We start from the raw sequence: 57671 nt of genomic DNA, 5'->3' as shown, positions 1-57671 counted from the left end.
ATCTAAATAAGCGCGTCTATTTATTTCTGGGACTGCGAAGAGACGTTGATTAAAAGCAAAATCTTTGCTGTCTATAGTGATAGGTGCCACTTGGTAGTTTTTGCTTGCTAAATAACAAAGAATTTTATTTTTCTTACTCCCTGTACCCATTGCTAGATAAGGATAGCGGAAATATTTTGGCTTAGTAAGAACGGGTTGCAAAATAGAGTCAGCTTCTTTAATTTCGTGAATACATTCATTGATGTCTAGTTTATTAAGATTGGCATGAGACAATGTATGATTGCCTAAGCCAAATCCTGCTTCACGAAATTTGCGTAGTGCCTCCCAATTATCATGACGTACTTCGCGGGCGATGATAAAACCTGTTGCAGGAACTTGCTGCTCTTTCATCGCTGTCACAATCATATTTAAATGAAAATTCCTATATTCTCCGACAAAGGGGAGGTCATCAATGGTAATGGCAATTGTTTTTTGTTGTGCCCAACCAATCATTGGCAAGGTTATGAAAAACGATAGGATTAATAAAATTTTTACAGTAACTAATTTGATTTTCATTAGGAATTCAGAAACATGAGTTTATTTAATAGGCGCATTGTAGCAAATATTAAGGGAAATGGCTTATCTGGAAAGGGAGAGAATGAAAAATATTATTTTAGTGTGTCTTAAGACCGTAGCTTTTATTTCCATAAACGCTACGGTAACTGATTTGATTTAACTAAATTCTACATTCAGTCGGAGGGGTTGTATCAGTCAGAGTGGATACTGGCTCCTTACTTTCTTCATCATGGGTCGGTTCATCATTGTTAAGAGATGCATCAAAATCATCTTCCGGTAAGGATGTGGACGCTGTTGGTGTCGGTTTTTTAGCAAACCAACCCAAAGTTGATATACAAGCAGCATAAATTGGGTTTGGCTTTACTGGCAGACTCGCTTCAATATCTTTGGTATGCTTATTTATGCAACGGTTAAGAGCGTGGCTGCGAGCATCTTTAATTAATGTGCTCATAAAATTTAGAGTAGCAACTAAATCAAATCCTGCTATTCCCGAAAACAGATGTTTGGCTCTGACACTTTCTTTAATTGTACTTTCCGCGGCATTAGGTTGAATGGTCATAAAGGCCATAAAGTTTCTCGCTGAGGTGATTAATGCTTCAGCATCTTCGCGAGACATTTCTTTAACGTTTAATATCTTGGTTAGTTCAGTATGTACTACGGGGCTATTCGCGATAATAGTGGGGGGAATAATTTCAGCATCAAATGGGGCTTTGCTGTATTCTTTCTGTCCAGTTTCTTCACGAACCATCAACATAAATCCAGCAAGGATCCCGGTTTTTTCCTTTTCGCTAATTGTTTCATTAGATGCGAGTTGTTTACTTACCTCCTTAAGTATATGCAGTTGCCTTTTTCTGTCTTCATCAGTGATCTCGCTAATATCTGATTTTTTCTTATCCCCTATTTCTTTTAAATTTAGTTCTTCAAGTGCACCTAACAACTCTTCGAATGATGCAAATTGACGAATGGCTGAGTCGGGAATATCTATAGGAGCATGGTAGTGAGCCGCATTAGCTTCAGTGGTTCCATCACCAAGATAACTTTTAGTTATATTGTGACGGGTTTCTTCTTCCAATACATAACTGATGTCAATGATTTCACCCAGTTTTTCCAGCGGAATTTTAGACATAGGATTCCCAGCAACATTGCTGAGTGCGAGGTTGTTTCTTGAGTCATTATCCTTAAAAAGAAGTTTTAAAAAGGCGTTTATGGAACTATAAAATGTAGCCAATTGATAGTTATCGGGGGTGTTCGTCTCACTAAGCCCTATGCCCTTATTCAGACGCTTTTCCAGCAAGCCTAAATTTTCTAGTCTGCCTAAATTCTTTCTCATATGCTCTTTGACAACATATAGAGCCCCGTAATAGATATCTATATAAGGCGTTAAATCTTCTGGTCGGTCTTCCCGTATTCGTTTTTCTAACTCGTTCATCACTCCCTTTAGAAATAAAAGTTCATTTCTTCTTCTTTCTTCGGGAATTTCAACTATTAATTCTTCTATGATAGGGTCTTTAGGCATCTCTTTGTTTTTTATTTTGTCATGCCATATGACTTTTACGGTATCGTCTAGGTCTTTCTTTAAAAAATCAAATTCCTTTAAAACTAACGTCATGTTATTTCTCCTAAGTCCTAAAAGTAGTGTAAGTCCAACTTACAGAATTCAGTGTAAACTAAACTAAACCTCTCGTCATGTATTTTCATTATACAATTTATATTTTTATTTAAACTGTGTTTAATCAATTGGTTACATAAAATATTTATCATTCCATGGACAAATTGAATAGAAATAAATTTGTATTCACAGTGTGAAAAGGTAAAATAGCGATTTGATTTTTATCGTTTATCATAGAGATACTTTATGTTCTCATCTAGCAGAAAAATTTGAGGTTCACGGTGGATATAAAAAGCGACCGCTTGGTTTATCAAAAATTCATTAATCATGCATTGTTTGTATTAATTTTTCTCCTTTTATGCCGAGTGATTGCCAGTTATTTTATTCCCCTAAATGACACTACTGAAGCGCGATATGGCGAGATAGCACGTAAAATGCTTGAAACAGGCAATTGGGTTAATTTATTGCATGATTATGGTATTCCATTTTGGGCTAAGCCACCTTTATCAACTTGGTTCTCCGCTGTATCCATGAATTTATTTGGTATTAGTGAATGGGCTGTCCGTCTACCCAGCTTATTATTATCCATAGGGATTTTGGGGTTGATTTGGGATTTAGCTAAAAAGCATAGTGGTCTTGAGGTGGCTCTTGTTTCCATTTTAGTTCTTTCCGGAATGCTATTCTTTTTTCTGGAAGCGGGCACAGTAATGACTGACCCCTCGTTAACCTTTTGTTGCACACTGGCCTTGGTTGCTTTTTGGCATGCTATGGTAACTAAGAGTAAGCTTTGGTCTTATGGATTTTTTATTGGCTTGGGGTTGGGATTATTAGCGAAAGGGCCATTAGTCCTAATTTTGGTAGGTACGCCTATTTTCTTTTGGGTCTTATTGCGTAAACAATGGCGTAATTTGTGGAATAATCTGCCTTGGATTAAAGGTACTTTACTTCTTTTTGCTATAGCACTCCCTTGGTATATCCTCGCTGAACTGCGCACCCCTGGGTTTCTAAATTATTTTATTGTTGGCGAGCATTTTAATCGTTTCTTAGTACCAGGATGGACTGGCGATAAATACGGTGCAGCTCATCATGCTCCTAAAGGGATAATCTGGATATTTGCCATAGCTGGAATATTTCCCTGGAATCTGGTTGTCGGTAAATGGCTTATCTCGCATGCAAAGAATCTGCCTGTATTATTTCGTGATGAAGATGGATGGCTAAGCTATTTGGTGCTCTGTGCTCTTACGCCATTAGTCTTTTTTACTTTTTCCAGTAATATTATTTACCCTTATGTTTTTCCCTCTTTACCTGCCTTTGCCTTGCTTTTTGCTGAAATTTGGAAGCGTTCAAATCAATTGCTCATTAATAGCCAATGGATAATTCGGTTTTCTGCAATTAATGGCGTTTTGTTTTTAATAGGTACCTTGCTCTTTATGCTCAAACCTGATTGGATAGCAAAAACTCAGAAACCCGTGATTAATGCATGGATTAAACAACATCCTACCCCTGGGTCCAATCTTGTCTATTGGGGAGATAGAACGGAGTTTTCGGCGCAATTTTATTCCGCAGGCAAAGTTAAATCAGCTCAATCCGTTGTTGGGCTTTGTAAATTATTATCCAATGGTGTAGATAATTATTTTGTTATTAACTCCCAAATTGCATCGCAAATTCCTCCAAAGTTATTTTCTCAATTTACTTTGGTTAAGACAATTAATTACAAGCAGGAGCGGATGCTTTTACTACATTGTCCGATATTAAATTGTTAATAAAGCCCACGAGACAAAAGCTTAAGTTAGCGCTATGTAACTTCTCTATTACCTGGGAACATATTTAGCAGCGGGACGTAGGCATTGAGCTTTCCCTTGGCTATTGAGACGTTACGACGCTAATACGTGTATATTTCATTACGGCAAGTTTGAACAGAGGGGTAATGATGGAGTTAATCAATTTATAAATGGTTTATCATTCCAACATGCGTTAAAGTAAACGTATTTTTTATTGAGACACCGTATTTATGGCAAAACTTTATTTTTACTATGCTGCGATGAATGCAGGAAAAAGCACGGTCTTATTGCAATCGAGTCATAACTACAGAGAACGTGGGATGCAAACCTTATTGTTTACTCCTTCTATAGATACCAGATATCAATACGGTACTATTCATTCTCGTATTGGCTTGTCGGAGCAAGCTGTTGCTTTTAAAGAAAAAGATGATTTATACGAACTCACCTCTAAATTGCAACAACAAGGGCAGCAATATGCTTGTATCCTCCTGGATGAGGCGCAATTTTTGACTCGCGAACAAGTTTATCAATTAACCGAAATTACTGATAATCTGTCTATTCCTGTTTTGGCTTATGGTTTGCGCACGGACTATAAAGGAGAGTTATTTGCAGGCAGTCAATTTTTACTGGCCTGGGCAGATGAATTAGTGGAATTAAAAACAATTTGTCATTGCGGGCGTAAAGCCATTATGAACATGAGAATTAATGCCGAAGGGGAAGTTGTGGTTGAAGGAGAACAAGTATTCATTGGCGGTAATGAATCTTATGTTGCTACTTGTCGCTTGCATTATAAGCGTCGTGACGCCGGTATTTGGGCTACAAACCAGCTATTGTTCAATAAAGATACCAATTCTATTTAAATTTTGATATAATCCGCCGCAACTTTTAGGCCTTAACTATAAGGAGTAACCGTGTCACATTCCGTTGCAGTAGAGTCGGGGGTTTGGGTACCTCGTGGGGATTTGATGGCATGGATTGTGTGTCTATCTGCAGGCCTTTTCTTTTTTTATGAATTTTTCCAGCTGAATATTTTTGATGTAATTAATCAACCTTTACGTGATGAGTTTCATCTTGATGCGGCACAACTAAGCTGGATGTCTAGTACTTATTTATGGGCTGATATCTTATTCCTGTTACCAGCAGGGATTATTCTCGATCGTTTTTCCACACGGCGCGTTATTCTGACGGCTATGTTGGTTTGTGTTATAGGTACTATGGGTTTTGCCCTTACTGATTCGTTTATTTTAGCTTCCTTTTTTCATTTTCTTTCCGGAATAGGTAATGCTTTTTGCTTCTTGTCTTGTGTGGTATTAGTTTCTCATTGGTTTCCCCCACGCCGACAGGCCCTTGTTATTGGCTCATTAGTGACTATGGCCTTTCTGGGCGGCATGATGGCTCATACCCCTTTTGCGTATCTCAATGAACTGTTAGGATGGCGTCATGCTCTATTAATTGATGGGGCTGTTGGTGTGGCTTTATTAGTATGGATAAGCTTTATTGTTCGCGACAAACCAGAACACTCTCCTGAACAAGTTCGTACGAATCAAGGCCAGATCATGTCTAGCTTTATAAAAGCATTAGCTAATCCGCAAAATTGGTTAGCTGGTCTTTATACGTCTTTTCTTAATTTACCCATCATGGTTTTATGTGCTTTATGGGGAGCCAGCTACTTACAAGTAGCTCATCATTTACCTGATATTGCTGCAAGTAATGTAATCAGCTTAATTTTTATGGGCAGTGTGATCGGCTGTCCTATCGTTGGATGGTTATCGGACACTCACGGACGTCGTAAGCCTCTGATGATCTTTGGTGCGGTTGCCACTTTAATTATCGTGATTCCCTTATTTTTGCATATAGTTTTATCGCAGATGATGCTTAGTATCATCTTTTTTGCATTAGGTTTTTTTACTAGCACTCAAGTGATTTCTTATCCTTTGGTAGCTGAAAGTAATGAGGAGCAAAACACTGGCGCTGCTACTGGAGTTTCCTCAGTAATTATTATGGGTGGTGGGGCAGTAGGCCAAGTGCTTTTTGGGTGGCTAATGACTCATCATGCAGGTATGGCAGGGGCGCAATACACTGTTGCTAATTTTCAATTTGCCATGTGGATGTTCCCTATTGCTGCTGTAGCAGCTTTGGTTGCCGTGTTAATGACCCGAGAAACGTACTGCAAAAGACAAAAGTGAGGAGTGGTAATGCAGCATATGGTGGATGAATATAGAGGCGCTGACGATATGAAGTCGTTCTTGTTACCTTGGTTGGTATGTTTTGCAGCAACAATGTTTTTCTTTTATGAATTTATTCAGGGAAATATGTTTGCTTCTATCGCAGCCAGTATTATGCAGGATTTTCAAATACAAGCTGATAAAATGGCTTATTTATCCAGTATTTATTATTTATCCAATGTAATTTTTTTGTTTGTTGCCGGCATGGTACTGGATCGCTATTCCATTAAAAATACTATATTGATTGCCATGTTTTTTTGTGTCATCAGTACTTTTATTTTGGCTTATTCCCACTCTTTTTACATGGCTTTATTTTGTCGTTTTATTACTGGTATAGGAAGCGCTTTTTGCTTTTTAGGGCCAGTACGATTAGCTTCCCATTGGTTTCCACCTAAGCGTATGGCTTTAGTCACAGGAGCCATTGTTACTGTAGCGATGACTGGTGGCATGGTTGCTCAATATCCCTTAACTAAATTGGTTGCCTACGTTGGTTGGCGCCAGGCCGTTTTAGATATTGGCGTACTTGGATTTGCTATGTTGGTGCTGATGTTTTTCTGGATAAAAGAAAGACCCCAGGTGGCTGTGAAGAAAGAAGGCAAGCCTATAGACATTCTAACGGCTGCTAAGAAGGCTTATTTGAATACCCAGTATTTACGGGCCGCCCTTTACACCAGTTTAATGAATATGGCTATCGCTGTATTTGGCGCTATGATGGGGACCCTATATCTTGAACAACGATTAAGTGTTAGTTCTGAGCAAGCTTCCGTAATCAATGGAATGATATTTTTTGGGGCAATTATTGGCTCTCCGTTAATCGGTTGGATATCTGATAAAGTAGGTTTAAGAGTATTACCTATGAAGGCAGGCATTATTGCTTCCATGCTGACTTTATTGGCTGTTCTCTATCTCCCTGTTTCTTATAATACTATGGCAGTATTATTTTTCTTATTAGGTTTCTTTACTTCAGCTCAAGTAATTAGTTATGCCTTAGTTGCTGAAAGTAGTTCTCCAGTGATGACTGCAACAGCAGTTAGTGTCATTTCCATTTTAACTCAAGGCGGTTTCTTAGTTTATCAAAATTTATTTAGTTCTTTATTAACTAACTATGGCGGAATGCATTTAATTAATGGAGTACCAGTGTATCAATTAGAAGCATATCAATATGCAGCAACTATTTTGCCTATAGGTTTGTTAATTGCTTTTTTGATGCTGTGGGGATTGAGGGAAACTCGTTGTCGTCAGGTTGAGTTTTAATTATGTCAGGACGCATTTGTATTTTATTAATGGATTCTTTTGGTATAGGCGCTAGTCTTGATGCTTCTCGTTATGGCGATGAAGGTGCAAATACTTTTGTTCATATTCATGAAGCCTGTAACCGAGGAGAGGGTGACATTAAGGGAGTACGCCAAGGCCCGCTTATTCTTCCTCATTTAGCTAAATTAGGTCTTTATCATGCCGCTATGGCTAGTTCAGGTCTACGGTTCGTTGATCTGTCTACCTTTCCTAAACCCATAGGGTATTATGGTTATGCTGTAGAACAAAGTTTAGGTAAAGATACGCCAAGTGGCCATTGGGAGCTCGCGGGTGTTCCAGTTACTTTTGAGTGGGGTTATTTTCCTGATAAACCGAATTGTTTTCCGCAAAAGCTAATTGATCAATTGATTAAAAAGGCGGGACTTTCCGGAGTGTTAGGAGAGAAGCATGCTTCAGGTACCACCATTTTGGATGAGCTAGGCGCAGAACATATTCGTACTGATAAGCCTATAGTGTATACCTCCGCCGACAGCGTGTTTCAAATTGCAGCTCATGAAGAGTCATTCGGCTTAGAGCGTTTATATGAAGTGTGTGAGATTGCTCGTGATTTGGTTGATGAATATAACATTGGACGAGTAATAGCACGTCCCTTTATTGGCAATCCAGGTTCTTTCAAAAGAACAGGAAATCGTAAAGATTATGCTACGCTACCTCCAGAAAAAACCTTGCTTGATTATATTAAAGATGCAGGTCAAGAAGTTATTGCCATAGGAAAAATTGCAGATATTTATGCGCACCAAGGCATTACACAAACAATCAAGGCAGATGGTAACAAGGCTTTATTTGATGCTACCTTGGCTGCTATGAAGACCGCTCCTCAAGGAAGTATAGTATTCACTAATTTTGTTGACTTTGATTCTTCTTATGGACACAGACGAGATGTTGCCGGTTATGCCCATGCGCTCGAAGAGTTTGATGCTCGCCTTCCTGAGTTAGATACTTTATTGCAACCTGATGATTTGGTTTTTATTGCTGCTGATCATGGTTGTGATCCAACTTTTCCTGGTTCAGATCATACTCGCGAGCATATTCCCGTTTTGGCTTATGGACAGAAGGTTAACGAGTGTTTTATAGGCCGCCGTGACAGTTTTGCTGATGTGGGACAAAGTATCGCAGAGCATTTAGGGCTGGCTCCATTATCTCATGGTCTTTCTTTCTTACAGACTCAATAGACCTTTTGAATTAAGGGCGGTTTGAGGAGTTTTATGTTGTTTCATTCATTAGACTTCTTTCTAACGCTACTGCAGCGGGAAATTGTTTGGTCGATACGGACTCGAATCCTCATGTGACCTTCGTGTACACTGCGGTTCGTGTCTCCTCACACTTCCTTCGTAGCTGCGAGTTTGGAAAGAAGTCTAGTGCTCACTTTTTGGCAAGACATTGCAAAAGAAGCTTAATATTTATTTAGTTCTCCTATTGAATTTTTCTTTATAACCCCCACTTATAGTTTTTTAGCATGATTTGAGGATTGAACTTTGAAACAATTTCGTGGAACAACAATATTATCCGTCAGACGCGGTAATCAAGTCGTGATAGGCGGTGATGGTCAGGTAACTCTCGGCAATACGGTAATGAAGGGTAATGCTCGTAAGGTAAGACGACTTTATAAAGATAAAGTGATTGCCGGATTTGCTGGTGGGACGGCAGATGCTTTTACTCTTTTTGAGCGTTTTGAAAGCAAATTAGAAATGCATCAGGGACATTTAGTGAGAGCAGCGGTTGAGCTGGCTAAAGATTGGCGTACTGACAGGATATTGCGTCGTCTCGAAGCAGTTCTAGCGGTAGCAGACAGTAAGTCTTCCTTAATTATTACTGGTAATGGAGATGTTATTGAGCCAGAAGAAAGCTTGATTGCTATTGGTTCAGGGGGACCATTCGCTCAGGCTGCTGCAAGAGCTCTTATGGAAAATACAAAATTATCAGCAAAAGATATAGTGCAAAAGGCATTAACTATTGCCGGTGATATCTGCATTTATACGAATAACAATTTAACCATAGAAGAATTGAATAATGACAGCATATAACAGTATGGTGATGACACCTCGAGAAATAGTTCAAGAGTTAGATAGACACATTATTGGTCAAGATGATGCTAAAAGAGCAGTAGCTATTGCATTACGAAATCGTTGGCGTCGAATGAAAATTCAAGATCCTGTTTTACGTAATGAAATAATGCCTAAAAACATATTGATGATAGGCCCAACTGGTGTTGGTAAAACGGAGATTGCACGACGCTTAGCTAAATTAGCTCATGCACCTTTTATTAAGGTAGAGGCAACCAAATTTACTGAAGTAGGTTATGTAGGGCGAGATGTTGATTCTATTATTCGTGATTTAGCGGATATTGCTATAAAGCAAGAACGTGAAGCTGCGATGAAAAAAGTAGCTCATTTGGCTGAAGATGCTGCTGAAGAACGTATTCTTGATGTATTACTTCCTCCAGCTCGAGGATCATTAGTTCCTGCAGAAAAAGACAGTACTGCAAGACAGGTATTTCGTAAGCAATTACGCGAAGGTACATTGAATGATAACGAAATAGAAATTGATTTGGCTGCAGCTCCTGTAGGCATAGAAATTATGGCACCTCCAGGAATGGAAGAAATGACCAGTCAATTACAATCTATGTTTCAACAAGTGGGCACACATAGAACGAAAACGCGTAAAATGACTATTGCTAAGGCAATGAAAATATTACGTGAAGAAGAAGCGGCAAAATTAATTAATGAAGAAGATATTAAAGCTAGGGCAATAGAAAGTGTTGAGCAAAATGGTATCGTCTTTATTGATGAATTGGACAAAGTAGCGAAGCGCTCTGAAAATAGTGGCGGTGGTGATGTATCACGTGAAGGAGTACAAAGAGATTTATTGCCTTTAGTAGAAGGAACAACAGTCACTACTAAATATGGAATGGTGAGATCAGATCACATTCTCTTCATCGCTTCAGGCGCCTTTCATGTGGCCAAGCCTTCTGATCTGATTGCCGAATTGCAAGGCCGCTTACCAATACGTGTGGAATTGTCTGCATTATCGGTAGAGGATTTTGTACGTATTCTTACAGAGCCTACGGCATCATTGACCTTACAATATACTGCATTAATGGAAACAGAAGGCTTGAAACTAACCTTTGATGATACTGGTATTAGACGTATTGCTGAAGTTGCATGGCAAGTAAATGAGCGCATGGAAAATATAGGAGCTCGACGTTTATATACAGTGATGGAACGTTTGCTAGAGGTCGTGTCTTTTGAGGCAACTGATAAATCTGGTGAAACGGTTCATATAGATAGACAGTACGTTGACAAGAATCTCAATCAGCTAATTGCCGATGAGGATTTGGCTCGTTATATTCTTTAAACGTTATTGTTTATTAGAGGTAGGTTGGTTCCTTGCTCCAGCCTACTTCTAACCATCAAGCACTTTTCTTAAATAAATCTTCCAAAGTTATATTTAATGATTTCTTTAATTCTTCATCGTGATTTTTAAACATGGTTCTCCATTGTTCCGCGATGGATGATTTGGAATATTGCAGCTCTAAATGAGTTGGCAGACGATAAGGCAATGATTGCGTTAAAGCATAAAGGGTAACTTGGCTGAGATCACGACTTAACATATAATGCCCATCTGCAGTTGCATGAACTAATTCGTGATTAATCAGTACATTAAGCATTTCATCTACATCGACAGCAAAAGGTTGACTACTAGCATCTACTAATTGATTGTGGGTTAGTCCTTTACCATTTTTTTGAGCTATCCATAATTCGTGTAACCAGAGTAATGTATGAGAAAAACCATCTAGGGATGTACCACTTCTTCTTTGGTGGTGAACGGAAAAAGCATAGCTGATTTCTGCTCCCAGAAGAGTGATAATCCATACCCAATAAACCCAGATAAAAAATAAGGGGACTGCTGCAAAAGCACCATAGAGTAATTCATAAGCATTAAAGCGACTTAAAAAATAAGCAAATCCTTCTTTTGCTGTTTCAAACAATATTGCAGCGATTAATCCTCCTCCGAATGCATGACAAATTTTGACCGGGCAATTGGGAACTATTACGTATAAAAAAGTGAATCCTATTAAAGAAAGAATAAAGGGGGAACAATGCAATAAAAAAGAGGGGGCTGGATGATCGACAAGCAACGGTATAGAAAACAAATAAGAACTAGCTACTAGACTCAATCCTAATAAGATAGGTGCGAAAGATAAGATGGCCCAATATAACAAAAACGCAGCTGAACCATGTCTGGAGAAGGCCACTCGCCATATTTTATTCATGGCTCTTTCTATAGTAAACATGACTAATAGAGCAGTACAAATTAAAAATATTATGCCGAAAATCGAAAGTTTGGTGACCTGAGAAGCAAATTGCTGTAAATAGGCCTGGACTATTTTACCTGTTGAGGGCACAAAATTATCAAAAATAAAATTTTGCACTGGATCGGCGAGACCATGAAATACAGGGAATGAAGAAAAGACAGTAAAACCCACTGACATTAATGGGACTACTGCAAGCAAGCTTGCAAAGGCTAAAGCAGAAGCAATATAGGCGCATTCATCTTGAATAAAATGTTGGATGACGAAGCGAGCAAAGCGATCACTTGCATAAAATTGATTTATTAAGCGATCTTTCCAATTCATAACGTATTACCTTAATATTAAACCTCTCGCATACTAGTCATGAAAAGGTTTGCTGGGTGTAATTAAAAAATTGTACTTTTTCCTGCTCTATTAGATTATTGTACAATTTTATCATGAATGCCATTGAGTTATTTAAAATCCTTTCTTGTTACTATATCCTCTGCTTCTCATTATTTATAAAAATTGGAGCTGATTGATGTCTGATCCTTATATTTTAGTTTTATATTATTCTCGCACAGGCTCAACCGCACAATTGGCGCAATATATCGCTCGCGGTATAGAAAGTAACTCTGGAATAGAGGCTAGGATAAGGACTGTTCCTCCCGTCTCGACTACTTGCGAAGCAGTAGATAAGCCTGTCCCTGATAAAGGTGCACCCTATGCTACTTTGGAGGATTTGCGTCATTGTCATGGATTAGCATTGGGTAGCCCCACCCGTTTTGGTAATATGGCTGCTCCCTTAAAATATTTCTTAGATGGTACTTCTTCTTTATGGTTGTCTGGTGAGCTAGTAGATAAACCGGCTTGTGTCTTTTCTTCCTCAGCAAGTATGCATGGTGGTCAGGAAAGTACGTTGATTAGTATGATGCTACCATTAATACACCAGGGAATGCTTATAGTAGGACTTCCTTATACTCAGCCTGCTTTAAATAATACTCAATCAGGCGGCACTCCTTACGGAGTGACTCATGTCTCCGGTGTAGCCAATGATCAGCCAATAAGTCAGGATGAAATAAGTCTTGCGAAATACTTAGGTGAGCGTTTGGGGCGGATAGCACTGAGTTTAAATAAAAAATAGCAATAATCCTTCACCAAATTTTAAAATGGTGGGAATAGCTATCAATAACACAAGAGGTTAAGAGGATAATGAAAATTATTAGTTTTAATGCCAATGGTATACGTGCCTCCGCCCGTAATGGTTTTTTTGAGTGGCTAGCAGAGCAAGATGCTGATTTTGTTTGTATTCAGGAAACTAAAGCTCAAACAGAACAATTGGTGCCAGAAGAGGTTTATTATCCTCGTGACTACTATTGTGAATACTTTGATGCTGAGAAAAAAGGCTATAGCGGGGTAGCTATTTATGCACGTCATAAACCAGAGCGTGTAGTGAAAGGTATGGGGTTTGATTCTTGTGATAAAGAAGGGCGCTATCTGCAGTTTGATTATCCCAAATTAAGTGTTATCTCTCTTTATTTGCCGTCAGGTACTAGTGGCGATGAGAGACAAGGGGTGAAATACAATTTCCTGGAACAATTTGCTAAGCATCTCATGAATTTAAAAAATGAAGGCCGTGAACTGATTATTTGCGGTGATTATAATATTGCACATAAAAAAGTGGATTTAAAAAATTGGCGGGGAAATCAGAAAAACTCAGGATTCTTACCAGAGGAGCGAGCCTGGATGGATGAGTTATTTGGTCCTATGGGATTTGTTGATGCATTCAGAGTGCATAATCAAGAGGAAGAGCAATATACTTGGTGGTCCTACAGAAGTCGTGCTTGGGAAAAAAATGTTGGATGGAGAATTGACTATCAGGTCGTTACCCCGGGTCTAACTGAATATGTTGTTGACAGTCGAATTTTTCGCGAAGCACGTTTATCAGATCACGCCCCACTGTTGATCGAATATAAGGGGGATTGGTGTGTTTAAATTAGCCAGTTGGAATGTTAATTCATTAAAGGTAAGACTGGAACAGGTATTGCAATGGTTGGAAACTTCTCAAATAGACGTTCTAGCAATGCAAGAAACTAAATTAACCGATGAAAATTTTCCAGTCACTGCTTTTACAGATAGAGGCTATCATGTGGTTTTTTCTGGACAAAAAACTTATAATGGGGTGGCGGTTATAAGCCGTTATCCAATAACCGATGTCATCACTGATATTCCTGGATTAGACGATCCCCAGCGACGCATTTTGGCAGCAACTATTGCCGATATAAGATTAATTAATTTATATGTTCCTAACGGTGCAGAGCTTACCTCAGACAAATATCAATATAAGTTAAATTGGTTAGAAAAGGTAACTGCTTTTGTGCAGCAACAACTAACCGTATATCCCAAATTGGCCGTAGTTGGTGATTTTAATATAGCTCCGGAGGATAGAGATGTACATGATCCTGCAGAATGGGTTGGTTCAGTACTCGTTAGCGAGCCTGAACGACTGGCATTTACCACTCTTTTAAGTTTAGGATTACACGACAGTTTTAGAAACTTTGAACAGGAAGAAAGTTTATTTAGTTGGTGGGATTATAGGGCTGCAGGTTTCAGGAGAAATCGCGGTTTGCGTATCGATCATGTTTTATTAAATGACGCTCTGAATTTATTATGCTTGCAATCGAAGATAGATAAAGAGCCTCGTAAAGTGGAAAGGCCGTCAGATCATGCTCCAGTATGGGTTGAACTTGCACTCTAAAGCGTGATGTACTATGGTACAATTGAATTTTCTTGGCGATGAGCTAAAATTAAACAGTGAATTCATTTACTCTGGCAGAAAAAATTGATTTGCAGAAATTTTTCTGTTATTGTTTTGTGTCATTTGTATAGAGTATGGTGCTTGGCAATTGGTTCAGGTGGCGATACTCATTGAAAAGAGAGTGGTATTATGAAAGAAGCTATTCATCCTGATTATAAAACAGTTAAAGTTACATGTAGCTGTGGTAATGTCTTTGAAACTCGTTCAACTTTATGTAAAGATTTAAATATTGAAGTATGTTCATCATGTCATCCATTTTATACTGGTAAACAAAAACTAGTAGATACTGGTGGACGTGTTCAGAAATTCCGCGATCGTTATAACATGCGTTCTGCTCAAGCTTCTGCAAAAGAATAATAAAAGCTGGGTATAAGATTCATATTGTATTAAAAAAGGCACATAATTTTTGTGCCTTTTTTCTGGGTAAGCTAAAAATCATAGTGTGGCTTAGGTTTATTTTATTTGGTGGTCTAAAGAGAGAGAGTGAGCACTTTGGATAATGATGTATTAAAGCAGCGTGCGTTGGACTATCATGAGTTTCCTGTTCCAGGAAAACTTTGTCTTACTGTTACAAAACCAATGGATTCTCAAGAAGATTTATCTTTAGCTTATACACCAGGCGTGGCTGCGCCTGTTCTGGCTATAGCTGAAAAACCTGAAGATGCGTACCGATATACGAATAAAGGTAATTTAGTTGCTGTGATAACTAATGGTACAGCAGTTCTTGGTTTAGGGAATGTTGGTCCATTAGCTGGTAAACCAGTAATGGAAGGTAAAGCAGTTTTGTTCAAACGTTTTGCTAATTTAGATGTTTTTGATATTGAAGTTGATGCTGATGACCCGCAAGCATTTATTGCTACGACAAAGCGGATTTCGCCTACGTTTGGTGGTATTAATCTAGAAGATCTTAAGGCCCCTGAATGTTTTGAAATTGAACAAGCATTGATTGAACAGTTAAATATTCCTGTATTTCATGACGATCAACATGGCACTGCAATAGTTGTTGCAGCAGGTTTGTTGAATGCTCTTGAATTACAACAGAAAAAATTATCTGAAGCAAAAATCGTGTGCATAGGCGCCGGTGCTGCAGGTATTGCTTCCATGCGATTATTGGTCGCTCTGGGGGCTGATAAAAAAAATATGTTGCTTCTTGATACTAAAGGCGTCATTCATTCTGGCCGGGCAGATTTAAATCCGTATAAATTTGCTTTTGCTCGGACAACTGATTGTCGGACTTTGGCTGACGCATTAGTTGGTGCTGATGTATTTATCGGTGTTGCTAAACCTGATTTATTAGATGGGCATTTATTAAACTTAATGGCTTCAAAGCCTATTATTTTTGCTTTGTCTAATCCTGATCCTGAAATTAGACCCGAACTTGCTCACCAAATACGTGATGATCTAGTCATCGCAACAGGACGTAGTGACTACCCAAATCAAGTAAATAATGTATTATGTTTCCCTTATATATTTCGTGGTGCGTTAGATGTTCGAGCAACATGTATTAATCAAGCGATGCAAATTGCAGCTGTTGAAGCAATTCGTCAACTGGTGCATGAGCCTGTTCCTCAGGTAGTGAAGGATAATTACCCAGGAGTTGCTAATTGGGAGTTTGGTCCTGACTATATTATTCCAAAGCCAATAGATCCTCGTTTAAGAGAAAGAGTTCCAACTGCCGTGGCTCAAGCTGCTATCGCGAGTGGTGTGAGTCAAGTTAAGAATTTAAAATAAAAAAAGAGGGCAAAAAACATCTCTTCTTCGCCGAAGAGTGTTTGGCCGTGCTTGACCTTATTGTTAAGGAGATGATCTTGCATTTTGAAAACCGTAGAGATTACACAGCGATTGGATGGCTCATTTGTGGATTAGGAGCCATATTTTATAGTTATGAATATTTATTACGTATAGCGCCCAGTGTAATGGAACATTCATTACGCGAGCATTTTAATTTAAATGCGACGGGTTATGGTTTGCTGTCATCTATTTATTACTTTGCTTATGTGCCTATGCAATTACCCGTAGGGGTTCTTCTTGATCGGTTCGGTCCTAAGAGATTACTAACCATCGCTTGTTTTATTTGTGTCTTGGGGACATTTCTGTTTACTGGCTCCAATGTATTTTGGATAGCCGCGACAGGCCGTTTTTTAGTTGGTTTTGGTTCCGCCTTTGCTTTTGTTGGCGTATTGAAGCTTGCTACTATATGGCTTCCTGAAAATAGATTGGCCATGGTTTCTGGTATGACCTCCGCTTTAGGTCCAATTGGCGCCATGTTGGGGGATAACTTCTTAGAACTATTTGTTGATCAATTGGGTTGGATTAAGACCCTTAACATAACCGCATTTTTTGGTATCGTGTTAACTGTTGTTCTCTGGATGGGAATTCATGATAAAAAAGGCCAGCATCGTCAAAGTGGCACTGTTCCCAGTATTAAAAAAGGGATGATAGATTTAGGTATTATCATCAGAAATAAACAAATATGGGTTAATGGAATGTATGGTTGTTTGGTTTATCTGCCTACAACTGTATTTGCAGAGCTTTGGGGGATTCCTTATTTAAAGCATGCTCATGGCCTATCCTCTCATGCAGCCGGTTTAGCTAATTCATTACTCTTTTTGGGCTTTATTATAGGTGCTCCTGTAATGGGCTACATTTCAGATAAATTAGCTCGTCGTAAATTCCCTATGCTTTTTGGTGCGGCAGGAGCGGCAATCATCATGATGATGATTCTCTATTTCCCTGGATTAAGCGAATTTAATGTACAAATTTTGATGTTTTTACTCGGTTTGCTTTATAGTGCACAGGCCATAGTGTTCGCAGTGGGTAGGGAGTTAAGTCCTGGCGAAGCTGCAGGTACAGCTATGGCTGTCACCAATATGATCGTTATGCTAGGTGCTATGTTCCTTCAGCCCTTAGTCGGACGATTATTAGATTTTAGCTTATCAACACATATAGGGGATGCCGCCGTGACTGGGGCAACAATAGATAACTTACAGAGGTTATATACAGTTGATGATTATCAATTTGCTTTGTCAATAATTCCATTGGGCATATTGATTGCAGCTATATTAACTTTCTTTTTAAAAGAAACTCATGCCCATGCACCCAAATAATATGATTACTAAAAAGCAAGCATTTTTTGGAATTTTAGTCTGCTTTGTTGGCGCCGTGTTTTATTGCTACGAATTTATTCTTAGGATTATACCTGGTGCTTTACAAACAGAACTAAGTACTGCCCTTGGCCATATATCTGCTACCACTTTTGGGCAGATCTCAGCATTATATTATTTTGCATATTCACCTATGCAATTGCCTGTAGGGATGCTGATGGATAGGTTTGGCCCCAGGCGACTTCTAACTTTTGCTTGTATATGCTGCACTATCGGTTCTTGGATGTTCACTTTAACTTCGTCTATGTTCCTCGTAGGAGCAGGGCGATTTTTAGTGGGATTTGGTTCTTCCTTTGCATTCGTTGGTGTGTTATCTCTAGCTTTACATTGGTTGCCACGCCGTTACTTTTCCTTAGTTGCCGGCTTAATCACTACTCTAGGTATGTTAGGGTTAGTTTATGGTGAAGTAAAAATAACTGAATGGTCCGTTAGTATGGGCTGGGAACAAGTTTTACTATTGATTGCCTTTGTAGGTTCAGGCTTAAGTGTTCTGATGTTGCTTGTTGTTAGAGATGGACCTGAAGGGTATCAACCGAATAAATATCCATTACCAGAGTTTTTTCATAATGTTCTGAAAGTATTGATGTCCCCTGAGGTGTGGTTGATTGGCTTTGTAGGCGCTTGTTTATATACTTCCCTCTCTGTTTTTGGTGAGTTATGGGGCAAAACTTATTTAGAGCAAGCACATCATTTAACCAAAGTAGAAGCTGCAAAAACTGTATCGGCGGTTTTTTTAGGTTGGGCTGTAGGAGCGCCGATTGCAGGTTATTTGTCGGATAGATCGGGTAGGCGCGTGCTACCCCTGGTTATCGGGGCTATACTCTCGCTGATTTGTATCAGTATTGTTCTATACTGTCCTGGATTATCTTATTCTAGCCTGAATATCTTATTATTTTTATATGGCGTATTTAGCGCTACAGAAATTATTGTTTTCATTATGGCTAAAGAGTGTAGTGGTGCTAAATTATCGGGAACAGTATTTGCTGCAACGAATATGATAGTCACTCTTGGTGGAGTTATTTTCCAGCCGTTAGTGGGTAAATTACTGGATACTTTTGGTGATAGTGGAATAGTTGGTGGTGAACACATTTATACTGTCGAAGACTATCAGGTCGCTTTATCCATACTACCGATCTCATTGTTATTAGTTACTATATTAGCTTTCTTTATAAAAGATCATAAAGATCAGCATCCTATTAATTAAACCATTTAAGACCAGGAAATAGGTCGGATTTTTCCGACCTACATTATCGACTTGAGGTTATAGGAAGTTCAAAAGTAAAAAGGAACGATTGTGCACAATATAAAACAGAGCAGATTGGAGGTTTCTTTATAAAATTGCCGGTAGCAATACCAGTTTTCATCTTTTAGCAAGAACTTTTCCTCAATAAATGCAATTTTCAATCCTCTCATGACAAAAAACTGAAGGGTCACCTGACACCAAGTTAGGGTATATTTTAAAATGACACCGATACATCCTATTTGATTGCATCGATGTCATTTATAACGGAAGGCTTCAGATCTTTAAAGAGTTCGATATCCCCTGTTTTTTGAAAGTAACAATTAGATTGGAGCCCTTTGTTTTTATATCTATTGAATTGGGATCATACTCATTTGGCAATTTAAAAGATTGGTTGTAATTGCTTTGAGAATAACTATAGCTTTTGCTGTCATTCTCACTATGTGTCATTTTCTGCATGAGACGGGTATTAATAATTAATAACCCATCTTCCACAGAAACATCGACTTTACTATCGGTGCCTTCGGGCTGTTTGATCTTGTAAATGAGCTCGTTGTTGCGTTCCTCAATTTGAATGTCTTGTGAAGAACCTAGAGCATTTTTTGAGTTCGCAAAATTAAACCGATTATTATTAATTTGTGTAAACTGGTGCTGCATTAGGCGATCCATAGCTTGCTGCATGGTCTTGATTTGATTGAATACATCATTATTAGATTGAAAAAAAGGATCGTCATCAAATGGAAATGCCATTTGATGCGTGCTTTTTTGAACTGGATTAGTGTCTTTGGCATTAACCACAGACATCATTGCGGTAAGCATAACCGCACACGATAAAAATAGAATGAACTCTTTGCTCATAACTGCCTCCTTCATTATCAACATACTAACTATTTCAAAATTTAGAGACAGGGCTATTAAGGACTCGCCCTGTCTTCGAGTATCATTAATCTGAATTGCGATTAAAAACGCGCTTAGCTGACTCGAACTATTGAGTCGTTTTTATAATCTCGCAGATAATTAGAGTAGTTCTTGTTAAACAGCAATTTCTTTTTATGGTGTTTCTCTAATAATTGTTCGAGAGCTAAAAAGCCATTACGAACAGCTATAAATAAATTGGGATCCTGCTTTTTACTCACTAACTCTTTTCCAGGAATAGTTATAGTGATGCACACACTATACAGTTTGTCTTTGTGTGTGTTATTTTTAGCCAAATCGATAACCACTCTGCATTTATTTATTTTGCCGTAGGATCTTTTCAGCTTATTAAAATGTCTATCGATGTGGTAATTGATTGTCAGTGTTGATGAAATACCGCGGATTGTTGTTTGAACTGTTGACATAGTTTAAATCCTCTTAATTCTCTAATTTTTATAAAAAGCAAAAAATATAAACAAAAATTAAGCTATTTTATTTCTAGTTCTGTAAGTTCATTGCAAGTACTAATTGGTTACAAAGCCCTCCATAAAAGTAAATGGTATCTATGATATAAGGTCAAAAATTTCATTTTCAATGAGTACACTTTTTAAAAATTTTGATCCGATTCGTAGCTTAATATCAGAGTGATTAACTCCTACTCCTAAAATAAAGTGTACTAGTTGAAGTTATAAAATTTGTCTCCATCATAAAGCATGACAAGCTTTTAACGGTCAGGTGAAAAAATGGAAAATAATTTAAAAACGATTCTCTTTCAGACGAACCTCTAGCAAAAGATGAATACTAAAGATCCCGACGGAACATTTGATGGGCTGATAGTTTTTCCTAAAAATTATTTAAAAATAATCTTGAAATTAGAGCAAATAATCCCCATTAACAATCCCGATGCTTTTTCATGAAGAGGATTAATAATAACCACTTAAGAAGTAAAACATACATTTTTCTCTTACAATTAAATTTAATAATTTTTTGTTTTATTTTTAAAAACTAAGAGGACTTAAGCTATGTCATCAGCCCAAATAATATTTCTTTCTGTTTCATACTCATCAGAAATTGAATACCATTTTGATACGTTTTCAAAAAAATGCATGGAAATTTATTGAAAAAGAAAGAATTATCGAGCGCTAATTGATATCCAGTTTTAAATGTATTATTCGAAGCAACCATGAGTTGCAGGCATAAATTAGGTACGAAATGCTATGAAAGAAAATAAAAGAATTATAAATCAATATGAATATCCTAATTTCATGGATTGTGCGCTTGCCATTCATGGTTCGGTTACTCCTAGAGTATGGAAAAAGGTTTTGGCGGTATGTGTTTATGCATGTTTAATTTCTTTACTAAGTATTTTTATTCCCTGGTTATCTCTTCCTATCAGCCCCTTTGAGTATGCAGGGGTAATTATGGGATTAATTTTAGTTTTTCGTGTTAATGCGGGATACGACCGTTGGTGGGAAGCAAGAAAACTATGGGGTAATGTGGTTAATTGCAGTAGAAACTTGGCAATCATTATAATAAGTTACATAGATCCTTCAAATAGGGACGAGATAGATAAAATTTTGGGTCTAATTGCGGCAATGCCGTATCTTATGAAAAATAATCTTAGGGGAATCACTTCTGTAGATGAAGTCAAACATCTATTATGTGATTATACATATGCTCAATTGCAGCAGTGGCAACACAAACCTAATTTAATTTCGTCAAAGCTGGCTGAAATGTTGTCGCAGATGCAAAAAAGTGGCAAATTAAATCAGTTTTCTTTTTTGAAAGCAGAAGAGCTTCGTGAAGCAATTCTGGATTGTCAAGGCGCGTGCGAACGGATATTAAAAACACCGATGCCTTTTGTGATGGCAATCAAATCACGTCGATTTATCCTTTTATTTTTGATTATACTTCCTGTGGCTCTAGTTAATTACTCTGCATATATTAATCCCATTATCGTGACTTTGGTTGCATATGCTCTTTTTTCATTAGACCAAATAGGAGTAGAGCTACAGAACCCCTTTTCAATTGAGAATTTGAGTCATTTACCTCTGAATGATATTTGTAGCACCATAGAAAATAACGTAATGGAAATTAAGAAAAAGCAATGTAAATAATTAAACGATTGGATTGGAGTATTTATGAAAACGATTAGTAAAAAAGAGCAACATAATATCACCCCAGACCAAGCAATTGATTTGCTGCATAAGGGAAATCAACGGTTTATTCAAAACTTGCGATTTAATCGAAATTTACTACAACAAGTAAATGAAACAGCTGATGGGCAATACCCTTTCGCCACAATTTTAAGTTGTATTGATTCACGAACACCAGCAGAATTAATATTTGACCAAGGTCTTGGGGATATTTTTAGTATTAGAATTGCAGGTAATATTGTGAATGATGATATTATCGGTAGTTTAGAATTCGCTTGTAAAGCAGCGGGATCTAAATTAATTGTAGTTCTAGGCCATACCAATTGTGGCGCAATAAAAGGGGCTTGTGATGAAGCTGAGTTAGGATATTTAACTCAGCTTTTAGAAAAAATAAAACCAGCAATTCACCAGGAAAGAACATTTAAAGAAAATCGAAACGGGAGTAATCTCGCTTATGTCAATGAAGTTGCCAAAATTAATATCAAAAATAGCATTCAACATATTCTAAATAAAAGTAGTATTATAAAGGAGCTAAAGGCTCAAAGAACCATTAAAATTATTGGTGGTTTGTACGACGTTTCCTCTGGAGAGGTCTTATTTTTTGAAGAGTAAAACGGACAATAGAGTCGGGGCCTGCATTTTTTTCTTTTAACAAGAAATGAATCACTGGCCTAGACAACTCAAAAACTCCCTGAAGTACGCCGATAAAATCGATAAGTGAGTTTTGCCGCATATCCAGCTCAAATTGGCAATAATATTAATAAATGACTATTAATCAACATATTATTATTTTTCAATGTTTAAAACTGAGAGTCATATCCCTGTATTTCTTTGTGAATCTCCCCTTAGAACCGCAAAATAATGGCGCTTTAATACGCAAAAAATTATTGAATAAGCCAAATTAATTCACCACTACCAATTTCATTAAATAATATCGTTCAATCTATCAACCAAAACATAATATGGCTCTTCAGATTAGTATGTTTTCATGAAAATTTCTAAAAATGAGTTAATTTCAGTAGTATCTCAATTGATTGGGATGGAGGGCTCAGCCTAAACGGTTCATATTAGCCTATATAACCTAAGTATCAGGTCTTTTATATTGAGCTTGCATCACTTAGTAAAAACAGCAACTAACTCTTTTACCGGTTGTCGTCCTTGCGCATTGCAATTAATCCAGCGGGAAACAGGAAAACTTTTGATTTTTGCTTTTTGATAATGGCGTCGAGTAAATTCGGTATCATGATTCGAAATAATTACCGGTATCCCTTTTGCAGCAGTAATTTTAGCTAATTCTGCTAATTCAATCTGATCTTCTTCAGAAAATTGTTTTTGGGTATACGGTAAGGGTTTAGTTTTAGGAGATATGGGTACATAGGGCGGATCACAATAAATAACATCTCCTGGCTCTGCTAATTGAAACGTACTGCGAAAATCGTTTTGGATGAATTGCGCGTGCTTACTTTTTTGATGAAAGAGGAGCATTTCCTTGCGAGGAAAGTAGGGTTTAGCATACAACCCAAAAGGTACATTATATATACCTTTAGAATTATAACGGCATAAACCATTATAACCATGTCTATTAAGATAGAGGAAAAAGGCAGATTTCTGATAAGAATAGCCTAGTTGGTTAAAATCATCGCGCCGCTTATAGTATTGTTCCTTGCAATTTGCTTCAGGTTGAAAGTACTGCTGGCAATAGTCTATAAAGTCCTCTCCTTGATCTTGTAAGGTAGTGAAAATTTCCACTAAATCAGGATTGCTTTCTGCCAAAATATAGGATGAGTAATCTGTATTCATAAACACGACTCCCGATCCAGCAAAAGGCTCAATTAAACGGTTACCCGAGGGAAGAGAGGAGATAATTTCATTTAAACAATTATATTTGCTTCCTGCCCATTTAAGAAAGGGCCTAATTTTCGTCATAAACTTTATTACTATTTATTTTGCAAGAAGTATCGCTTATTTTTAAGGGAAAAAATAGAAGAGTAGGAATAATAATTAGCACTTTTCACTCAATCGGAAGGGGGTAAAATTGCCACACCGATCTCTATAGAATAATTATCGGATAACCTATAAAAAGTATAATCAGGCATGATTTCTAATTTTGGAAAACGTTTTATAACGGCCTCTGGTAAATCAATATGAGTTTGGCTTTGTTTATCCCAAGCGTAATATCCATTTTTGTCCCAAATAAACAGCCCGCCATGTTGACGTAGTTGTTGTTCATCAAGCCAAGAACTGTCTTCTGACTCCCAGCTTAAATAGGGTATGGGGTAATGCGACATATAAGGTACGACGCCTGTAACAAGATAGTGGCTTCCGGCAAGATAGGGTAATTGAGTGTGATATCGTTCTTCCCAAAGTTTGGATAAAGTTAAAGCGATTTGCTTATTAGGTAGAAAGGCATCACTATTAGGCCTTGGAAACAGGGTTAATGTGCTCATTCTAATGAAAAATAATGAGGAGCTAAAGAGCAGTAATGTAATCGCAAATTGTTGTAATTGTTTTTTAGAGAGGGCTGGCTTTAAATAGCTGAGACAAAGGATACCTAGCATAAAGAAATAGGGGGTAGACCATCTTGGTGGGAAATAATCGCCAGTAAAACAACAAAGTAAAAAAGTAAGGATGAGTGGCCCTAATCCTAAAGTAATGAGAAATTGGCTTTGGAAGGAAGTTAAAGGGAATTTGATTCTATTTTTGTTATAAAAAGGCCAAAGTAGAACAAAAACTCCTACAACATCGACAACACTGTTAATTAAGAATCCTGCAGGATGAGTAAGATGATTTAAAAGATTTTTGTTATGGGTGTAGTCCGAAGAAATCTCGGCGGCGTAGGTTAAAGTAATAAAATGGTGCTCATAAAGCCAGAGCAAATGAGGCATGACTAACACTATAAATATTACTAGGGCGTAATATACTCCTGGTTTAGTAAAACTCTTGCGTGCTACAGGATTAAATAAGCAAAACAAGAACATAGGCAGCAGTAATAATGCTGCTTGGTATTTAGTACAAACAGAGAGTGCAGCAAAAAAGGCAGTATAGAGCCAATTACTTAAATTTTGTTTTGTTAGGGCTTGATAAAAAAATAGACTTAGTAATGCCCATAAAGGAGATTGTAAGGTATCAGGAGTAAAATTAAAGGAGTTAATATTATAAAAAAGGACTCCTTCTAATAGTAACGTAGCGATAAGTGCATGGAGTAAGGGAAGTATCTGTTGTGCCAATTTCCAAACTGCAATAAAAGTGATAGATACTGCCAGTTGAGCTAAAAGATAAACCGGCCAGCCTGTGACTCCAAATAATTGAGTTATTCCTGCACAAAGCCAGGCTGTTACAAAGGGATGCTTGTTATAACCTAATTGCCATTGAAGACCCCAGGTAATTCCTTCTAAGGTATCATGCGGTACAGTAGGTCTCAATAATGAAGGTCCAATGGTCCATATTAATGTATGAATAAGAATAAAGAGCCAGAAATAATAGGTGGTTTTTTTGGTGTTAAGCACTTCGGCAGAGTAGTCTTCTAGCATTTGGTGGTGAGATTCTTGTTGAAAAAATAAACTATTAGATTCTGACCGGATTATCGACTAAATTAATATATTACACAAGGAAATAGTGGCGCTTAACAATACCTACTTCCATAAAATCTGACAGAGTACGATAAATAGTGGCTAGGCCAATATTATTGCCATAAGCCTTGAGCTGTAAATAAAGAGATTCAGCCGTTATATGGCGAGTGTTACTTTTTAAGATCGGAATATTAGGAGGTTCTATCCTGTTATTCGATATATCTTAATTTGGGAGGGTGTCAATTTATATTTTGTAATCGTTGACGGTCCTTCATCCAGAATGCGGCGCAGGATGACATATGGTTTAGGGCGAGGGGGAACTTACCTTATCCAAAACTCACGTTAATCATAATGGCTGTGGGCCAACCTATGTTTGTCTTACAGCATTAATACCTCATAAATGGCTTGAAACTAGTCTTTTGTTGGCTTAGGGGCTGTTTGAAAAGGATTAAATTTTTGATCTTGTGTCATGTCTGCTTGGGCTGGTGTGTTGCCTTGCTCTCGTTGTGCGACTATATTTTCAAATTGTCTGAGTCCATCAATTGCTTGAGCTTGTTGTGGACTACCGAATGGCAATGATCCTCCATTTGGTGAAGACGCTTGGCGTATATCACTTTGCATTGAATGTTTTATGGTATCGGCGCTGCCTTGATACAGCTTCCCTGAGCCAATCGAAAGCATGTAATTGTCTGCAGGTTCTAAAACCGCCTTATCGCCATTCATATTCATGGACATACTTCCGCAACAAAATTGCTTACAATCTTGAGCTTCTTTTTCGTAGAATTTCTTTTTTTGTTGTTCATAAAAAGAGAGAACGGGAGGGAAATGATTTAGTAATTGCCTTCTTTCAGCGTTTTCCTCATTATCTTCAGGTAAACATTCTGCCTGATAGCGGTTAATAAAGTCAGATTTTTGTTGTCCAGGAACAAGATTTTGAAAAAATTGTAATTTCTCTACTTCTTCCGCTTTTTGAAATGGCTGTAGTGTCATTTTTTATCCCCCAAAATTATCGTAGACGTTCAACTTGAGCACAAATCTGACCTTCTACCCAGATTCAAGTATAGCCCGTGAACGATTACAAACTATCTGCTTATTTTATTTTAGACCATTTTTGTTTAAGCAATAAATTTAGGCGAATAACTTAATATCAGTTTCGGATAAGGAACTCAGATTTTACCTTGCCCTCCTCCGGGCGAACGGATCGAGATAGAGACTGGATCTAATAAGTTTCTTCTCCGAAAATGACGTTAAATTAAGAACACTGTTGTCATCCAGTGGAGCTTACGTCTGATCGTAGTATCATGTGTTTTTTAGGAGAGCCTTCGCTGCACTGTGGATGACAGATAAAGTAGGTTAGGAAGAGTCCCAACCTACGATGCTTAATACATTATTGAGATTATTAGTATTGCGATAGCGATGAAGCCTATGAGTCCCAAACTTGGGTTGCCGCCCGGTACCATGTGGCTTTCTGCAGGTGCGAGTACGCAGGTTTTTCTTCCTTGCCATGCCATAATAGCAGGCAAGAGGAGTAGTAAAATAACACAACAAACGCCAGCATAACTTAATGCATTCAAGTAAATTCCGGGCTTGAATAATACTACGGCTAAAGGAGGTATAAAGGTGAGCGCTAGAGTATATTGTCCTTGTTGACCTGTTTTTTTAAGCTTTAAGCCATCAGCTAAGAAATCAAATAAGCCTAGTGAAACCCCAAGAAACGCGGTAACCATACAGATTGAAGTAAAGAAGCCAAAAAATCCGCTAATCCATTGATTGTTTACCGACTGATTTAACGCCTCAGTTAAACCACTGGTAGCATGCTCGGAGCTCATCAAAGCGATTAGGCCATTGCTACCTTCTCGGGAGACTACCCCCATAATCACTGCATCCCATATTATGTAGCAGAATAAAGGAATCAAGGAACCAAATAGAATAACACGTCGTAACGTACGAATGTCATCTTCAAAGTAATCACGGAGACTGGGAACTATTGAGGCAAAGCCAAACGAAGTGATTAATATCATGAGGGTTCCAGTAATAGCTCGAGTTGAGCCTCCAACTAGACCAACAGGAGAAACATGGGGGCTAATAATCGCAACTAATAGTACATAGACGCCTAACTTACCAAACATCAAACCGCGATTAACATAATCTACAGATCGAATCCCTTTATAAACTACAAAACTAAATAGGGCTGTGAAAATGATGGATGTGATCCAGTGAGGTAAATCAATATTGGCTTTATGCAATAAAGCATTAAAGACATCGCTACCTCCTGAAATATAGGCAGCAAGAAGGGTGTACAGTAAAAATAAATAAGTGATCCAGGCAATAATTTGTCCAGGAACACCTAGCGTTGCTTTTGCCATAGAGATCATATTACTGCCAGGGGGGAGGCGAAGATTCACTTCAAGAACGAGTAAAGCCCCGGCTGTCATGACCAACCAACAGAAAAAAAGAAAAATTAGGGAGTTGGTAAAACCCACTTCTGCGGTGGAAACAGGAAGAGCTAGCATCCCGCCACCTATAGAAGTTCCGACAATTAGTAATATACCACCTATTAATTTTGAATTGAGCACTTATATATAATCCAAAAACAGTACAAATATAGAACAATATGGTACTTTGTTCTTCAGTAAAAGTCAACAGACTCTCCTGGATCAAGCGAGTAGAATGTAAACTTCATGACTCAATAAAGCAATTGATGCGATTATTACCGCACCTTGAGAGAGTTTTCCTCCCGGAACTTTAAAGACCGTGTTGTAATGCCTTCTACCAAAATAACACATTAATGCAGGTAAAAGTAGTAATAAAATAATACAGAAAATACCGGCATAACGTAACGCATGGATGTATGCTCCTGGGTAATAGATCACAATGAGTAACGGGGGTAAAAAGGTAAGTAGAAATAATCCGGCCCCATGAGAGCCTGATTCGCGTAATTTTAACCCATCCGCAAGAAAACTATACAGGCATAAAGACACACCTAAAAATGCGGTTAGCATGCAAATCGAAGTGAAAAAATTAAATAAAGCACTGATCCAGGTACTTTGAATTTTAGTGGATAACAAACTGGCCAAAGCACTAGTCGCATGTGGATTTTGCATTAGACTTTCCAGTCCTTGCTCTCCCGCTGATGGCAGTGCTCCAAGAATAATTGCATCCCAAGCTATATAACATACTAAAGGAATCAATGAGCCGATTAGAATTACTTTTCTTAGTGTTTTTATATCGTCGTCGAAATAATCCCGCAAATTAGGAACGATAATAGCAAAACCGAAAGAGGTGATTAAAATCATGATAGAACCACCTATATAGCGCATATCTCCGTGTTGAAAATGTTGAAGCTCAATATGGGGAAATATGAACACTACTAATAAACAGTAAATGGTTAATTTGCCAAACATCAATCCACGGTTGGCCCAATCTACATAATGTATGCCACCGTAAACAACTAAGCCAAAAAGGAGTGTAAATAATGAGCTGGCTTGCCATTCGTTGAGATGCAGTCCAGTTTTTAGAAGCAAGCTGTTGAGTACATCTGCTCCACCTGATATATAAGCAGAAAGCAAGGTATAAAGTAAAAAGAGATAACTTATCCACGCGGCTAATAAACCATAATTACCCAAAGTAGCTGCGGCCATAGAAACCATATGCTTTCCTCGAGGTAAGTACAAATTGGCCTCGAGAATAAAAAAAGCACCAAAGGTCATAAAGGCCCAGCAAATAAATAGAAAGACAGACGATTGTATGAAGCCTGTTGATGCATTAGCTACAGGTAAAGCCAACATCCCTCCGCCGATTGAGGTCCCAACGATTAAAAGAATACCGCCTATAAATCTTGAATACATTAATTAACCTTATTTTATATACATCGCTTGGGGTTGTGCTTGGGCTACTAATCCTGTAAACCATTGAATTTCTATCCTTCTGTTTTGAGCACTGCCATGAATTAGAGTGTTTTCTGACACCGCGTGTTTATCGCCATAACCTTCGGCTTTTAGTCTGTAAGCCTGAATATTATTAGCCCATAAATAGCTGAGCATCGTTTCTGCCTGAGCTTGGGACAGGAGCCTCTTATGATAACGAGAACCTACGTTATCGGTGAACCCTGCAACATAAATGGGGCTGTTAGGATAAAGTTTAAGTAATCTAATTATATTAATTAAGCCAGGATAACATAGCTCATTAAATCGGGGACTGGCAAACATATAATACTTATCCGTAGGAACATATAAGGTCATCGTATCGCCATACTCGACGAAATCGATGTCTTGTTTTCTGAGTTCTTTTATTATGGAGGGTTTACTGTCTTTATAAAGCCCAACAGTAGCACCAACACCGCCTCCTATAACTCCACCGATAAGTGCCCCAGTTATGGTTCCACCAGCTAAGGCTCCAGTTGCGGCACCAAAGGCTGCTCCTCCAACGGCTTTACGAGCGGTACGATGATCAGTACGAAAATTGTTATAGGGTGGATGAAAACAACTACTTAATAAGCAAATCATTAACCCATACCCTAATATTCGTGTTTTAACGAAATTAAGTGACATATTCATTCCATTAATCAATAATTTAATCATTATTAAGCATCTTGCTAAATTTCGCAATGCAACTTGGCGTGAAACTTACCGTATTTATTGAAGATTAGAGACGCTAGCCGATCAATGTTAGTTTTAGAAAATTCAAAATGACATTCATTATGAGTGATGTGAACTACATATCGCTCAAAAGTAGGTTGGGATCTCTAGGCCCAATGGCGCTACCTTAAGTTTTTGTAGCCTGGATGAGCGCAGCGTAATCCGGGATTTCAGTGCACTGAGCTAGGGTATTCCCGTATTATGCTGCACTAATACGGGCTACGATTTTTTCTTCCTTTTATTAAGGTAGTGCCATTGGGATCTCTAGGCCCAACATTGCATCTTATAGTCTAAGCTCGGTAGACATTAAGATAATAAATAGAGATCTTTCATGAACTCTTCTTTATTTATTGGCGTTTGTAATATTCCTATGTATTTATCTGGCCTAATCAGAAGCAGTGTTTGTTGGGTAATGCCAAAGCTCTGATGTACCTGTTTTTGCGTATCCAGCCAGATTTTTAAAGATTGATTAGCAGACTCTACTTTGTTAAATACGACTAGATGTACTTGTAAGATTTGAGCGTATTGTTCAGCAAATGTTTGTGCGAGAGTCATCAACTGTGCACTATTTTCAGTCTCCTCACCGATGAAAATAAAAAGATGGTGTAACGTGTCTTTAAGGATAGCATTTCTATTTGCTGTTTTTTGTGTTTCATTATCAACCAGTTGAAAATTAGGTAAGAATTTGCCTGCTGATAATTTCTTTAGAGAGCCTGATTGATGTACGATGGGACTTTTAGCATAGGAAATATTTAATTCTGCAATATCTGTGGCCAGAAAGTTTCTGACTGTCTTGGATGAAGTAATGAGTCGTATTAAAGCATTACGTAGTGTTATTGCCAGAGGATTAGTCATCTGTATCAATCGAGTCATGTGATCTGTTTTTTTGAGTACCTCTTGTCCTATACGAAAACGCTCTGCATGATAGCTGTCTAATAATTCAGGTTTAGCCTTTTTCTTTGCAACTAATGACAATTTCCAAATCAGATTATAAATATCTTGCATTCCAGTATTTAGACCCTGACCTCCCATGGGACTATGGATATGTGCAGCATCACCTGCAATAAAAACTCTATCATGCCTGTATTGCTGAATTTGTCGGTGATGAATAGAAAATTGCGTTATCCACATGGGATTAGAGAATGTCGCAGAATCAGAACTACGATGTTTGAACTCCTGTTCAATATCTGCCATTGATGGGGTGCTCGTACCATTTTGAGGGGCGGTCAGCACAAATCGATAGCGTTTATTTCCCATGGGGAAACAGGCTAATGGTCCTCGATCACTGATATATACAGTCATTTGATTATCCGGTATCTCCCAGTCAACTAATAAATCAGCAAGCCACCAGGCTTGTTGATAAGAAGAACCTTTAAATTCAGCATTAAGTAAGTGGCGAATAGTGCTGTGGGAGCCATCGCATGCAATTAACCAATTGGCATTAACTATTTCAGTTTTATTTTCTTGTTTTTTAATGGTGGCAGAAACGCCATTTTGAGACTGGCTAAACTGTGTCAGCTCTGTTTCCCAATCTACTTCAATACCCTTATTCTGAAGGTGTTGATATAAAATAGCTTCAGTTTGATTTTGAGGGAGGTCAATTAGAAAATGTCTGTCTGATTTCACCCCTTCATAATTTGCATGCAGTAATTTTTTACCCTTGGATTTAAAAACCACTCCTAGAATGCGTTGTCCTTGTTTTAAAAATTCATCAATTAGCCCGCAATCTTCTAATACATCTAAAGTGCGAATATGGATAGCTAAGGCCTTTGATTTATCACTAATCATGCTTTTTTTATCTATGATACGGCAAGTTAATCCATGGCGGGTAACTTCATTAGCACAGAATAATCCTACGGGGCCTGCTCCAACAATCAGAACATCAATATTATTTTCAGACACGATTTTATTTCCTTATATAAACGTGATGACGATAAAGTCACATTACATTCTTTATTAATGGTTTAAATAAAAAAAATCAAGGGTTTATATAATTATAGTGTAATCAACCAAACCTATCACCTAATAATGTCTGGCCGTTCTCTATAGCTGTCAGGTTAAGGAACAAAGAACTTTCTAAGCCCTCTCCCTCGATTTATTATCGATTTCCGAACAAAACTCCTCGCGCGGGCAAGGGGGCTTAACCTGAGGACTATGAGCTATGCTCAACCAATGACGGCTAACGGCAACACCCTGGTTCATTTGTCGAATCCAGTTTTTCTTCAAAGAGTGCTGCCGCTTCTTCAGCTATTCTTCTTTGGGGAGGATTCGCACTAAAAAAAGAGATTACATCCTTCTCTCTTTGATATTCATGATTAATACGATCAAAAGTTTTAAAATCTTCAAAGCAATTACTAGCAGCGCCTATTGAGAATAAAAAAAGTACACTAGTTCCTGCAATTGCTACAAAACCTATAAGTGGTTCTAGAAAAAGTAGCGGGACACCGACTGAAAGGCCTACGGCATAGGACACGGCAGCAACAGCAACCCAAAAGAATAACTCACATACTTTTAAAATATTGTGGATGAGGATGTTGGTTTGCTCTTCCTGAATTTTTCCGTTTATTTTTTCGTAAGCTTGTTCCGCAGTGATTTGCCCTGATTGTACTTCAGATGCAGCAATAATAAATTCTTCATATTGATTAACAATAGAGTTACCGTCTTCCTCATCAGAGGTTATATCGAAAGCTCTTTGATAAAAAGTATTTATTTCTAGGACTTTTATGTTTAATAAATAATTTTTATTTTTTTGCTGCAACAGCTTCTTAAGCTCAGAGTAACATAGTGATAGTCGTTCTTTTAGCTGCTCTGCGTTTTTATAGGAAGGCATATTTTATCTCTTCATAAGTTAAAGCAAATAAGTTGGTAAATCTTTGATAAATAGCTATAAGATAAGCAAAGCGCAGTTGTAACATGATTGCATTTAAAAATAAAGTTAGAAACGTGGGATGCCTTTGTTGCATTATATTTATTTCGTTTTAGTCTTTGTTGTTCTCTTGTTCGGCTAGACTTTTTCTCACGGCATCATTTAAATGGTATAGTGATAAATTCTCTCCAAGCCTGAGTTTTAATCTTTCTATACTCAAACGTTTTGAGCCCTGCATGAATTCTCTTTTCATCGGTGTAGCTCGTTCCCAAGCCTGTTGCCATGACTCATAGGGGGCTTGTTGAAATCCTAGTTCTTGAGCTACCAGTTGCTGCAAGGTTCCCATGGGTTGGGGATCGCCATCAGCGATATTGTAGACCGATTCGGTCGAGTTGAAGCAAGCAAGTCGATAGGAAAGTCGTGCTAAATCTCTAACATAGATATGGTTAGTTTGTGGGGCTCTTGCACGTTCTATTATTGGTATTTGTGCTTTAGCTGCTTCTATAGGCAAACGATGAGGCCCGTAAATTCCTGCAATTCGTAGTAATAGCAGAGGTATATTATTGTGTTTGCAATGGTCTAACCACTGTTGTTCGGCATCAATGCGGCGTACTTGTCGCGAATGGTTGATAATCGAGGGAGATTGTTCATCTACCCAAGCCCCTTGATGATTGCCATAAACACTACTGGCCCCAAAATAGACTATTTTTTGCGCTTGCAGTGTACTTTTTTTGAGAAACTGCTCCAAAAAACTATCTTTTTCTCCATGAGGAGGGGGAGGAATCAGGTAATAAATAACCGTATTATTTTCTGTCCACTGAAAAGGCTGACTTAGATCATGGCTAAAATGGACCAGTTGAGGTAGTTGTAACTGAGGGGATAAATGGCGTGAGACCGCTGTGACGCGTTGTCCATCCTTTAATAATTCTTGTGCTAGATAATAGCCGCAATAACCGTAACCTAGAATTAAATGATGCATGATGGACCTCTATTAGTTTGCTTGGAAACGACACAAATTTTGAAAAGCACACTGCTGGCAGATGCTAGGACTTAAGGGTTGAGGCGGGCAATAGCCGTTTTGAAACTCTTCTGCTAGAAGACTTAATTGTTCTTTCCAATTATTTCTATATTCATCCCAGGACTCTTCTTTTTTTAATGAGCTGATGCCGTGAATCGCTTGTTTTTCTTCACTAAAACCACTACAGATAATTTTTCCCGTTTTAAGTTGCAGCAGTAGAAGAGTATTAATTTCTTCGTCTAATAAGGCATAAAGTAATAATTGCGGCTCTCGGGGTCTTTCTTCATTCCATGGTTTGCTAGTAGGTAGAGTACTTTTATAATCGATAACCCATTTTTGATTGGCAACCTGATCTAGCCGGTCAACTCGCACAGTAAAATCAAGACCCGCTATATTGACAGAGTAGGTTTGTTCAATTGCAGTAATAGTGAATGGCACTCGTGTTTTTTCCCATTCCAAGCTTGCTTGTACTAATCGTTTTAAGCGGATGTATTCGACTTCTTGGATTAAAGTGGGGAAAGAATCAGGGTGTGCTTGTTTATAAGGTGCTAACGCTGTATTTATTGTTTTTTCAATCAGTTGATCTAAGTCACCCTCAGAGAAGTTCAACAATCGTTCTTGATTTTCTATGGTACTCCATAGTAACTCCATGACTTTATGAATAAGCTGACCCTTTTCTTTATGATCCAGTCCATCAGTTGTCATCTGAAGCGGTTTTGCTTTAAGGCGATGTTCAGCAAATGCTTTAAACGGACATTTTGCTTGATTAGCCAATAAAGCAGTACCACCAGAAACAGATTCTTCTGCCCCTAAAGGGACATTATACTGTTCTTCTTGCGTAATTAATGGCAATGAATTGAGTGTTTCATTAGTCAATGCCACCGAGGCAATGGGTGGTAGATGAGTAATTAAAGAGCAAGGTAAATTGGGAGTGTCGCCCATGAGTTTAGGATAGCTGAATACTGTTTCTTTACTTCCTCGGTGTAACCGTTGTAGTGTTTGTCGGGCAAATTGCAATTCGCGCTCTGGAACACTATGCGGCATAAACAACTGACGTTGCAACTGCGGGGGGATAAAGGCCGACAAACGTGTTTTTTGTGGCAGACATTGATCGGTTAACCCCATAACCCAAAGACTGTCAAATTCACATCCTGATGCTTCAAGCAGGCCAGATATTTGGATTATTGTATTTTTTTTCTGTGCTTGAAATATTGTATTATCAATTAAATAAGAGAATGCTTCTATGGCTTCTTTTGTCGTTAAAATAGGACTAATAAGACTTAACTGACGAAACTCATCAAAAACGGCTGTAAATCTATGGAAGCACTGATAGTTTTGCGAGTTTAGCCCATAATCTCCGGGATAGCCCAAGCTGTTTAGACGTTGTTGAAATAAATGTATCCACTCATCAATCGGCGCGCTTTTAGGATAAGGGGTAACGTCTTTTAATAGGGCGGATAGTTTAGGCACAGGAGTTTCTAAATCGTGGCTCAGCGTTTTTAAAGAACATAGAGGGTTTTGTAATAAAGTGCTTTCTTGCAGATAATGGGATCGGGCTATGAACTCTTCTTTTGCACCACCTAGATAGGGTGATTGCAGCAACAAAGAGACTTGATGAGTGTCTATGTTGGTTGCCTCTAACTTTAGCCAGACAAGGGCATGAGCAACCAGAGGAAAATCGCTCAGTGTTTGTCCTAAGGAAATATTAAACAAAGAGGAATCAAAATGTTGTTCTATGATTCTTTGTAAAGAGCGTGATTCTTGTTGTAGGTTAGGGATAACAACACCTATACGTTGGATACCTTGGTCTAATTTTAAGCGAAGCCAGGCAAACAATTGCTGGTATTCTTCCTTATGATCTTTAGCCGTCAGTACCTGGGGGGATGTTGTTTGTTCTTTTAGATCATAGCGGTATTGAGTTAATCCTTGATTATGGTGATAGTTTTGTAGTGTCAATTGTTGCGGATTAAACTCATCAAAACAGGCCCAAATAATGGGTTGATCCACAAGAGGATAATTGCTATTAACCAAATAAGGGATTAATTGATGCTCCGTGATCAGATTCTGTTCTTTGAGTTTTTGCTCAAGAATCTGCCACCATTGTTGAAATGTTTTAGTTTGTGGCGTATAGCAAAATGTAGGGTTTTCGCAACTAATTTGCCATTGTTGGCAATATTCATAAGCTTGCATTACTGCCATAAGTAAGCCGTCACTGTAAGTGATATTAGCTTCAGATTTTATAATTTTTTGCCATAAATGACGTAATTGAGCCTCATTTAGTAAAGTAGGATGCGATTGTTCCGGCCTGGTAAATTTTAATTGTTGATAAGCATTAGTAATAATCGTGCTATAAGGTAAACAGATAGGCTTCTCTAGTATTTTATTCTGGCTGTAGGCAAAAAAACTTTCCAATAAGGCCGCACTTAATCTATTGTTAGGGGTTATGACTATTGCCCCTGCACTTATTAACCCAAGAAGTTTATTTTTATTATTTAGCTCGAGCATCTATTCAATTTACTCACTAGTGATGCTTAATACTCACACTATCAGAATGTTGTATTTTATTTTTTTCTATAGGTGAGTCTGGCAATTCTTTAATTTCATTATTAGGCTGATAAGTAGCAAGGATATCGTATACGAATTGCCCACGCAAATACATAGCGGCTATTCCAGCGCCTATAGCTAGAGCTATCCCAAAAATAATATAGCTGTAGGCTAGGACATAGAGATAAAAATAAACCATATTATGGGCTTGGGCTATAGAGAGTAGGTTGGCATTTTCATGTTTCATAAAGAGAACCAATCCCAGGTCAAAAACGGGTAATGACGCGATGACCATGGTAAAGCCAATTAAGAAGGTCTGCAATTTGTAAGGCTTGGGGCAATGAATTATACGTTCACCCATAATAGCTCCTGTGCATGAAGCAACGAGCATACCTAAAATGATGGCTTCAAAAAGCGGTACTTTTTCTTGAATTCCTAAAGAGGTAAGTAAGGCATTAATTAAAATGGTGCCTACTACCGACAGTAAGCCGAAGTAAATAGCAGCAATTAATCTAGGATTAGGGCAACTCATTGCCGGATCATTCTTTTTCATGATACCCCTCCATCGAATACGTCCTATTACCCTAATTTTAGTACAATATTTGGCCAAGTGTTAAGGCTAAGATATATTAGGCCGTTTTTTCAAACTTGCTGTGGTGAGAAACGAGCGGAGAGACACGGGGGAGTGTAGACAAAAGTCACATGAGGATTCGAGCCCCGTATTGACGAAACAACTCTCCTCTACAGTCGAGTTGGAGAAGAAGTCTATTAAGCGTGTAGAACATTCTCTCTTGCTTTTAGCAAAAGAAATATCAAATGATCTGATAATTTGTATATACTGAAAATAGAGTAATTATAGATTCATATCATGGAAACTTTGTGTCGTATCATCTTAAAGTTAATGGGTTGGAAAATTATTGGGGCATTGCCTCAAGATAAAAAATATATTGTGATTGTGGCACCTCATACGAGCAATTGGGATTTGGTCATTGGCTTATTCGCTCGTTTTGCTGTTGGGGTTAAAATTAATTTTCTAGCTAAGAAGCAGTTATTCTTTTTTCCGCTGGGCAATTTGCTAAGGGCTCTAGGAGGTACGGCAGTTGACCGCTCTAAGAACGGTAATAAAGTAGAACAGATAGTTGCATTATATAAACAACTTGATGAATTAAAACTAGGCTTAGCGCCAGAGGGAACACGTAGTTCTGTATTGCGCTGGAAAGAGGGGTTCTATCATATAGCGATTCAGGTAGCTATCCCCATTGTGATGGTTGGTTTTGATTATTCAACCAAAGAGGTCAGGATTCATGAGCCTTTTTGGCCAACGGGGGATATTAATCAAGATTTTCCTCAATTTGTTGACTATTTTAGAACGATTAAAGGTCGCTATCCTAAGGAGCTTCCAGAGTTTCGTCCCAAAGAATAAAGTCTTTCTTCATATTCTGAGGATAAAGAGTGTATCAATATTTATTTTGCACATTAAACGAGCGTTATACTCGCTAATTGCCGTTGATAGTATAAAATAACTACCTACTATGCCTTTATTTAAAGATAGTTATGCGAATTAATTTATCCACCAATGGAATAAAAAATTTTTATCTAGGCACTGATTTACATGTTGCTGCAATCAATGGTGATTTAGTAGAGGTTGAAAGAATTCTTGCTGAACATCCAGAGCAGTATAAGCAGATTACGCGTTCAGAAAGAGGAGGATGGGACTATGTTCGTCTTTCATGTTCCAGAGCAACAGCTTTACACTATGCTCTAATACAACAATGGTACTCCATAGCCGAACGACTTTTGCAGCATACAGATTGTCCAATAATCATTAATATAGCAAATAGTGCGGGAGCGTCAATTTTAAACCTTATAGTGCTACTTCCTGATAGAGAGCAAGCTTTAAATTTAGCGAAATTAGCTTTGGATATTAAAGGCATTCAGGTAAATAATGTAAATTCTAATCTATTCTCCTCTCCCTTATATCATGCAAGTGAGATGGGGAATTTAGAAATGGTTCGTTTGTTGCTTGATAGAGGAGCAGATCCGAATGTCGTGGGAGGTATTCATGTGCGAGAGTCATTACTCAATCATTTAGCTGAAAAGTTAACGCATACTGATGATATAGCTAAAATTAATAGTCTTAATGCGATGATTCTTCTTTTAATTGATAGAGGGGCTGATCCTAAGAGATTCGGTCAGAGTGGAGCAACTTTTTTTGATGATGTCATTGGCAAAAAAGATATTGAGTCAAAGTTAGATCCAAAAATTAAAGAACGATTACAGGACATATGGAAAATTAGTTCGGCTGAGGAAATAACAAAAGCGAAAGAGATTTACTGGGCATTGCAACCTTTTGCTCCTGATACTGGAGAGTCTTTCCAAAGTCCCTCGTTAGAAGACACTGCTTTACTGGTTAACCTGAAAAAAGAACGTAAACGCGCAAAGCGCTCTGATTATGATTGCACAGTCCTGTACGACAGGGAACATCGATTCATTTATCAAATTTGCAAAACTACGCTTTGAAGCAACGAAGCAACCTTTTCAAACACAGTTTATTATGCGACCAAGACGCGGATCTAGTACGCACGTTGCTAATGGACAATTAAATTTTGATGAGTACGGTAATGTAGATGTCTTTTGGGTAGACACACAGGGGCATAATTATTCTATTAAGGCTGATAATAAAGCAGTGGGGGAAATCATTCATAAACACCTACCTGGCGCCACGCTTTATACAACGGATACTCAAATGCAATCCACTGAAACTGGATGTCATATCTTTGCTTTATATATTTCTGAGCGGTTGTCTGCCGCAACACAAATGAAAAGGAATTTGTTTGGTGATTTAAAGAAAATATATGAACAAAGCAACAGAGATGAGGATGGCTTTCGGATTATCCCTTGGGGTAAATGTCCGGTTTATACCGGCTTGCCTAAAATTATTCATTCTGCGTCAAAACCTAAGGCACGTATCAAAGAAGGATTAGAGGAAGATAAAACGACGGTTAATAAGAAAAATCAAAATTACCAACAAGAAATGAAACGTTTATTAGTGTGGAGGCACGGAAAAAAAGTTAATACATACTATGACATTAACCGTCACAAATTTGGAAAACATGTAAAAAAAGCCTACGAAGAAGAGTATGAGATGCTGAATAAAAAAAGGTTGGCTGCCTTTACTGATTTGATAGATAGAATACCTGTAGATGCTTTGGCAGAAGAATTAGCCATTAAATTAGTTCAGCAAGACGGACAATGGGAGATTGTTGTACCGAGACAGTATCAAGGAGCTGATTTATTTGATCTTAAAGGGACAAAAACAGAATTAGCAGAGAAATTAGAGGATGTCTACAACAAAATTGCCGCTAATCCATATGCAATAGAACTACCTAACTTCCTTTTTTATTATGCGGCAATCCAGGTTTCCAGAGCAAAGGTTGATAGCTTGAAGCAAGAGAGTCAAACGGTCGAGGAAACTCGAGAAGAAGTTAGTCAAGACCCTGATGCTTCAGTCGATAACACCGATACATTATTAAAAAGCCAGGAAGAGCCCGGAGTTAACATCATTGTAAACAAAAGTAAATTTATCTTCTTCACTGCAGATAGTTATAAAAAAATTTCTGAAAGTGCGAAGAACATAGGGAGTGTGGCAAATAAAGTAGCCCCTGCTACCTAAGAGCAATAGTCCTGTCTCGAACTGAGGTATTCCCACAGAATTATAACTTCTCTCGAATTACCGTGGCTTGACCACGGTATCCACAGGTTTCATTATTAAATCACCTCTATTTCTTCAATGAAGTGGTTAAAAAGAAAATTTAATCGAGTGTATTTCTTGGGTTTAAACTAACAATTACCCCTCTTGTAGATACCGTGGTCAAGCCACGGTAATTCGATCTTTAATCAAAATTTGTGGGGATACCTCACTGTGAACCAAAGCTTCGAGACAAGACCTCTCCTTTCACTGCTCGAACGGATCTAATAAATACCTAGCTCTTCTCTGCTTAAATTTAGTGAGGAATCTCTCAGGTCTATTATGTTTATTAGGCTGTTAGAAATGTTTACGTAAGATCTCAAGTTCTTTACGCATTTTTTCTATTTCTTCTAATAAGTCTAAAGCTAAAGCAACGCCAGGCAGATTAATCCCTAAATCTTTATGCAAGCGAAATGCTGCCTCAAGGCGGCGTAGCGCTTTTTGGTCTAAAGCGATTTGTTCTTTATTGCTAGGTTGATTGGGAAATAAACCCTGTTCTACCATTTCAGATAATAATTCTTCAGGTATATGGTATTTATGGCATACTTCATGAAATGAAATAGTAGTTGTTTCTTCAATAAGCACGCCTACTAAAAAATTATCTTTATTCATGCTTATGCTCCCAATTTTTCACGTGGATTAAAGGGCATTTCCGCCGCCATTTTTTGATATAATTCTTTTGCTGCGTCAGTTGTTGCTGGCGGAGTAATGATTTTTAATAGAACGTACTGATTTCCTGGGGTAGGGCCAGGTAAACCTCGATTTTTGATCCTTAATTTTTGTCCCCCTTGAGAACCTGCGGGGATTTTTAAATCAATTTTTCCTCCAAGTGTGGGAACCACAACAGTAGTACCTAAAGCAGCTTCCCAGGGAGTGATTGGGAGGCTAAGGTAAATGTCATTATTCATTAAATCAAACCATGGGTGTTTCATAATGTCTATAGTTAAATAAAGATCTCCACGAGGGCCGCCGTTATATCCTGGTGCTCCTTGTCCTGCTAATCTGATCTGCTGTCCAGGTTTGATTCCTGCTGGAATTTTAACGTTTAGCATTTGTAATTTGGTTTCATTTCCTTGTTGTACAGGTACTTGAACGCTTTTGATTGCTCCATGAAATGCCTCTTCCAGGCTAATACTAATTTTACCTTCATAATTTTGACCCGCCATGGGGCGCTGAGTACGTGCGTGACCAAATAAGGATTCAAAGAGGTCGCTGTCAAATTCACCACCTTCGAATTGGTAGACGCGTTCCCCATGTCCTGCTGATTGCTGTGCTCTTTGTCTCTGATTGAATTCACGATTTTTGAGATACTGGTCATATTCGGTTCTTTTTGCCGAATCTTTTAATACTTCATAAGCCTCGCCCATTTCTTTAAATTTCTCTTCTGCATCAGGCTCTTTGCTAATATCAGGATGATATTTTCGTGCTAATTTTCTGTATGCCATTTTGATGTCTTTGTCAGAAGCATCATGGCTTACTCCCATTATTTTATAATAATCTTTATCCATAATTTATTCTCTCAATAGGACACTCGCATTGTCTCAGGCCTCTATCTCTTGGGGATGAGGTGTTTTCTTTAAGGTTTTGTAACATATTCGATCCTTTGGCTCAACCTACTTCCTAAGTTGCTTGGCTGCTAATTAGAGTTTGGCTATGTATTGCCATCATTTTTTCTTCGTTTGCTGGTAGAATCAGTACGGAAAATGGCTGTAAGCATTGAAGTTGGTTCAGGATTTTTGTCCTGATTAATTCTGAGTTTTCTCCTATACCTCCGGTGAATACAAGACCATCTATTCCATTAATAGCAATAGCCATCATTCCTATGAATTGGGCAGCCTTAAGACAAAAATAATCTAAAGCAAATAAGGCACTCTCCTCTTTACTTGCCTGTAATTCTTTAACGTCATTGGTCAAACCGGATAAACCAAGAAGACCCGAACTATTATAGAATAGATGTTCCATCTCATCTAAAGATAATTCCAGATTTCTCTGCATGTAAATGATTGCGCCTGGATCTAAACTGCCACAGCGTGTTCCCATAGGTAATCCATCCAGAGCCGTTAAGCCCATAGTGGTATCGATGCTCACTCCATTGTTCACAGCACACAAACTGGCACCATTTCCTAGATGCGCCATAACAATTCGTCTTTTAGCTAGATGAGAATAATCTTGCTGTAAACGATGGGCTATCCATTCGAAAGAAAGCCCATGGAAACCATAACGTCTGATACCCAAATCACGCAATTGTTTAGGGAGGGCATAGGCTGTAAATAGCGGTTGATGATGGGCATGAAAGGCCGTATCAAAACAGGCAATTTGTGGTAGATTGGGCTGAAATTGCTGGATAATTTCTATTGCGGCCAAATTATGAGGTTGATGAAGTGGAGCTAGAACATTAAATTGCTTTAGTTGGTTAATAATAACTGGAGTGACTAGGGTACTTTGAGTAAACAGCATACCTCCATGAACTATTCTATGTGCAACCGCTTTAATATCATGATCCGCATTATTCTGTTTTATCCAATCGAGTATCAGACGAATGGCTTGTTCATGATTGCAATCAGGGTTAAGAAATTGCGATGGATTTTGTTGTTGTCTTGTTTCATCATAAGTATCTAGCTTAGGCTTAGTTCCCAGATTAGATACTTTACCTCTGGCTAATAAATTAAGTTCGGGAGTGTTAGCAAACACCTGAAATTTCACGCTGGAAGAACCAGTATTTATTGTTAATAGAGTTCCTGTCATTTTATTTTTCCTGTTCTGCGAGCATTGGCAACTTTCAACGCTAAAGCACAGGATAAGAGTCGACTTCTTAAGGAGTCGGCTCTACTGGTCAAAATAATAGGTACTCTTGCCCCTAATACTATGCCTGCAGCATCAGCTTGGCCTAAGAACGAGAGCTGTTTTGCCAACATATTTCCAGATTCAATTTCGGGAACCAATAAAATATCGGCATCTCCTGCTACCTGCGACACTATCTTTTTTTCTTTGGCTGCTTCTTTACTTATGGCATTGTCAAAGGCTAAGGGGCCGTCCAAAATACCATCAACGATTTGCCCTCTATCCGCCATTTTACATAATATGGCTGCATCGACTGTAGCTTGCATTTTAGTATTTACTGTTTCAACAGCAGCAAGTATTGCTACTTTAGGTTTAACTTTGTCATCGTATAAAATGCGCCAAAGGTTGATTGCATTTTGGCAAATATCTGCCTTATCTGCGGCATTAGGTGCAATATTGATTGCTGCATCAGTAATCAATAAGGGTTTAGGATAGGCTGGAACATTCATTACATAGACATGGCTAATACGGTATTTTGTGCGTAATCCAGCAGAGACTGGAACTACCGCAGCCATTAACTCATCAGTATGAAGCGATCCTTTCATAATAGCATCTACTGCTCCTGAGGCCGCAAGCTCTACTGCTTTTGCTGCTGCGGCATCACTGTGTTCGGTATCAATAATATTCCAAGGGGATAAATCAATTTTTGCCTCTTTGGCCGCTTCTATAATTCGTGTAGTAGGGCCAATGAGGATGGGACTAATCAGGCCGGATTTTACTGCGTCGGCTATACATTCTATCACATTGGCTGAGACAGGATGAACTACGGCGGTTTTTATGGGAGGTAAATCTCGACACGAGTCTATGGTTTTATGAAAATGATCATGATTGATGAGTGCAACTTGAGGTAACTCAGCTTTACGGACGCGTAATTTTTGTTCTGGGGCTAGGACTTTTGCAAATCCAGCAATAATGACTTCTCCCTTTTGGTTCATCCCAGTACAGTTAAACACTACTGTTTTTTTGTCTGCATTCTTTTCACTAACTATTATGGTGATAGTAACGTTATCTCCAAGATGGACTGGTTTTTTAAATTGTATCTCTTGCTCTAGATAGATAGTTCCAGGGCCTGGCAATACAGTCCCGAGAAGAGTAGAAATCAAAGAGCCGGTCCACATGCCGTGACCTACAATCCCATGAAAAATATCACTCCTAGCGAAATTAGGATCAATATGAGCTGGATTAATATCACCAGACATGGTTGCAAAAAGATCAATATCAGTTTGAGTTAGTGTCCGAGATAAACTGGCTTTTTGTCCAATAGTAAGTTCATCAAACGTGATACTTTCTAAAAACTCGTTTTCCATTAATGAGCCCCCTTATTTCTGCAATACATAAGAGCCAGGTGCTGGCGGAAGCTTTTTATCTGGCGTTCGAGCTTTGACCATTGTTGCCGTTGAATGTTGTACTAGCCAATCATGCCAAGCAATCCACCAGGAACCAGTTTTTGCATTTGCTTCTTTTAACCAGGTATTGGGATCAAGATAAGCAGAGTCTTTTTTTCTTTCACGGATCAAATAACTGCGTCCGGCATGTCCTGGCTCACTGACAATTCCGGCATTATGTCCGCCATTAGTCAAAACAAAAGTAATATCATTATTGATTAATAAGTGAGTTTTATACACGGATTTCCATGGAGCCACGTGGTCTTTTTCGGTACTGACCGCAAAAGCGGGTGTTTGAATATTTTCAGCAACGATATGATGCCCTTCAACAGCAAATCGTCCTTCAGCAAAATCATTATTTAAGAATAGTTTTTCCAGGTATTCACTATGCATTTTATAGGGCATGCGAGTTGCATCAGCGTTCCAGGCCAGAAGCGCTATCATCCCTCTTTGCGTGCCATGCATATAGTCTTGAACCATTTTAGACCAAATCAAATCGTAGGAGCGAAGCATTTGGAATGTACCTGCCATTTGTTTGGTATCTAAATATCCTTGTTCCCACATCATACTTTTTAGGAAGGATAGCTCACTTTTATTGATAAAGAGCAGTAATTCTCCTGCCTCGGTAAAGTCTCCCTGTGCAGCAAGAAGGGTTAAGCTTTTGAGACGATTATCTTTATTTTTTGCCATGGCAGCCGCAGTAATCATGGCCAGAGTGCCACCCAGACAATATCCCATTAAATGAATTTTGGTATGGGGGATTTCTTGCGATACTTTATCTATAGCAGCCATTGCACCTTGTCGGTAATAATCATCCATGTCCAGATTTCTATCTTCACTGCTAGGGTTTAGCCAAGATACTATAAATACAGTGTGCCCTTGTTGCGTTAGCCAATTTACCAATGAGTTTTCAGGCAGTAGGTCAAGAATATAATATTTCATAATCCAGGCGGGCAGTATTAATACCGGTTCTTTATATACTTTTGCTGTTTGAGCCTCATATTGAATTAGTTCAATCAAATGATTTTTAAAAACCACTCTTCCTTTAGTAATTGCAACTTGTTTACCAGGAATAAAGTTTTCGACTCCAGCAGGCGGCGAACCCGTGACTTTTTCCATAAAATCTTGCACTGCTAATTCTGTTCCACGAATTAGATTGGTTCCTCCAGAACGAATGGTTTCCCTGAATAAATCGGGATTAGTTAAGACAAAATTAGATGGAGATAAAGCATCGAGTATTTGTCTGGTACGAAAAGAAATAGAGCGTTTCACCGGAATGGGTAACCCTGGAACTTTAGTCGTAGCCTGCAAACACCATGCTTCAGTTTGTAAAAACTGTTCTGCCCATAAACGCCAAGGATACATACTCCAATTTTCCGTATGGAAACGAACATCTCTTCCATTTCCTGGTGTCTCATGATTCATAAGATTGGAGATAAACGTGTCAATATGTAATAGGGGGTAAGTTGCTAATCTTGTTATAGTCCCAGGAGATTGGCCAAGTTGCGCCATCCAGGAGAAATAGGCCGTATTTAACGCTGCAGGGCTGACGCCAGCAGTAAGCTTAGCCAAATTAGCTTGGTAGAATTTGTCCATGAAGCGGAACAGGCTATCTGTTTCTTCTGGTTCTTCTTTTTTATACAGATTTCTCAGGGGAGCAGTTTGTTTTTTTTTAATTTTGGGATGTGATTTGTTTTGCTCTATAGCCTCTTTTTTAGCGACTCTTTTCATGCTCTACGTCCTGTAGGTATTTGATTTATAAAAATTAGTATAGCAGTTTTCTTTGTCAATAAACTAAGCGCGAAATTAAAATGTCATAACTGAGTTTTGCTTTAGTATTAAGTATATGAAAGATTATACAATTTTTTACTATTGTGAGCTTGTAAGCGAGCTTAATAGATAGTTTGGATAAACCTGTGTCGTCGCATAGGATTATGGTAGACTAATGGCTAAATTTAATTGATCTGTTCTCTATTGGAGATTGTAATGCAAAAATATTTACTCAATGTGACTGCTGCTGGTGCGATGCTTCTATTGGCAGGTTGTCAAACAGCTACCGGACCAACTTTTTTAGGTCAAGCACCTTCGTATACCCCTTATAAAACGAATATGACTATGGCACAAACAGTGAAAGCGGAATTAATGCACAGCGAAGATCCTGTTATTGCTCAAGTTAATGTAGAGCAGCATCAAAATTCAGTGGTTTTAACAGGTTACGTTAGAAAGATTCGTCAAAGCGATGTTGCTGAGAGAATTGCTGGTCAAATTGCTGGTCCGCAAAATGTACGTAATAACATTATCATTCGCCCTTAATTGAGACCGAGGCAGGTGAGTCGAGCTTATAAGAAGGATAATCTCTTCTTATAAGCTGTAACTTAATAAAATTATTTATCTTTATTGGCATTTTTTTCATGAGGAGTACAACAAGCGCAGCCACAACCACTAAATAGGTTGTAAAGCCAGGCAATCAACGCCCCCATAATGAAAGCATCTAAAAATCCTATGATACCCCCCATGATACTTCCTTTTATTGAGGGAGCATAACCTACATATAAAGTACTGATTGCTTCTACAAAAGGTTTTCCATAGCTATAATAGTATGCTGCTAATCCCATGGCGAGCATGGATAACCCCCACAAAACTCCTAAAGAAAGACCCAAGCCCAGAGGGCTTAATTTGCAACCTTTCATTTTATCTCCTTATTAGTATTTCTATATGAATTATAGCGCACACTAGTGATTTGAGAGGGGGCTCTTTCCTTGTGGTCTCTTAATCGGGTGTATCACAACGTCGGACAATTTGTTGCCAGGCCTAGAGCAAGCTAACCAGTTCATATCGAAGATGATTGTTTTACGGGGCGTGTAAACCCTGCTGTGATGAAGCGAGTGGTAATGGCTAAGAATTAGCAACAAGGGATGACTCAGTCTACAATTAAAACAAATCCACTTGTTCTAAAGAAATCATGAACTATCTTACAGGATGTTGTGTCTCTTTATTAGTGGTAGCCAATAGTTTTGCTACCCCAGCAACTTCACCGCTTCCAGCTAATTTAATAAAAGTTACGAATCAAAATAATCCTAAATGTATTGAATACGTAACTTATAAAGGTGATATGTATTGCAGTCTAGTGGTTATAGACAAAACCCCAGTTGATCCGAAAATACTTTCTTTTGAAAAACAAATTATTGTCTTTGATCATAGGCCATGGAAAGCTGTTTGGGGTAAAAATACTCAGGAACTATCTACGGTGGAATATCTTCCAGTAGGGGATAATATTGACGATTGGAAGGAGTTGGTTACTAGTCAGTTTATTCCTGGCCTAACAACAATCACACCCGCTCAATTTGGTGAGCATTTTATTGCCGATCTTAAAAAGTCGGGCGTTAACTTTACTGTTAATACCCTGGTGAATCAGCCTGACCTGTTTATTTTTGAGTTTAAAGTAGATAAACCCAGCAATTTACAGCAAGATGAAATTCAAAAGGTGGTCAAAGGTAAGAATGGGATGTACCTTCTTCACTATGTTATTAAACAAGCGAACATGAGCGACGACAACAGGAACAAGTGGTTAGAGAACCTTAAGAAAAGTACCGTCAAACAACAGTAATTTTCCACTTAATGGCGTATATACGTAGCCCGTATTAGCATAGCGTAATACGGGAATCCGGTATGAACGGGCTTAAGTTAACACCATCAAGTGATCGGTAGCAAATGAATATTCTTTAGTTGGAGCATTATAATGGAATACCGACGGCCTATTGGCAATGATTTTGAACAAATGGTGAGATTACAAAATAAGAATCTAACCTCTGCATTAGGTCAATCCGATAGAGCAGATGGCTTTTTATCTGCCGCTTTTTCAGCAGAACAATTTCAAGCTATGGATGCGGATTTAGGGGTGATGGTGTGTAGCGATTTACAAAAAGTGTGTGGCTATATATGTTCCAGCTCTATTAAATATAATGAAAAAATTCCTATAGTAAGCGCAATGCTTAAGAGATTTTCAGAGCTGCATTATCAAGGAAGAGCTCTTGCAGAATATTATGCCTCTATTTATGGCCCTGCGTGTATTGATAAGGCATATAGGGGGCAAAATATTTTATCTCATTTATTTAATCATTTATTGAACTCCCTGAGGATGGAACATAAGGAAATGGAATTACTCACCGCATTTATTGCCAATGACAATGAACGATCAATTAATGCCCATAAGAAGCTCAATATGGATATTGCTGGCGAATTTGAATTTGATAAAACCAGATTTAGCATTTTAGTGTATCCCATGCATTCGTAGTTTTTGTTTAATTGAAAAATAAATTCCCGCCTGGGCGGAAATGACATATAAAACAGGGCTAGGGGTAACTCAATCTTTTATATTAATTAACATGCTCCAATAAATTAGCACCAATAAGACCTCCCGTTGGCGGAGACGCTGTTGAGGGAGCTAAACTTCCATCTGCTGAGAGTGATCCAGTATTAAACAGGATGATAACACCATAATTCTGATTGATGTTAAGATCCAAATAACTACGGAAGTTTTCATGATCGCCAATTTTACCGCATATATCGTTACCGTTTGTTGGTGAAGACTCACAGACCCAGGCATAGCTGGGCTACCGATGTTGGGTTTCACTACTCTCGGTGAGGGGAGATAATTATTAGGTTGATGAGCTAGGGACTTTCCTTGAGTCAATTGAATTTGTTGTGGGCTATTATTGGTGGCAAATCCCAAATTAGCTCGAATAAATTGGATCATATCCACCGCATTACTGCAGTTACCGCTAGCTGGATCTGGATTGAGGTTATTAATATCATAAACAAAGTTAGCCTGATTTTGTACTTGATTGGTACTGATTTGATCAACTCCTTTAATGTGTCTTGCTGGTATTTCAAAAAACTAATTGGTAGTTGATACTAGAGATTTTGAATGAGAGTGACTCGAAATCTAGTGGAAGTGTATCATTAATATGGAGCACGAATAAAATTATCTTTTCATTAGTTAGAGTTTTTGAGTGTCGCAATAGAGCGCTATAAAAAAGCCCCATTTTAAACAAGTGGCTATTTATTAAGAAGTTGCTTTTTTTATTTTAACTATATGTTTTTATTATATTTTTTTATTAAATCAAGAGTGCCTTGACAAGCTTGAATAGTACTCTTTACAATGCTAGTGGCAAATAGGAACTATTTGCTTTTATCAAAAATAATATTAATCTATCAAAGGGAATTTTAATGAACAAATTACAATTAACTGGTGCTGCTCTTGCAGTGGGCGCAGCTGCTATGTTTGCTTTAGCTCCTGCTTTTGCTGCTGATACTACTTCTGCTCCAATGGTTCATTGCAAAGGCGGCAACGCTTGCAAAGGACAAAGTGCTTGCAAAACTGCAGATAACTCTTGCAAAGGTCAAAACGCTTGTAAAGGTAAAGGCGTTTCTATGATGTCCAAAGAAGATTGTCAAAAAGCTGGCGGCACTGTTGCTGAATAATTATTATTTCTTGGAATTCATAATTTGAATTTAAGAATTAGTACCTGCTTTACTCCAGGCATGAGCTTATGCCTGGTTTCATCTCATTATTTAGGTACACTATGGAAGTTCCTCAATATAAGAAAATGCCTTTTTTAGGTTTTGGGTTAGGTTTAAGACCCGATTACTATGAAGAAATATTAACGCAAAAACCTGATTTGGATTGGTTTGAAATATTAACTGAAAATTATTTAGTTCCCGGAGGCAAGCCTTTATATTATCTGGAAAAAATACGAGAACATTATCCCATTGTCATGCATGGCGTGTCGCTTTCTATAGGTAGCACGGACCCTCTAGATATCAATTATCTTAAACAACTAAAAGAATTAGCCTCTCAGGTGGAGCCTTCCTGGATTTCAGATCACTTATGTTGGACAGGGGTGCAAGGACTTAATATGCACGATTTACTGCCTATTCCTTATACCCAGCAGGCAATACAACATATTGTTGCTCGAATTCAACAAATACAAGATTATTTAGGCCGCCCTATATTAATTGAAAATGTATCCAGTTATCTTACCTTTAAACAGTCTGAAATGACTGAATGGGAGTTTGTTTTAGAGATAATAAAACAAGCCGGATGTTATGTTTTATTAGATGTTAATAATATTTACGTTAGTTCTGTAAATCATCAGTTCAATCCCATGGATTATATCAATGCTATGCCTGCAGATAGGGTGGCGCAAATTCACTTAGCAGGGCATTCCAATTATGGTGATTACATTATCGATACTCATGATGCCCCAGTAATTCAACCTGTATGGGATTTGTATGCGGCTACTATTAAACGATTAGGTAATATTTCCACAATGGTTGAGCGAGACGATAATATGCCTCCTCTAGAGGAACTTTTAGGGGAAGTTCATCGTGCAAGACAGATAAGCCAACAATTATTGAATGAAGAGGTGTTTGCATGAATGAGCTGGCTCAATTGCAACAACAATTTCAACAATTTATTTTATCGGGTCGAGTAGGAATTGATGAATCAATAGTTCAGACTAAGTCGGTTTCTGTCGAGAAGCGGTTAGAAATTTATAAAGATGCCTATAAACTGCGTTTAATAGAATGTCTAACTGTTTCTTTTCCTGCAGTGCATGCTTATTTGGGGACAAAAGCATTTGAAGAAGCGTGCAGCGGTTATATAGATACTTACCCTTCTACTTATAGGTCTATTCGCTGGTTTGGGGATGGATTAGCTGAATTTCTAAATAATTATTACGATAAAAAGTATTCCTTTTTAGCTGAATTAGCTGATTTTGAATGGAAAATGACTCTTGCTTTTGATGCAGCAGATAGCAAAATAGTACAAATTGTTGATATGGCTAGTGTTCTTCCTGAATCTTGGGCTGGTATGCAATTTACCTTTCATCCCTCCATACACCGATTAAATTATTTTTGGAATGCTATTCCCCTATGGCAGACCTTAGTTAAAGATGAGGACTTACCTGAGTTGCATCAGGAAGATAAAACAACCTCATGGGTTTTATGGCGTGCACCTGATTATGTCAATCAATTTTATAGTTTATCTGAACAGGAAGCTTGGGCTTTAGATGCTTTAATGGATGGTTTGACTTTCGGCCAAGTTTGCGAAGGATTATGCCAATGGATGCCTGCTGAGGAAGTGGGAATGGGGGCTGCTTCCTATTTGAAAAATTGGATTCAAAGTGGAATGGTGTCAACATTGCATATATTAGAATAAATAGTGTAAGTGCGCGCTCTTATCCGAAACTGGCGTTAAATTAAGGAGAAATTGTAGGTTGAGCACTTGGTTCAACTTACATTGAAGTTGACACAATCATAATAGCGAAACACCAATAACTTACAAGGATAGTTTATGTTGACTCCAAGAGAAGTTAAAACAGTTGAAGACGCAAAGCGTATTGTGGAAGAAAGACAACTTACTCACGTGAAAGTGGGTATTTTTGATGTAGATGGGGTCATGCTTGGCAAATATATGAGCCGCAATAAATTTTTTTCTGCTTTAGATCATGGTTTTGCTTTTTGTGACGTCATTTTGGGTTGGGATTCCAAAGATAAACTATATGATAATGTGCAGTATACTGGTTGGCATACCGGTTATCCCGATGCCAGTGTTCGCATTATTCCCTCCAGTTGCCGAGACATAGTTTTTGAAGACAATCACTTATTATTTATGGCTGAGTTTTCGGGCGGTGCCGAAGCAATTTGTCCACGCTCCGTATTAAAACGTATTCTTAATAAAGCCCAAGCGATGGGCTATGACGCTTATGCAGCACTTGAATATGAGTTTTTTATTTTTGATGAGACGCCTGATAGTGTTCGCACCAAAGGGTTTCGTAATTTAAAACCAATTACTCCAGATAATTTTGGCTATTCAATTATCCGTAATACCGTTCATGCAGAACTTTACCATCAAATTCTGCATATGGGTGAGGCGATGGATTTTCCTATAGAAGGGCTACATACTGAAACAGGGCCAGGGGTTATTGAAGCAGCTATTGCTGTAGACTCCGCTGAAGCAGCCGGCGATAAAGCTGCTTTGTTCAAAACATTTATGAAGGTTCTAGCCCAACGCAATAATAAAATGGCGACTTTTATGGCAAAGTGGTCGCCCAATTATCCAGGGCAAAGCGGACATATGCATATTTCTTTAAAACATAAGGAAAATGGTCATTCTGCATTTTATGATCCAGATCGTACCCATAATATGAGCAAGATTCAACGCCATTTTCTTGCGGGTCAACAAAAACTAATGCCAGAGTTTTTGGCGATGTTGTCTCCAACAATTAATAGTTACTCTCGCTTAGTTCCTGGTTATTGGGCACCAACTGATGCTACTTGGGGAGTAGAAAACAGAACCACTGCTTTACGTCTTATTCCAGGTAGCGAAAAATCACAACGCATTGAATATAGGTTGGGTTCCGCAGATGCTAATCCCTATCTTGCTTTGGCTGCCGCTATAGGTTCTGGCTTATATGGAATTGAACATGAATTAGAGCCTGAGTCAGAAGTAAAAGGTAATTCCTATGAGCAAACTCATAGCCCAGAGCTAAGATTACCGCAAACTTTATGGGATGCCGCACAAAATTTAAAATCTTCGCACGCAGCTCGTGCTTTATTTGGACAAGAGTTTGTAGCTCATTTTGCCGCATCTCGTGAATGGGAAGAACGAGAGTTCAGAAAACATATTACTGATTGGGAGTTAGATCGTTATTTTGAGATTATTTAAAGATTTATTTGGTTTTTCAATAAGTTATTTTTTTCTTATCCGAAACCGACGTTAATTCAAAACAAGTAACAATTGTTGTTAAATAATATTGGATAAAACATGACCCAAACATTTAAAACTTATTCGCCTATCGACAACTCTCTCTATGTTGAACGCCCTTATGCGAGTGAACAACAGGTAACTGAGGCATTGATTAAAGCACAAACGGCGCAGAAATTCTGGCGTTTGTCTTCTCTAGCAGAACGAGAAGAATATTGTACTGTAGCAGTTGATGCTATTGTAGCTAATAAAGAGGCTATAGCAGAAGAAATCTGTTGGCAAATGGGGAGACCTATTCGTTACGCTCAAGGCGAAATTAGAGGATTTGAGGAACGAGCAAGATATATGATTGCTGAGGCTAAATCGGCCTTGGCCCCCATAGAGTTACCTCATAAAGAAGGTTTTATACGTTATATTAAGCGAGAACCTTTGGGCATTACTTTAGTGATTGCTCCTTGGAATTATCCTTTTCTTACCGCTGTCAATGCGATTATTCCTGCCATTATGGCGGGCAACGTGGTGTTGCTCAAACATTCAGCACAAACTCCTTTAGTAGCCGAGCGTTTTGACCAGGCATTTAAAAAAGCATGTTTACCGGAAGGTGTTTTTCAATACTTACATCTGACACATAGTGCTACAGAACAACTACTATATGCGCCAGAGATTAACGCCATTGCGTTTACTGGTTCGGTTGCTGGAGGAAAATTGGTGGAGCAGGCAGCAGCAGGGCGATTCATCAATGTTGGTCTGGAACTAGGCGGCAAAGATCCGGCTTACATACGAGCAGATGCTGATTTAGATTATGCCGTTGCAACAGCGATAGATGGAGCATTTTTTAATTCCGGACAGTCTTGTTGTGGTATCGAGCGAATTTATGTTCATCAATCAGCTTATGACGAGTTTGTTAGAAAAGCCGTGGAGTTGGTAAACACTTATAAATTAGGGCGATCCAATGATCCTGAAACTACTTTGGGGCCGTTGGTACGTGCTTCTGCTGCAGACTTTGTCAGAGAGCAAATAAAAGAAGCATTAGAACAAGGCGCTATAGCTCATATTAATAGCAACGATTTTGCAATGGATGCTCCTGGAACCCCTTATATGGCACCCCAGATCTTGACTCAAGTCAATCACCATATGCGCATTATGACCGAAGAAACTTTCGGCCCAGTTGTTGGTATTATGTCAGTGAGCAGCGATGATGAAGCGATTCATCTAATGAATGACAGCATTTATGGTTTGACCGCTGCCGTATTTACCCAAGACATAGAGAAAGGAGTTGCTATTGGTGAGCAGTTGCAGACGGGGACTTTCTTTATTAATCGTTGCGATTATTTAGATCCGGCTTTAGCGTGGACTGGTGTAAAAAATTCGGGGCGAGGATGTACCCTATCAGCAATAGGATATGAAACGCTAACTCGTCCTAAGTCATTCCACATAAAAATAAATCATCCTAACTCAATTTGAACTTTCTCACTGAGGATACGATGGGTTAAATAAAAAGGAAAAAGACAATGAAACAATCCTTTGTTGCTAATTGGAATTATCCTACTCGAATTCGAGTAGGGGCTGGTCGGGTAAGTGAATTGGCCGCAGCTTGCAGAGAGCTAGGAATGAAGGCTCCTTTATTAGTTACTGATCCGGGATTGGCTGGTTCATTATTAGTAGGTAAGATAATTCAACAGTGTCGTGCTGCAGATTTAGCAATAGGTGTTTTTAGTCGTATCAAAGCAAATCCCACAGGTGAGAATGTTAGTGACGGTGTTGATGCTTATCGTGCTGGATTGCATGATGGAGTTATAGCCTTTGGTGGTGGGTCTAGTTTAGATGCGGCTAAAGCAATTGCGTTAATGGTAGGACAAGATCGCCCTCTTTGGGATTTTGAAGATGTTGGTGATAATTGGAAAAGAGTCAATGTAGCCGCTATGGCGCCAGTTATTGCTCTACCGACAACGGCAGGTACTGGTTCAGAAGTAGGGCGGGCATCAGTGATTACAGATACAGGGAAACAAATAAAAAAAATTATTTTTCATCCCAATATGATGCCTTCTCTGGTGCTTCTTGATCCTGAATTGACCGCAGGATTACCTCCACATCTGACCGCTGCTACTGGAATGGATGCATTATCTCATTGTTTGGAAGCTTATTGCGCTACATCATACCATCCTATGGCTGAGGGTATTGCTTTAGAAGGGATACGACTAATTAAAGAAAATTTAATAACCGCTTATAGAAAGGGTGGTGATTTAGAAGCACGAACACAGATGTTGGTTGCTTCTGCGATGGGAGCTACGGCATTTCAACGAGGATTGGGAGCGATGCATGCGCTTGCCCATCCCTTAGGCGCTTTATACGATGCTCATCATGGCCGGCTTAATGCCATTTTAATGCCTTATGTTTTAACAGCAAATCACTCGGCCATTGAAGAAAAAATAGGGCGTCTGGCGGTTTATTTATCTTTGGATAATGGATTTGATGGGTTTATGGATTGGATTTTACAGTTACGTATGGAATTGGCAATCGAACATACCTTAGCGCAAATAGGTATTGATAATACTCATCTTGAACGTATTGCCCAGATGGCGACTGAGGATGCAGCAGCGGGTTCTAATCCCATATTATTTACCCAAGGTGAATATAAGAATATTCTTAAAACCGCTTTCGGGGGAGAGTCGTAGGTGTCAGTTTAAGGACGGGATATCTTTTTAAGGCTCTCTACAACGAAGGAATTTTTAGCCGACGTAGCCTTGATGTAACGCAATGTAATCAAGGTTTTCAGCCATTAAGGGCCAGCACAGAATAGACCTCTACCGTGCCAATTGCCCCTATTCTAATATTAAGAGATAATTTTAATTTAGCTAAGTCCAATGCACGCTCGTGATGGAGGGAATATTAATGAATCTTGGAATTTTAAAGTGTGATAGTGTCAGTGATATGTTTGTAGCAGAACATGGTCAATATCCACAAATGTTTGCTTCTCTTTTATGCTCTGTGGATCCCAATCTTCGATTTACCGTTTTTGATGCAGAACAAGGGGAGTTGCCCTCTCATGTTGATGCTGCCGATGCTTATCTTATCACTGGAAGCCGTCATGGAGTGAATGATGGATTCCCTTGGATAGCTCAATTAGAGGAATTTATTCGTTCATTGCATGTCGTCCAAAAAAAGGTAATAGGGATCTGTTTTGGTCATCAATTAATTGCAAAAGCATTAGGTGGTACAGTAATTAAATCTCCTAAAGGTTGGGGCGTTGGAATGTCACAAAATACTGTTGTTCAGGTTAAAGAATGGATGAAGCCCCAGCAACATTCTTTTAATGTCTTGGTCAGCCATCAAGATCAGGTGATCGATTTGCCTGAGGAGGCAGAGGTTTTGGCGTATAATGATTTTTGTCCCTTCTATATGGTGCAAGTAGGTGAGCACTTTTTTACTATTCAAGGCCATCCAGAATTTACTAAAGCTTATTCCCGCGCTTTAATGGTCTCAAGAGAAGATACTCTGAATGAAGCAGAGTTTGAACGTGGAGTGAAATCTCTAGAGTTACATGAGGATGCAGATTTAGTTGCGCGGTGGATAATCAATTTTTTGAATGCAAGTTAATCCACTTATTATTGATTGTTATATTATCTTGTAGAATAATATGTGATCATAAAGGTGGGGTGATAGACATTAGACTTCTTCCGGAACGCTACTGTATCGGCGAATTGCTTCGTCGGTACGGTGTCATATGCTCCGGTTCTGGCGTTCAGTTCCTTCTCGCACTTCGCTCGATACAGCGAGTTTCGAAAGCAGTCTATTCAATATATGGAGAAAGGTTATGGCTAAAGTGATAGTTAAAACGTCTAGGGATGGAGGAGGGTTGTTTCATGCACTTGCCATTGGATTGGGTATGGAAATCTTGGCTGGTACTCTTGATGCTCAAAAAGACTCTCCAGCATATACACAGTTACTTGACATTTTTGCTCAGCGCTACCCCAAATTTATCCCTAAAACTTGGGATAATCTAAAGTCATGGCTTGCTTTTTATAATGACTCACGAGATATGGAGCTCCTTTTGGCTCCTGTTTTATTGCAATTAAATCACCACTATCCAACAAACTTAGATGAGCAGATTTTAAAAGAGCTCAATCTTTTAGTACTAGAAAATAAAGATAAAATTAGATCAGGTAGTCCTTGGCATGAATTAACAATTCTTGACCAAAAGACAAAATCATTAGTACCTAAATTG

54 protein-coding genes (2 of these 54 only partly in view) are annotated in these 57671 nt (G+C 38.4%); 30 read left to right on the top strand and 24 right to left on the bottom strand.

All coding sequences use genetic code 11. The features are described 5' to 3' along the window. Nucleotides 1–555 carry the 5' portion of a polysaccharide deacetylase family protein gene (locus LFA_RS14460; protein WP_045096809.1) on the bottom strand. The gene continues 312 nt to the left of window position 1, outside the view, so the window shows 555 of its 867 coding nt (coding positions 1–555); it begins with the start codon at nucleotides 553–555; the stop codon falls past the left edge of the window. Between the two features lie 160 nt (nucleotides 556–715). After that, complete coding sequence (locus LFA_RS14455) at nucleotides 716–2164, bottom strand: hypothetical protein (RefSeq protein ID WP_045096808.1); 1449 nt, start codon at nucleotides 2162–2164, stop codon at nucleotides 716–718. 281 nt (nucleotides 2165–2445) lie between these two features. On the opposite strand from LFA_RS14455, the gene LFA_RS14450 reads away from it, so the two are divergent. The 7 genes from LFA_RS14450 (at nucleotide 2446) to hslU (ending at nucleotide 10838) form a co-directional block, all read left to right on the top strand. Next, complete coding sequence (locus LFA_RS14450) at nucleotides 2446–3927, top strand: ArnT family glycosyltransferase (RefSeq protein ID WP_045096807.1); 1482 nt, start codon at nucleotides 2446–2448, stop codon at nucleotides 3925–3927. A gap of 248 nt (nucleotides 3928–4175) precedes the next feature. Continuing rightward, nucleotides 4176–4805, top strand: coding sequence for a thymidine kinase (locus LFA_RS14445; protein ID WP_045096806.1), 630 nt, complete (start codon nucleotides 4176–4178; stop codon nucleotides 4803–4805). Between the two features lie 51 nt (nucleotides 4806–4856). Continuing rightward, the gene (locus LFA_RS14440) at nucleotides 4857–6131 is read left to right on the top strand and encodes an MFS transporter (protein WP_045096805.1); all 1275 of its coding nucleotides are present in this window, start codon (nucleotides 4857–4859) and stop codon (nucleotides 6129–6131) included. Nucleotides 6132–6140: 9 nt separating this feature from the next. Then, complete coding sequence (locus LFA_RS14435; RefSeq protein WP_084602199.1) at nucleotides 6141–7424, top strand: MFS transporter; 1284 nt, start codon at nucleotides 6141–6143, stop codon at nucleotides 7422–7424. Nucleotides 7425–7426: 2 nt separating this feature from the next. Continuing rightward, on the top strand, nucleotides 7427–8656 hold the full coding sequence (locus LFA_RS14430; RefSeq protein ID WP_045096804.1) for a phosphopentomutase: 1230 nt from the start codon (nucleotides 7427–7429) through the stop codon (nucleotides 8654–8656). A gap of 303 nt (nucleotides 8657–8959) precedes the next feature. Continuing rightward, nucleotides 8960–9508 (top strand): ATP-dependent protease subunit HslV, encoded by a 549-nt coding sequence (gene hslV, locus LFA_RS14425; RefSeq protein ID WP_045096803.1) that lies wholly within the window; start codon nucleotides 8960–8962, stop codon nucleotides 9506–9508. A gap of 4 nt (nucleotides 9509–9512) precedes the next feature. Then, nucleotides 9513–10838, top strand: coding sequence for an ATP-dependent protease ATPase subunit HslU (gene hslU / locus LFA_RS14420; protein WP_172653500.1), 1326 nt, complete (start codon nucleotides 9513–9515; stop codon nucleotides 10836–10838). A 55-nt stretch (nucleotides 10839–10893) separates the two neighbouring features. Here hslU and LFA_RS14415 read toward each other — a convergent pair whose 3' ends face one another. Further along, nucleotides 10894–12120: a YihY family inner membrane protein gene (locus LFA_RS14415; RefSeq protein WP_045096802.1), complete on the bottom strand. Its 1227-nt coding sequence runs from the start codon at nucleotides 12118–12120 to the stop codon at nucleotides 10894–10896. Nucleotides 12121–12316: 196 nt separating this feature from the next. Between LFA_RS14415 and wrbA the strand changes: the two genes are divergently transcribed. From wrbA to LFA_RS14380, 7 genes are all read left to right on the top strand, one after another. Next, nucleotides 12317–12919 (top strand): NAD(P)H:quinone oxidoreductase, encoded by a 603-nt coding sequence (wrbA, locus tag LFA_RS14410; protein ID WP_045096801.1) that lies wholly within the window; start codon nucleotides 12317–12319, stop codon nucleotides 12917–12919. A 68-nt stretch (nucleotides 12920–12987) separates the two neighbouring features. Beyond that, nucleotides 12988–13770 carry an exodeoxyribonuclease III gene (locus LFA_RS14405; protein WP_045096800.1) on the top strand — a complete coding sequence of 261 codons (783 nt, stop codon included), beginning with the start codon at nucleotides 12988–12990 and terminating at the stop codon, nucleotides 13768–13770. Continuing rightward, nucleotides 13763–14533 (top strand): exodeoxyribonuclease III, encoded by a 771-nt coding sequence (gene xth, locus LFA_RS14400; RefSeq protein ID WP_045096799.1) that lies wholly within the window; start codon nucleotides 13763–13765, stop codon nucleotides 14531–14533. Before LFA_RS14405 ends, xth begins: the two co-directional genes overlap by 8 nt. A gap of 189 nt (nucleotides 14534–14722) precedes the next feature. Then, entirely contained in the window at nucleotides 14723–14950 is a 228-nt protein-coding gene (gene rpmE / locus LFA_RS14395; RefSeq protein WP_045096798.1) for a 50S ribosomal protein L31, read from the top strand. A 135-nt stretch (nucleotides 14951–15085) separates the two neighbouring features. Continuing rightward, nucleotides 15086–16324, top strand: a complete 1239-nt coding sequence (locus tag LFA_RS14390; RefSeq protein WP_045097641.1) for a malic enzyme-like NAD(P)-binding protein — start codon at nucleotides 15086–15088, stop codon at nucleotides 16322–16324. 77 nt (nucleotides 16325–16401) lie between these two features. Continuing rightward, nucleotides 16402–17700: an MFS transporter gene (locus LFA_RS14385; protein ID WP_157010378.1), complete on the top strand. Its 1299-nt coding sequence runs from the start codon at nucleotides 16402–16404 to the stop codon at nucleotides 17698–17700. Then, nucleotides 17681–18961, top strand: a complete 1281-nt coding sequence (locus tag LFA_RS14380; RefSeq protein ID WP_157010377.1) for an MFS transporter — start codon at nucleotides 17681–17683, stop codon at nucleotides 18959–18961. The genes LFA_RS14385 and LFA_RS14380 overlap by 20 nt, the downstream gene beginning before the upstream one ends. A gap of 312 nt (nucleotides 18962–19273) precedes the next feature. Here the strand turns inward: LFA_RS14380 and LFA_RS14375 are convergent, their stop codons facing one another. Together LFA_RS14375 and LFA_RS14370 are read right to left on the bottom strand one after the other, a co-directional pair. Further along, complete coding sequence (locus tag LFA_RS14375) at nucleotides 19274–19855, bottom strand: Hsp20/alpha crystallin family protein (RefSeq protein WP_045096795.1); 582 nt, start codon at nucleotides 19853–19855, stop codon at nucleotides 19274–19276. Between the two features lie 113 nt (nucleotides 19856–19968). Next, complete coding sequence (locus LFA_RS14370) at nucleotides 19969–20337, bottom strand: HPF/RaiA family ribosome-associated protein (protein WP_045096794.1); 369 nt, start codon at nucleotides 20335–20337, stop codon at nucleotides 19969–19971. 792 nt (nucleotides 20338–21129) lie between these two features. Between LFA_RS14370 and LFA_RS14365 the strand changes: the two genes are divergently transcribed. Both LFA_RS14365 and LFA_RS14360 read left to right on the top strand, forming a co-directional pair. Beyond that, a complete protein-coding gene (locus LFA_RS14365; protein ID WP_045096793.1) occupies nucleotides 21130–22029 on the top strand; it encodes a bestrophin family protein in 900 nt (299 codons plus the stop codon). A 24-nt stretch (nucleotides 22030–22053) separates the two neighbouring features. Then, the gene (locus tag LFA_RS14360; RefSeq protein ID WP_045096792.1) at nucleotides 22054–22680 is read left to right on the top strand and encodes a carbonic anhydrase family protein; all 627 of its coding nucleotides are present in this window, start codon (nucleotides 22054–22056) and stop codon (nucleotides 22678–22680) included. A 501-nt stretch (nucleotides 22681–23181) separates the two neighbouring features. Here LFA_RS14360 and LFA_RS14355 read toward each other — a convergent pair. The 12 genes from LFA_RS14355 to LFA_RS14305 form a co-directional block, all read right to left on the bottom strand. Next, nucleotides 23182–23994: a Dam family site-specific DNA-(adenine-N6)-methyltransferase gene (locus tag LFA_RS14355; RefSeq protein ID WP_045096791.1), complete on the bottom strand. Its 813-nt coding sequence runs from the start codon at nucleotides 23992–23994 to the stop codon at nucleotides 23182–23184. Nucleotides 23995–24083: 89 nt separating this feature from the next. Continuing rightward, nucleotides 24084–25598, bottom strand: coding sequence for a glycosyltransferase family 39 protein (locus LFA_RS14350; RefSeq protein WP_045096790.1), 1515 nt, complete (start codon nucleotides 25596–25598; stop codon nucleotides 24084–24086). A 70-nt stretch (nucleotides 25599–25668) separates the two neighbouring features. After that, the gene (locus tag LFA_RS20655; RefSeq protein WP_407927639.1) at nucleotides 25669–25821 is read right to left on the bottom strand and encodes a transcriptional repressor; all 153 of its coding nucleotides are present in this window, start codon (nucleotides 25819–25821) and stop codon (nucleotides 25669–25671) included. A gap of 227 nt (nucleotides 25822–26048) precedes the next feature. Continuing rightward, nucleotides 26049–26627, bottom strand: a complete 579-nt coding sequence (locus LFA_RS14345; protein WP_052673984.1) for a hypothetical protein — start codon at nucleotides 26625–26627, stop codon at nucleotides 26049–26051. Between the two features lie 389 nt (nucleotides 26628–27016). Beyond that, on the bottom strand, nucleotides 27017–28213 hold the full coding sequence (locus tag LFA_RS14340; RefSeq protein ID WP_045096789.1) for an amino acid permease: 1197 nt from the start codon (nucleotides 28211–28213) through the stop codon (nucleotides 27017–27019). Nucleotides 28214–28294: 81 nt separating this feature from the next. Next, nucleotides 28295–29485 (bottom strand): amino acid permease, encoded by a 1191-nt coding sequence (locus LFA_RS14335; protein WP_045096788.1) that lies wholly within the window; start codon nucleotides 29483–29485, stop codon nucleotides 28295–28297. Nucleotides 29486–29494: 9 nt separating this feature from the next. Beyond that, on the bottom strand, nucleotides 29495–30187 hold the full coding sequence (gene cmpA / locus LFA_RS14330; RefSeq protein ID WP_045097639.1) for a C-OmpA-like family protein CmpA: 693 nt from the start codon (nucleotides 30185–30187) through the stop codon (nucleotides 29495–29497). 393 nt (nucleotides 30188–30580) lie between these two features. Then, on the bottom strand, nucleotides 30581–32176 hold the full coding sequence (locus LFA_RS14325) for an FAD-dependent oxidoreductase (RefSeq protein WP_045096787.1): 1596 nt from the start codon (nucleotides 32174–32176) through the stop codon (nucleotides 30581–30583). 277 nt (nucleotides 32177–32453) lie between these two features. Continuing rightward, nucleotides 32454–33104 carry a DUF5638 domain-containing protein gene (locus LFA_RS14320; RefSeq protein ID WP_045096786.1) on the bottom strand — a complete coding sequence of 217 codons (651 nt, stop codon included), beginning with the start codon at nucleotides 33102–33104 and terminating at the stop codon, nucleotides 32454–32456. Between the two features lie 148 nt (nucleotides 33105–33252). Continuing rightward, entirely contained in the window at nucleotides 33253–34119 is an 867-nt protein-coding gene (locus LFA_RS14315; protein ID WP_045096785.1) for an SDR family oxidoreductase, read from the bottom strand. Between the two features lie 12 nt (nucleotides 34120–34131). Next, the gene (locus tag LFA_RS14310) at nucleotides 34132–36663 is read right to left on the bottom strand and encodes a PD-(D/E)XK nuclease family protein (RefSeq protein ID WP_045096784.1); all 2532 of its coding nucleotides are present in this window, start codon (nucleotides 36661–36663) and stop codon (nucleotides 34132–34134) included. A 16-nt stretch (nucleotides 36664–36679) separates the two neighbouring features. Then, the gene (locus LFA_RS14305) at nucleotides 36680–37255 is read right to left on the bottom strand and encodes a hypothetical protein (RefSeq protein ID WP_045096783.1); all 576 of its coding nucleotides are present in this window, start codon (nucleotides 37253–37255) and stop codon (nucleotides 36680–36682) included. A 315-nt stretch (nucleotides 37256–37570) separates the two neighbouring features. Here LFA_RS14305 and LFA_RS14300 point away from each other — a divergent pair, with 315 nt between their 5' ends. The 3 genes from LFA_RS14300 to LFA_RS14290 all read left to right on the top strand — a co-directional run bounded on the left by LFA_RS14300 (nucleotide 37571) and on the right by LFA_RS14290 (nucleotide 40375). Beyond that, nucleotides 37571–38125, top strand: coding sequence for a lysophospholipid acyltransferase family protein (locus LFA_RS14300; RefSeq protein WP_045096782.1), 555 nt, complete (start codon nucleotides 37571–37573; stop codon nucleotides 38123–38125). 131 nt (nucleotides 38126–38256) lie between these two features. Next, nucleotides 38257–39222, top strand: coding sequence for an ankyrin repeat domain-containing protein (locus tag LFA_RS14295; RefSeq protein WP_045096781.1), 966 nt, complete (start codon nucleotides 38257–38259; stop codon nucleotides 39220–39222). After that, nucleotides 39155–40375: a YopJ family acetyltransferase gene (locus LFA_RS14290; protein WP_045096780.1), complete on the top strand. Its 1221-nt coding sequence runs from the start codon at nucleotides 39155–39157 to the stop codon at nucleotides 40373–40375. Before LFA_RS14295 ends, LFA_RS14290 begins: the two co-directional genes overlap by 68 nt. A 372-nt stretch (nucleotides 40376–40747) precedes the next feature. Here LFA_RS14290 and LFA_RS14285 read toward each other — a convergent pair whose 3' ends face one another. The 5 genes from LFA_RS14285 to LFA_RS14265 all read right to left on the bottom strand — a co-directional run bounded on the left by LFA_RS14285 (nucleotide 40748) and on the right by LFA_RS14265 (nucleotide 46407). Beyond that, nucleotides 40748–41062, bottom strand: coding sequence for a chaperone modulator CbpM (locus LFA_RS14285; protein ID WP_045096779.1), 315 nt, complete (start codon nucleotides 41060–41062; stop codon nucleotides 40748–40750). A 2-nt stretch (nucleotides 41063–41064) separates the two neighbouring features. Then, nucleotides 41065–41958, bottom strand: coding sequence for a DnaJ C-terminal domain-containing protein (locus LFA_RS14280; RefSeq protein ID WP_045096778.1), 894 nt, complete (start codon nucleotides 41956–41958; stop codon nucleotides 41065–41067). Nucleotides 41959–42070: 112 nt separating this feature from the next. After that, entirely contained in the window at nucleotides 42071–43195 is a 1125-nt protein-coding gene (locus LFA_RS14275) for an acetate/propionate family kinase (protein ID WP_045096777.1), read from the bottom strand. Then, nucleotides 43192–44598, bottom strand: coding sequence for a bifunctional enoyl-CoA hydratase/phosphate acetyltransferase (locus LFA_RS14270; RefSeq protein WP_045096776.1), 1407 nt, complete (start codon nucleotides 44596–44598; stop codon nucleotides 43192–43194). The genes LFA_RS14275 and LFA_RS14270 overlap by 4 nt, the downstream gene beginning before the upstream one ends. A 12-nt stretch (nucleotides 44599–44610) precedes the next feature. Continuing rightward, nucleotides 44611–46407 carry a PHA/PHB synthase family protein gene (locus tag LFA_RS14265; RefSeq protein WP_045096775.1) on the bottom strand — a complete coding sequence of 599 codons (1797 nt, stop codon included), beginning with the start codon at nucleotides 46405–46407 and terminating at the stop codon, nucleotides 44611–44613. A gap of 255 nt (nucleotides 46408–46662) precedes the next feature. On the opposite strand from LFA_RS14265, the gene LFA_RS14260 reads away from it, so the two are divergent. Beyond that, nucleotides 46663–46989, top strand: a complete 327-nt coding sequence (locus LFA_RS14260; RefSeq protein WP_045096774.1) for a BON domain-containing protein — start codon at nucleotides 46663–46665, stop codon at nucleotides 46987–46989. A 71-nt stretch (nucleotides 46990–47060) separates the two neighbouring features. On the opposite strand, the gene LFA_RS14255 is transcribed toward LFA_RS14260, so the two are convergent. Next, nucleotides 47061–47366, bottom strand: coding sequence for a bacteriophage holin (locus LFA_RS14255; protein ID WP_045096773.1), 306 nt, complete (start codon nucleotides 47364–47366; stop codon nucleotides 47061–47063). Between the two features lie 272 nt (nucleotides 47367–47638). On the opposite strand from LFA_RS14255, the gene LFA_RS14250 reads away from it, so the two are divergent. Both LFA_RS14250 and LFA_RS14245 read left to right on the top strand, forming a co-directional pair. Further along, a complete protein-coding gene (locus tag LFA_RS14250) occupies nucleotides 47639–48283 on the top strand; it encodes a hypothetical protein (RefSeq protein WP_045096772.1) in 645 nt (214 codons plus the stop codon). 132 nt (nucleotides 48284–48415) lie between these two features. Beyond that, entirely contained in the window at nucleotides 48416–48970 is a 555-nt protein-coding gene (locus LFA_RS14245; protein ID WP_045096771.1) for a GNAT family N-acetyltransferase, read from the top strand. Nucleotides 48971–49120: 150 nt separating this feature from the next. On the opposite strand, the gene LFA_RS14240 is transcribed toward LFA_RS14245, so the two are convergent. Then, the gene (locus tag LFA_RS14240; protein ID WP_045096770.1) at nucleotides 49121–49432 is read right to left on the bottom strand and encodes a hypothetical protein; all 312 of its coding nucleotides are present in this window, start codon (nucleotides 49430–49432) and stop codon (nucleotides 49121–49123) included. Nucleotides 49433–49905: 473 nt separating this feature from the next. Between LFA_RS14240 and bufA2 the strand changes: the two genes are divergently transcribed. The 8 genes from bufA2 to LFA_RS14200 all read left to right on the top strand — a co-directional run. Further along, nucleotides 49906–50160 (top strand): BufA2 family periplasmic bufferin-type metallophore, encoded by a 255-nt coding sequence (gene bufA2, locus LFA_RS14235; protein WP_045096769.1) that lies wholly within the window; start codon nucleotides 49906–49908, stop codon nucleotides 50158–50160. Between the two features lie 101 nt (nucleotides 50161–50261). Next, nucleotides 50262–51116: an MNIO family bufferin maturase gene (gene bufB / locus LFA_RS14230; RefSeq protein WP_045096768.1), complete on the top strand. Its 855-nt coding sequence runs from the start codon at nucleotides 50262–50264 to the stop codon at nucleotides 51114–51116. Beyond that, nucleotides 51113–51898 (top strand): HvfC/BufC N-terminal domain-containing protein, encoded by a 786-nt coding sequence (locus LFA_RS14225; RefSeq protein ID WP_045096767.1) that lies wholly within the window; start codon nucleotides 51113–51115, stop codon nucleotides 51896–51898. Before bufB ends, LFA_RS14225 begins: the two co-directional genes overlap by 4 nt. Nucleotides 51899–52033: 135 nt before the next feature. Further along, on the top strand, nucleotides 52034–53407 hold the full coding sequence (locus tag LFA_RS14220; protein WP_045096766.1) for a glutamine synthetase family protein: 1374 nt from the start codon (nucleotides 52034–52036) through the stop codon (nucleotides 53405–53407). A gap of 99 nt (nucleotides 53408–53506) precedes the next feature. Continuing rightward, nucleotides 53507–54910 carry an aldehyde dehydrogenase family protein gene (locus LFA_RS14215; RefSeq protein ID WP_045096765.1) on the top strand — a complete coding sequence of 468 codons (1404 nt, stop codon included), beginning with the start codon at nucleotides 53507–53509 and terminating at the stop codon, nucleotides 54908–54910. Between the two features lie 47 nt (nucleotides 54911–54957). Next, nucleotides 54958–56121, top strand: coding sequence for an iron-containing alcohol dehydrogenase (locus tag LFA_RS14210; RefSeq protein WP_045096764.1), 1164 nt, complete (start codon nucleotides 54958–54960; stop codon nucleotides 56119–56121). A gap of 217 nt (nucleotides 56122–56338) precedes the next feature. Further along, entirely contained in the window at nucleotides 56339–57043 is a 705-nt protein-coding gene (locus LFA_RS14205) for a glutamine amidotransferase-related protein (RefSeq protein ID WP_045096763.1), read from the top strand. Between the two features lie 217 nt (nucleotides 57044–57260). After that, nucleotides 57261–57671: the 5' end (the start) of a hypothetical protein gene (locus LFA_RS14200; RefSeq protein WP_045096762.1), read on the top strand. 2043 nt of this gene lie beyond the right edge of the window; 411 of the gene's 2454 nt are visible here — the first part of the coding sequence; its start codon is at nucleotides 57261–57263; its stop codon lies beyond the right edge, outside the window.

This window comes from Legionella fallonii LLAP-10, assembly GCF_000953135.1.
GTDB classification, from domain to species: domain Bacteria; phylum Pseudomonadota; class Gammaproteobacteria; order Legionellales; family Legionellaceae; genus Legionella; species Legionella fallonii.
Note: the sequence above shows the minus strand (reverse complement) of the source record. Positions and strands in the feature narration are given on the sequence as shown.

Bases quoted from the DNA above. Each gene is read 5' to 3' on its own strand.
- LFA_RS14270 (WP_045096776.1), bottom strand. From the start codon at position 44,598: ATGGAAAACGAGTTTTTAGAAAGTATCACGTTTGATGAACTTACTATT.
- bufA2 (WP_045096769.1), top strand. From the start codon at position 49,906: ATGAACAAATTACAATTAACTGGTGCTGCTCTTGCAGTGGGCGCAGCT.
- LFA_RS14225 (WP_045096767.1), top strand. From the start codon at position 51,113: ATGAATGAGCTGGCTCAATTGCAACAACAATTTCAACAATTTATTTTA.
- LFA_RS14370 (WP_045096794.1), bottom strand. From the start codon at position 20,337: ATGTCAACAGTTCAAACAACAATCCGCGGTATTTCATCAACACTGACA.
- LFA_RS14320 (WP_045096786.1), bottom strand. From the start codon at position 33,104: ATGCCTTCCTATAAAAACGCAGAGCAGCTAAAAGAACGACTATCACTA.
- LFA_RS14350 (WP_045096790.1), bottom strand. From the start codon at position 25,598: ATGCTAGAAGACTACTCTGCCGAAGTGCTTAACACCAAAAAAACCACC.
- LFA_RS14455 (WP_045096808.1), bottom strand. From the start codon at position 2,164: ATGACGTTAGTTTTAAAGGAATTTGATTTTTTAAAGAAAGACCTAGAC.
- LFA_RS14215 (WP_045096765.1), top strand. From the start codon at position 53,507: ATGACCCAAACATTTAAAACTTATTCGCCTATCGACAACTCTCTCTAT.
- LFA_RS14315 (WP_045096785.1), bottom strand. From the start codon at position 34,119: ATGCATCATTTAATTCTAGGTTACGGTTATTGCGGCTATTATCTAGCA.
- LFA_RS14240 (WP_045096770.1), bottom strand. From the start codon at position 49,432: ATGATCCAATTTATTCGAGCTAATTTGGGATTTGCCACCAATAATAGC.
- LFA_RS14220 (WP_045096766.1), top strand. From the start codon at position 52,034: ATGTTGACTCCAAGAGAAGTTAAAACAGTTGAAGACGCAAAGCGTATT.
- LFA_RS14245 (WP_045096771.1), top strand. From the start codon at position 48,416: ATGGAATACCGACGGCCTATTGGCAATGATTTTGAACAAATGGTGAGA.
- LFA_RS14250 (WP_045096772.1), top strand. From the start codon at position 47,639: ATGAACTATCTTACAGGATGTTGTGTCTCTTTATTAGTGGTAGCCAAT.
- LFA_RS14255 (WP_045096773.1), bottom strand. From the start codon at position 47,366: ATGAAAGGTTGCAAATTAAGCCCTCTGGGCTTGGGTCTTTCTTTAGGA.
- LFA_RS14275 (WP_045096777.1), bottom strand. From the start codon at position 43,195: ATGACAGGAACTCTATTAACAATAAATACTGGTTCTTCCAGCGTGAAA.
- LFA_RS14210 (WP_045096764.1), top strand. From the start codon at position 54,958: ATGAAACAATCCTTTGTTGCTAATTGGAATTATCCTACTCGAATTCGA.
- LFA_RS14355 (WP_045096791.1), bottom strand. From the start codon at position 23,994: ATGACGAAAATTAGGCCCTTTCTTAAATGGGCAGGAAGCAAATATAAT.
- LFA_RS14375 (WP_045096795.1), bottom strand. From the start codon at position 19,855: ATGAGCAAAGAGTTCATTCTATTTTTATCGTGTGCGGTTATGCTTACC.
- LFA_RS14435 (WP_084602199.1), top strand. From the start codon at position 6,141: ATGCAGCATATGGTGGATGAATATAGAGGCGCTGACGATATGAAGTCG.
- cmpA (WP_045097639.1), bottom strand. From the start codon at position 30,187: ATGTCACTTAATTTCGTTAAAACACGAATATTAGGGTATGGGTTAATG.
- LFA_RS14305 (WP_045096783.1), bottom strand. From the start codon at position 37,255: ATGAAAAAGAATGATCCGGCAATGAGTTGCCCTAATCCTAGATTAATT.
- LFA_RS14360 (WP_045096792.1), top strand. From the start codon at position 22,054: ATGAAAACGATTAGTAAAAAAGAGCAACATAATATCACCCCAGACCAA.
- LFA_RS14205 (WP_045096763.1), top strand. From the start codon at position 56,339: ATGAATCTTGGAATTTTAAAGTGTGATAGTGTCAGTGATATGTTTGTA.
- LFA_RS14290 (WP_045096780.1), top strand. From the start codon at position 39,155: ATGATTGCACAGTCCTGTACGACAGGGAACATCGATTCATTTATCAAA.
- LFA_RS14285 (WP_045096779.1), bottom strand. From the start codon at position 41,062: ATGAATAAAGATAATTTTTTAGTAGGCGTGCTTATTGAAGAAACAACT.
- LFA_RS14405 (WP_045096800.1), top strand. From the start codon at position 12,988: ATGAAAATTATTAGTTTTAATGCCAATGGTATACGTGCCTCCGCCCGT.
- bufB (WP_045096768.1), top strand. From the start codon at position 50,262: ATGGAAGTTCCTCAATATAAGAAAATGCCTTTTTTAGGTTTTGGGTTA.
- LFA_RS14430 (WP_045096804.1), top strand. From the start codon at position 7,427: ATGTCAGGACGCATTTGTATTTTATTAATGGATTCTTTTGGTATAGGC.
- LFA_RS14260 (WP_045096774.1), top strand. From the start codon at position 46,663: ATGCAAAAATATTTACTCAATGTGACTGCTGCTGGTGCGATGCTTCTA.
- LFA_RS14415 (WP_045096802.1), bottom strand. From the start codon at position 12,120: ATGAATTGGAAAGATCGCTTAATAAATCAATTTTATGCAAGTGATCGC.
- LFA_RS14380 (WP_157010377.1), top strand. From the start codon at position 17,681: ATGCCCATGCACCCAAATAATATGATTACTAAAAAGCAAGCATTTTTT.
- hslU (WP_172653500.1), top strand. From the start codon at position 9,513: ATGGTGATGACACCTCGAGAAATAGTTCAAGAGTTAGATAGACACATT.
- LFA_RS14310 (WP_045096784.1), bottom strand. From the start codon at position 36,663: ATGCTCGAGCTAAATAATAAAAATAAACTTCTTGGGTTAATAAGTGCA.
- LFA_RS14300 (WP_045096782.1), top strand. From the start codon at position 37,571: ATGGAAACTTTGTGTCGTATCATCTTAAAGTTAATGGGTTGGAAAATT.
- LFA_RS14265 (WP_045096775.1), bottom strand. From the start codon at position 46,407: ATGAAAAGAGTCGCTAAAAAAGAGGCTATAGAGCAAAACAAATCACAT.
- LFA_RS14280 (WP_045096778.1), bottom strand. From the start codon at position 41,958: ATGGATAAAGATTATTATAAAATAATGGGAGTAAGCCATGATGCTTCT.
- rpmE (WP_045096798.1), top strand. From the start codon at position 14,723: ATGAAAGAAGCTATTCATCCTGATTATAAAACAGTTAAAGTTACATGT.
- LFA_RS14295 (WP_045096781.1), top strand. From the start codon at position 38,257: ATGCGAATTAATTTATCCACCAATGGAATAAAAAATTTTTATCTAGGC.
- LFA_RS14445 (WP_045096806.1), top strand. From the start codon at position 4,176: ATGGCAAAACTTTATTTTTACTATGCTGCGATGAATGCAGGAAAAAGC.
- LFA_RS14365 (WP_045096793.1), top strand. From the start codon at position 21,130: ATGAAAGAAAATAAAAGAATTATAAATCAATATGAATATCCTAATTTC.
- wrbA (WP_045096801.1), top strand. From the start codon at position 12,317: ATGTCTGATCCTTATATTTTAGTTTTATATTATTCTCGCACAGGCTCA.
- LFA_RS14345 (WP_052673984.1), bottom strand. From the start codon at position 26,627: ATGACACTACAGCCATTTCAAAAAGCGGAAGAAGTAGAGAAATTACAA.
- LFA_RS14335 (WP_045096788.1), bottom strand. From the start codon at position 29,485: ATGTATTCAAGATTTATAGGCGGTATTCTTTTAATCGTTGGGACCTCA.